Below are 57,133 nucleotides of genomic sequence, written 5' to 3' on the forward strand. Positions count from 1 at the left end.
GTACACCTTTGAACTTTGAAAATCTGAGATTTTAATTCATAAAAGTATGTAATGAGAGAACAGGACTTAAATTATTGAAGACACCGTATTATCAAATAGTAAAAATCCCATACAAATTTAGGAGGATCACACAATAACTTCTTCAATCACCGAACTTCCCTCAGTCGCTTCATCATCGTTCCACTGCCATTGCTCATAAAGTTTAATTCTTCCGTCGGACAAAACTTCAGGAGTAGACAAGCATTTTCCTCCTCTAATCTCGTTCTTAATATTTATCTGGTTATATCTGAACTCTAAGCTGCCATTTTCATTGACCAATCCAATTAAAGTCCCCTGTATGATTTCTCCACCGCTGTAATTTGCCGATATAATATCACCTTCTTGCTTATATTCAAATAAGGTTTTTGAAGAAACTTCTCCATTAGCAGTATTTTCAGTCGAAACAAATGTGCGTCCGTTGTAATTTATCATGTCATTTCCTCCTACTTGTTGATATCTCCTATATTGTACCATTTTTCAACTTAACTATTTTAATTTTTCTGAGTAATGATTTTATAGTCTTTTGAGTTCGTTCAGTAATAAATTTCCTAGGTAAAGAAATGAAAGGAATGAAGCGGTATTATCCTCTTCATTTCCTTTTATTATTTAAACTGCTACTTCCTTTTAAATTAGTATTGAACCGTTCGTAAAAGTACAAGTTTACAGACAAAAAAGAGAGAGATTATGTGCTTGACCAGCCTCTCTCCCTCTTTGTTTACCATCTGCTTTTAATAATCCCTCATATGTAAACCAACTATTCTTATAGAAGACATCTTTATACTTTTTCTGATATTAAACTCACAATTCTAGTTACTGATTGAGATCCATCTACAATGAAGTCAGCACTTGGCTTAATCGTATGTAACATCTCCAGATAAGCCTGTCTCCCATCCGAATTATAGTGTTTCATAGCTTCTACAATATTTTCAGTTGAGCTATATTGAAAGTCCCTGATTGTTCGACGTGCCAGTGCAATATCCAAAGGCGTATCGATAAAGACGGAAAAACTGATGAAAGAATGGGTTTGAACATGGTGGTAGGAAAATGGAAAATCCAACACAATGTAATCGAGTGATTTAGTCAATAATTTTTCTAAGTCCTTCACAAAAGGAGTAAGATTCCATTCGTTATAATTAGATCCCCGATTCATCCAATCTATTACGCTTTCAGGGCCTTCCAGATCATACTCATCAAAGTACAGCGCTTCAGAATTTGGTAATTCTGCATTCAACTTTTCAACAATGGTTGTTTTTCCGCCGCCTGAAATACTGGCAATTGCAATGACAATCGTTTTTTTCATTTCTTCCATTCTATCAACCTCTGTTTCAAGTTGCTTCTAATAAATTGATGATATGTAAATCGATCTTTCAATAAGTTTCACTACTAAATCTTTTGTTAGCCCCTCAGGATTGTCAGGTATACAGGGTTTAATGAATTCATCACTTCTTATTTTAGATTCTTTTCCCCATTGTCGTTGATTGCGTTTGATAGCCAAGTTTTTCATAAAGTTTATAAGCAAGAGGATTTTTGCCAAAAACATTTAACCCCATAGAGGTAATTCCGGTATTTTTCATCGTTTCTTCTAATTCTTGCAATACGAAGGTAGCGAACCCTTTCTTTCTAAACTCTTCCTTGATTAAAATATGATAGATATAAGCTTTGTTACTTTCGGTTTGAATGCTGTACCAGATCACTCCAATTGTTTTATCTTCGTCAATTGAATAAATATTGTAAACTAATTGACCTGCTGATTTTTGTTTATTTGGAAGTAATTGTTCCATTAAATCTTTTGATTCTTTCATTGCCTTTTCTAAGGGGATCACAAAGTTTTCCGATAAGTCTTTAGCATAGTCAGGTATAAAATATGCCAAATATTGATCAAATTCTTCTTCTGTCATTTGTTGCAGTTTTGTTTTCATAATGCACACTCCTCAAATTCTGTTAAACTTCAAGAATATTCCTTCTTTTAATCTCTCCAGAGGATTATACCATTATTTACCTCTTATTCGATCCACTATTTCATTAGCTCTTTCTTAAAAAAAACACTAATCTAAATAAAGTACACATTTACGAACGCTTTAAAAAGAGCTATAAAACGGTTAAAAAAACGTTCGTAAACGTGTCACAACAGTTTACGAACGTTCTTTAATTTCCAATCACTTTTACGAACACACTTCCTTTAAGACACTGTGAGGATTATCCAAAAATTATACCTTTCACTATTAATTCAACATTTTTTCAAATGTATCCAAATTTTCTTCCATCAATGTAAAATAGGTTTCCTCATTATCAACATCTTTCTGAGTCAAGACACTTAAATTGTGTAATTGAACAGCTTCAGCCCCGATTTCCTTCTGGATCACTTCGGATATCCGGGAAGAAACATTCTGTTCAAAAGCGATGTATTGAATGTTTTTTTCTTTCGCGAGTCCAACGATTTGGGTTAACTCTTTTTGTGAAGGTTCATCTTCACTATTTAATCCAGCAACTGCCACTTGTTCAAGACCATACGGTTCCGCGATGTATCCGAATGCTTCATGGGAGACAAAGAAGGTTTTCTGGCTGGCCTTTCTAGCGATATCAGTGAATGATTGATCAAGTGCTTTCAGTTCTTGGACAAGTTCTTTGTAGTCAGCTTCATATTCTTCAGCATTTTCGGAGTCACGTTCAATAAATTCATTTTTTATTGATTCAGCCAAATTCTGGCTCAATACCGGTGAAATCCAGACATGGGGATCTACTGCGCCATACTCGTGGCCATGTTCTTCTTCCGCATGTTCATGTTCGGTTTCATCTGAGCCTTCTTCGTGCTCATGACTATGATTTTCTGTGCCCTCATCATGATGATGATCGTGCTCTTCTTTTTTACCTTCTTCATGATCATGCTCATCTATCTCATCCTCGTGATCATGAGAATGCCCTTCGCCGAGATTGGCCTTGGGTATTCCGTCAGAAGTGGCGATAAAGTCTACATTTTCGTTTTTCAATGATCCTTTAGCGCTGTCGACAAACCCCTCCATATCTAAACCGATATAAAATAAAACATCGGCTTCTGCTAGTTCGATCATGTCTTGCTGTGTGGGTTCGAAAGTGTGTGCATTGGATCCAGGGGGGTAAATCGATTGGACATTCACACGCTCCCCGCCAATCCGCTCTGCGAAATAAGCTAAAGGATAAACAGTAGCAAAAACCTCAAGTTGCTCTGATGACTGACCATTTTGACCAGTTGACTCAGTAGAACTGGTTTCTTCAGCTGCTCCGCAACCTGCGAGTAAAAGCAGGGTCAATACTGATAACAATCCCTTCTTCATGAAAATCCTCCTTTCCAACATTTTTGTCCATATACTCAGAAAGCCAATTTGCCCCATAGTCCTTTAAATGCTCTCTTAATACATAAACAAAAACAGCTGGTTTTTTCTGTTGTCGCCTGTCTTCGCTTCGGAAAAACCGGTAAAGTCTATCCACTTTACTTTTTTCAAGCGCAGATTGATTTTGGTGTGCAGTTCTTCTTCGGTTTTCATAAGTGTATGGACGATGTCGTCATATGGCAGTCCGAAATAGTTCATCGCGAGGTGTACAGGTGAATTTTCTAGGAGAAGCTGGCAAAACTCATCTGCCGAAACAGCTTCCTCAGCCAAAGCATCTTCTGCTTCTATCATGAATTCATACAATCTTTTTTTGCTTTCAGGAAGCCGTTCTACTTCACTCTTCCATAAGAAATCCATTAATCGTTCATTCATTTCCTCCGCCCCTTTGCTTTTCTGGAGTGAGCTGTTTTATAAACTACAAGGGTTTACCAGCTCGCTTTTTTGACGCCCGGCAACTGACCTTTATGTGCAAGTTCACGGAACGCGATTCTGGATATTTTGAATTTCCGCATATAGCTTCTGGGTCTGCCAGTTAATTCACACCGGCTATTCAGCCGAGTTGGCGAAGAGTCTTTTGGCAACTTGCTTAGTGCGGCATAATCACCTTTGTCTTTCAGCTCTTGACGCAATGCTGCATACTGGGCTACCAGCTTCTGTTGTTTTTTATGTTTGGCTACTTTAGACTTTTTTGCCATTTGATTCTCTCCTCTTAAATAGTAATAATTACGCTTTGTAAAAAAATAAATTTTTTTATTTTGTTTCTCTATGCAGTGTAACTTTTTTAAGCCGCGGACAATATTTCTTCAATTCAATTCGTTCTGGATTATTGCGCTTGTTTTTTGTAGTCGTGTAATTTCGCTCGCCTGTTTCTGTGCAGGCTAATGTGATGTTCACTCTCATTATGTATTCCTCCTTCCAGCTGTATATAGAATGCAAGTTGAAATAGCATTCATTCGTAAAATCTAATAAATCGTAATGATTACGTTTTATACCATATAATGTTTTGGTGATTTTTGCAAGTACAATCTAAAAATAATAGTTACATTATTTTTTCTGATCAAACACTTTAACAACGACAATGAACTAACTCTTATTGTTCTAAGAGACAACTTTCTAGTTTCACCAACAACAAAGAATAGTTTCAATAAATCTAACCGAGCTGATTTACAAAGTTTGCAGGATTCGTTCAGCTGCTTGACGAGCCCCTGAAATATTGCGGGCAATTGGACCAATCTCGAGTTCAGCTAAGCCGCCCATAACATATAAGTTCGGTCCCCACTCTAAATTTTCTGTAACGATTGGATACCCGCAACTTGCACACTGTAAATGATTTTCTTTAATCACTGGGGTTAACCATTCTTTTCCTGGCAACCTTGCCTCGAACCCTGTGGCTAACAGGACAGTGCCGGTTTCCTTGATCAAATTTCCACTTTGATCGTACAGTTTTATTCTGTTGCCCTCAAATTTTCCTGCGTAAACTTCTGCATTTAAAATGAGTTGGTCATTTTGCCGATTGTTGTGCAGCATTTTAATATACAAATCCCGAGGAATCGACCCTTTATGCTGTGCTTGAGTAATTAGATTCCGGCGATTTTGATGAGACACTGTTTTGCGGAAGTTGATTTGTTTTTTGGGACCGAGCCAACCGGGGTCACTATCAAAGTCATGGACACGAAATGGATGACGTTTTAATAAAGTCACTTGTCCTGGAAACATCTTAGTCAATTTAAGTGTCAGATGAACCGCAGTGATTCCACCTCCAATAACCGTGAAAGGTCCTGTCATATCTTCAACATTTGGAAGAAGCGGATCAAAAATGTGATGGATTGGCGCCTTGGAGGTCGCTTTTAAAACTGTTGCCCATTCTGGCCACCGGAGTTTCTCGCTATTGCCAATCGCCAGCACCAAATTCTCACAATGCACTGCACCGGAATTCCGCAGCTGAACCTGCCATCCTGATTCGGCTCTTGTGATCGCTTTTACTGCATCTTGCAGCCACTGCTCCTTAAGTGATAACTCCTCAATCAAGTGGTTGCAATGATCTTCAAAAAGCAGAAGTGACGGCCGCTTGAATCGTCCAAGAAATGAAGTCCTTTCATTTTCCGCATTGTGTTTGACAAAAGCATCAAGACTGAAAGGATTCACGTCTAAATGATGAACACCCGGAGAACGCAAAAAAGGCATTGAAATAGTATGGGTGCAGCGATGCCAATTTGCCAGAGGCTCCGAATGCGGATCAATGATTAATAATTCCTCACTGCTGATCTTTTTTTGTTTTAGCAAATAGGTTGCCATCGTTATGCCTTGTATTCCGCCTCCAACAATCACCCATTTATACACGTTAAACTCCCCCTTCATTACAGAATAACAGCACACCATTATACAAATAGTAATTATTACGATTTGTAGATTACTTTACTCAATTTACCACGTCTCCTTGAACAGAACAAGTAGAAATCTAATGGAAAGTGAATGAAAAGAAGTTCAAGGATATTTTATTGATGGATAAAGTTATCAAAAAAAGGGAATTCATTAAAAAAAGCAATTCCACTAATAGTGAGAAATTGCGTTCTTTGTCTTTTGTTGACGGCAGTTTTCTGAACTCGTGAGTTTATTCGTACGTTAGCAGATGACCGAACCCCCTACCGGCCATAAAATTTTATCAGATTTTGAAATCAGTGAGTCCTTTGTGATTTTTCAACATTTCCAGAAAGGCTGATAGGGCTTTTGTTTGGAATGGAGAACGGGTAACTATCGAGAAGTCTCTTGTATAGGGCAGTCCTTCCACGTCTAAAATCTTCAGATCGCCATAACGCAGCTCTTTTTGAATTGCCCACTCCGACAACAGGCTGATGCCGATTCCAGCTTCAACCATCGCTTTAATAGGCTGTGTGCTGCTGAAATGCATGATGGCGGCTGGAGCAATCGAATACTGTTCGAATACATTTTCTGAAGCTTCCCGAGTTCCCGAACCGAGTTCACGCAGTATCCAGGTTTGTTCGATCAACTCTTCAATTGGAATGGACTTCTGTCGTTTGCTCAAGGGATGATCAGCAGAGGCGACGAGAACCATTCGGTCTTCGGCGAAGGGCTCAGTCTTGAGCTCACGAACTTCTTTAAAATGTCCTTCCACAATTCCCATATCCAATTGGTTGCCCATAACGAGGCCCGCAATCGTTGTCGTATTGCCGATAGTGACAGTCGGTTTAATGTCGGGATAGCGCTCTTTTGCTTCCGCGATAATGCGCGGCAAGACATATTCACCGAACGTGTAACTGGCACCGATAGCAATAGATCCACTTGCTTTATTGGTCAAGTCATCCAACAGATGGTTCATCTTAGCGTAGAGTTCTTTAATTTCCATCGCGTGGTGATAAACGATTTCACCTGCCTTATTGAGCCGGACGTACTTATTTGTCCGTTCCAATAATTTGACGCCAGTAGTGTCTTCTAATGAACGAATGTAGTGGCTGACAGCAGGCTGAGTCATATTCAATTCTTCTGCTGCTCTTGAAAAGTTCTTTTTCTCAATTACTTTTAGAAACACTTCCAGACGCTGATCCATTCGGCTCCTCCTTTCTTACATACAATATTACTTATCATCACTATCTTAAATACTTATTTTACTAATGTATAGTGTTTTTCTATACTTACGATAGGAGGTTTCATCATGTCTCAACTTGCGAATAAACCTAGTCGTTTTAATTCACCAAAGGCTGTCTGGATAGGCGGTGTACTTTTTACTTTTCTTATCGCTTTTTTAGGTTATTTACTGGCTCAAATACCGGGATTCAATCAAGTCGGCCAGCTGGCGTGCGCCATCATTATCGCTGTTTTCTACCGGCAACTATTCGGCTACCCGGGTACCATCCGTTCGGGGATCACTTTCTCTTCCAAATGGCTATTGCGGACCGCCATCGTCTTATATGGATTGAAATTAAATATCGATACGGTTTTCAGCGATGGACTTGGCTTGCTGCTAAGGGATATGGCCGTTATTGTCTTCGCCATTCTGCTGACGATTTGGCTGGCAAAACGCTTTAATGCCGATAAGACCATCTCTCTGCTGCTCGGTGTCGGCACCGGGGTTTGTGGAGCGGCCGCTATTGCTGCAATTGCACCGATCATCAAAGCAAAAGACGAAGATACCGCCATAAGCGTAGGGATCATTGCGCTCGTCGGCACTGTTTTTGCCATCACCTATACGATTCTCAGACCATTTTTGCCCATGGACGACATTGAATACGGTATGTGGGTCGGAATCAGCCTTCATGAAATTGCGCATGTGGCACTGGCTGGTGCACCTGCAGGAGAAGATGGACTGGCGATCGCTTTATTAGGGAAATTGGGTCGTGTCTTCCTGCTTGTGCCTCTTTGCTTTATCTTTATTTTCTGGATGAAGCGCAAAGATAAAGACCAGGAAACGGATGCTTCAATTGAATTTCCGTGGTTTCTTGTCGGGTTTATCTTGTTAAGCATTCTTGGTAGCTATGTTTTCGGAAGCATCATTCCTTTTCCGGAAGCACTGCGTGAATTTATATCCGCATTGACCACTTGGCTGTTGACAGCTGCAATGGTCGGGCTCGGACTAAGTGTCAGCTTGCGGGATTTGCGGGAACGTGCCCTGCTGCCGCTTGCTGCCATGACTATTACTTCGATCTTGTTATCAGTCTTTGCCTATGTATCAATTTGATGAAATATAGCTTTTTATCTAAATAAAAAGGCCGAATGCACAAGCATTCGGCCTTTCACTGTTTTATGTTCTACTAGCAACGACTGCAGCCCACTCTTCACGCAATATCCCCATTTTTATCGCATCAAAATAGCGGCCATCAACTTTGCGCGCCTTTCTGATGCGCGCTTCTTCTTTCATGCCCAGCCGTTCAGCGACTTTCATCATTCGCTCATTGCCTGACCACGTCGACATCCCGAGCCGATGCAAATCGGTGTATTCGAAGAGAAAGCTTAGCCACAGCCGGTATGCTTCAGATCCATATCCACCGTTCCAGTAATCGGTATCGTAAATGACTATGCCTGTTTCCAGCCAATCTGTGTTTTGGTCAATCCAGTAAGCACCTACATAGCCAATCGTTTTTCCGCCTGAGGTAATGATGAGAGATGCTGGAACGCCGGTTGCAATATCTTTTTCCTCCAGCCATTTTCTTCGGTGGTTTTCCCTGCTTAGCCAAGCTTCTGGAATATAAGGGCCGTTCCATTTTTTTGCTTCCTGCTGTTTTTCCTCAAAGCGCCAATAATAAAGTTCGTCGAGCCGAGCTTCAGTCGGTTCTGTAAGTTCAATTTTTCTTCCAATAACTTTGATCAACTGATAGCATCCTTTCTTAAAGGCATTCATACTTCATTTTTCATTTTGTTAAACAGTCACCTTCACCGGCACACGCTTTTCTGGCCAGTTCACAAGGAAGATTCCTGCAAAAATTAAGCTCCCTCCGAACAACAAAGGGAATCCAAGTTGTTCGTCCAGTACGAGCCAACCCGATAGGATGCCGAAAAAAGGTGCCAAGAAAAGAAAAGCACTGACTTTTCCGGAATCGCCTTTTTGCAGAAGATGAAACCAAATGGTGAATTGAACAATTGAAGCAGGTATGGAAAGCCAGAGAAGAATGGCGATCGACGATGAATTGATGACTAAGTAAGGCGTTTCAAGCAGGGCAGAACCGAGGAGTAAAATGACACCCCCAAAAAACATCTGATAAGCAGTCAGCACCCACATATCAATTGTAACTCCCCATCTTTTGATCAACAGCGTTCCGGCGGCCCAAAAAACGGCGCTTAAAAAGCCCAGCAAAGTGCCAATCTCAATTGCCAAATGGCTTCCCATCGTAATAAATACTCCTGCAAATCCCATAAGTACGCCTATCCACTGAATAATTCTATATTTTATCCCTAATACCAGCGTTCCAAAAATCACTACTAACAAAGGATTCATAAAGGTCAGGATTGCTGATTCACCGGAAGTGATCGTCCGTAAACTCAGGAAGATGGCGCCCATCACTCCTGCAGTCTGTACAGCGCCGATCAATACAACTCTTCCCCATTCCACCGCATTTCCTGGGTGTTTCCTTTTGAAGAGCCGCACAAAGAAAATCATGAGGCTGCCAGCAATTGTAAACCGTATTCCTGCCAACAATAATGGCGATATGTAAATTAAACCGATTTTTGCTACGACAAACGAGGATCCCATTAACCCCGTAGTAAGGACCACAAGAAAAGAAAAAATCAGTTTTTCTTTCAAATTGCTGCACCCCTTCACATTGAACTTTTCTAGTACTCTTTCAGATGGATTAAACCAAAGAAGCTCTCATTCTCATATCTAAAATTTTATTGGCAGTCGACAATTTTACGCCAATAATTCCAAGCCTCCAAGTATGCTGGGAAATCAACAGGATGATGCTTTACACAGATACCCAACCGTTGATACAAGCCGATCAGCACTTCTTCGTAAAGCTGTTTTCTGGCTGGCACGTCAGTAGACAGTACGGTGATAGCTGAGTCCAATACCTCTTTAATTAATTCAGCCGGAGATGAAAAGAAAGCGTAAATTAAATCATAATGCGGAAAGCCGAAGACCGGAGTTGGATCAATAACACCCACTAGTCTGCCTTCCTGGAAGATAAAATTATGAATTCCGCAATCACCATGAACTAGGTAAGGCTTCCTGGCGACTCTATTCCAATCTCGCTGCGAAGGCAAAGGTGCTGGTATGCTGAAGTTTTCATTCTTCAAAAAAGGAGCAAGTATTTGGGTGGCCTCTTGTACTTCCTCTAACAAGAATTTCTCCCACGAGTCGACCAGCGCATCTTGCCGTCCCCACCCTTCACTAAAAGAAGGTTGATATTGGTTTAGTAATTCCGCAGCAAGCGTGCAAAGAATTTCTTTTTTACTGCCGTCAGAATCGCCAGCGGATCCCTGAAGATATGTATAGACCATAAATTTATTAGACGGATCGACAAATACCAGTTTCGGCAATAAAACAAGTTGCTGATAAGCCGCAAGGAACTCCGTTTCCGCGTAAATCACTTTGGCTTCATTCAATTTCACAATAAAATCTGTGCCGGTTCCTTGACTCAAAAGATAAATTTGACTACTAGTTCCGCCGGTCAAAGTCTTACAGTTCCAGTTGCTTGAAGAAATAACCTTTCTATCGGTCAAGTGAACGACAATATCCGAAATATGCATTTTACACCTCTTCATCTTTTCCTCTGCTATTTCCAATAATCATATCACTGTTCAACAATTGATTATTTGTAATAGTTAATTTTCCAAAAGATTTTTCTAAAAAAAGCTAAGTTGCTTATAAAATCTGTGCAGTTTTTGTGGAGTTTAATCCTGTTATACCATGGTATACATATAATCAAGAACTATAAATCAGTAAGTTATTAAATACAAGGAGTGTGGCGTATGAATCCCTATGCAAAATTCGGCATCATGATTGCGACTTCGACTTTTGTCATGTATTGGTTGATGTTTTTGAATGTTTTTCAGTTGGATCATGTATTTTACAGTGAGACAAGAGTTTATATGGCATTGATCATGGGATCCATTATGGCAATCGTTATGATGTTGTTCATGTGGCCCATGTACAAGAACAAAAAAACAAACTCGCTGATTCTTGCTGTCAGTGCAGTCGTATTTGCCCTTTCTTTATGGCTTGTCCGCAGCCAAGTTCTGATTGAAGACAGCGGTTGGATGAAAGCAATGATTCCTCACCATTCAATCGCCATTCTGACAAGTGAAAGAGCCAATATATCAGATCCGCGTGTACGTGCATTGGCAGATGAAATCATTAAAGCACAACGTGAAGAAATTGCCGAGATGGAAAGATTAATTGAAGATCTAGAAAATGACGAATAACTTCAGGAAGTAAAACTTAGAAAAGCCAAAAACGAAATGGTTCGCTCTTGGCTTTTCTAATTATTCAGGAATATTCTTGATAGATTCATTCAGCATCTGTTAAAACTCTATGTAAAACGGATGGCTGTTTTTATTCAGACAATATTCAATTCGTTCACTAAAATTTTTCCATGTGACCATTTTCAGGGCATCCTTAATCGGAAAAAAAAAGCAACTTCCAGACTTTCAGCAAAATTGGTTTTATGCCCCGATAGGCTTTGCTAAAAAAAGCGAATTGCAGATCGATTCTTTTACATTCTGAAAGATGCTGCAGAACCTTAGTACTTCGATATCTATCCCACTCTCTTCTTTGACTTCTCTTACTGCGGCTTCTTTAAGAGACTCCCCTTCTTCAACTTGTCCTCCAGGCATCTCCAACCTCTTAGAGGACTTTTGATCAGCAAAATTTTCCGATGTTCATTTAGAATGACAGCTGCCGCAGAAAGAATGTGTTTTGGAGGTGAATGATTTACATCCGACTTTTGACTAGGTAAAATCAACGAATTCCACTCCTTGATATTATTTTAATGTCACTACCATACATGCATTCTTTTAATTACTTTGTCCATTGACTGACCACATCGCTGTAAACTTTATACCGCTCCCAAACTTTCGGAACGATCAGTTCACAGGCATTCATTTCATCACATTCTTCCAGTGCAGCGAATTGAGCGCCGCACACTTCACCTGCCTGCAACCTCAAATCACTCAGCTCCAGTTTCTTCTTACTCTTCCATATATAGCTATCCAAGAAATAATGTTCATTTCTTATCGTCCCGATATGGTGCAACTCATGAGGACTCGCAATTAATTCCGTTTCTTCTTCAAGCTCCCGAACTGCTCCGATAAGACTGGTTTCACCAGAGGTAACCGATCCGCCAGTACACTCCCAAAGTAGCGGATACGTTTTGGCAGCATCCCGCTGTGTCAGCAGGAGCTTTCCATCTTTATTAATAGTAAATATTTCCACTACAAGATGGTATTCTCCTTGCGGAATCACTTCTCCGCGAATGTGCTGTTTGCCTAGCAGATTCTTTGCTTTATCATATAAATCCCATACTTCCACTGGTTTCAACTCCTTCCACTTATTGCCTACAACATAGAAAAGGAAGAGTGTGCACCTTAACAGCTGCAACTCTTCCGATGTGTTTGACTTTTCTAGTTAGAACCTTTTGCTTCAAGACTGAACTTCACATAAAATACTGTGCCTTTGCTGCTTGATTGCACTTCAATTTTTGCATTATGGCGTGCAGCAATGGCATAGGAAACCCCTAATCCCAAACCGGTTCCGTTGTCTTTCGTGGTATAGAATGGAGTGCCGATTTTCTTTAAAACTTCTTTATCCATGCCTTGACCCTGATCACGAATCTCAAGTACGACAGTATTTTTATCTTCAGTGTATGTCCGAATAGACAGCATCTTACTAGGCTCCATCGCTTCTAAGCCGTTCCGGCAAAGATTGATGAGCAATTGACGAATTTCGTCCCGGTTTAATAGCATGGGCGGTATATTCTGTGTCTCGAACTCGATGAATTTGTTTTGATTAAAGGTATCGATTTCCAGTAAAGGCCATATGTCGCAGATAATCGCATTTAAATCCTGCATCGTTAACTCTGACGAGCGTGTATTGCCCATCGACAAAAATTCTGAAATGATAGAATTGGCGCGGTCCAGCTCATCAATCATCAATTCGAAGTAATTATTGTATTTCGTTAAATCCGTATCATCTGTAAGAAATTGCAGGAATCCCCGCACAGTTGTCATTGGATTTCGGATCTCATGGCTAATACCCGCTGCCATTTGCCCGATCAACTCTAAATTAGACAAGCGCTTCAGTTCAAGTTCGTATTTCTTTTTTTCCGTTGTGTTTTTTGACAAACAACAGATACCGTCGTCAAATGGATACGCGACCACGTCATACCAATAGGAATCTGCTGGAGAAGAAAATTCGAAATGCACAGGCAATCTATCATACATCGGTCGATGAAGTTCCTTTTCCAAAACGCCGATAAGGTTTTCCGGAATTATAGACCATATTTTTTCACCCAACATGTTCATGGCCGTCTTCCCTTCCGGAAGAGGCTGATGCCGGTTGATGTAGATGAATTCCCAGTCCTTGTTCAAAGCGAAAAATCCATCCGTGATGCTTTCCATGACACTGACGACTTTACCATTGGCGTTGGCGAGTTCATTTGTCCTTGTTTTGACCCGCATTTCCAGCTGGTCTCTATAAGTTAAGTTTGAGTAGGTTAATGCTGTAGCATCCACAATGGACTGAGCCAAGTGCACTTGAGACTTCTCGTCCGACTGAAGGGTCTCCATCAGACAAGCGATGGCGACGACACCAAAAGTTTCTCCTTTTGAAATCAACGGAATGAGCAACAATCTGCATCTTTCTTCACTAGGTATAAACTTAATGCTTCTCGTGCCCATTACTTCATGAATGACATTTTCGGTGCTTCGGTTTATTTGAATGTCGTCAATGGCACTTTTCCAATCCTGCACGGTCCATTCGGATTCCTTGCTCATTTCCTTAAATTTGACAGTGTCAGGATTGTTTGGATCTTCCATATAGACTGCAACATTCTTGCAATCCACCGTCTTCTCCAAATAATAAAAACACGTATCCAAGCTTTCCTGAATGCTAGAACATCTGGAAAGATCCCTATTTGCATCAAGCAATAGCTGCTTCTCAGCAATCAGATGCTCTTTTTGCTTTAAATTATTGGCATTTTGGATAGCGACTGCTGCCATATTCACATACGCTTCTACGCTTTGTATTTGGATATCTGTAATATTCATTTGCTTGCCGCAATCAAACAAAAAGACCAGGCCGAAAAGATGTTCTTCATAAATGATAGGAATTCCCAGCAATGACTGGATGTTGAATGCGGCGACTGCCTGAGGATTCGGGCGCGAGTCTTTGGAGGTATCCGGGATGTAAATTGTTTGTTTTGTTATCATGACGTCTCTGGCCAATTGATCCGTATCAAAATCGATTTTCTGTGAAGAGATTGAGTTTCCGTTAATGAATTCCGGCTTTCCCGCTACGGACTGGAATGTCCCTTTTTCATCAGGCAGGAAAATGCCGACAGCATCACATTGAACGATTTCTTCAGATATGGCGGCTGTGACATGCTTCAGCACTTCAGGTAGGTCCAGCTTCATATTGATAATTTTCGTCAGTTCGGCCAATCGGGAATATCTATTATGTTCTTTTAACATGGTTATACGCTCCGCTCTTGATCCTCATGAAATAAAAAAAGGGTATTTTTATGTAAAAACTAGTTTATTTCTCGGGGACATTATGACAGTAGCTTACCACAAATAATTTTAGATTTGCGAATAAAATTTCTATTTTTCCAGTCTTACTACTGATTTTTCATTTTCGAAATGCCTTTGCAGGTAATAATTGAATACAGCCACTCCTATTTTCTGCACCGTTTTCAACACCTCCTACAAATCGGTTATAGTAGTAATTGAACCCTTCTATCGATGGGACATATGTCCTTTCCACTTTATTTCTACAGCCGTACAGTAAGATGACAGAAAGGTGTGTGAACTGAATGAAAGGGATCTTTTTTGCATTGGCGGGCGGATTTTTCCTAACATTCCAAAGTGTCGCAAATGCTCGAATCAGTGAAGGCATCGGCACGTGGCAAGCTGCCACCATGACCCAATTCACAGGTTTCGTCCTGGCTTTATTGATCGTTCTCATCCTGCGTGACCGGTCGTACCAGAACTTAAGTCAAGTCTCTCCACTCTACGCATCCGGCGGTATGCTGGCAGCTATTGTACTCTATAGCAATATGACAGCGGTCCACCGGATGGGTGTGACCTTGACAATCGGCATTTTCCTGATTGCCCAGCTTATTGCAGCAGTCATGATCGACAGCAAGGGCTGGTTTGATATGGCCAAGCAGAAAATAGGACGAATGCAGATTGTTGGACTTCTGCTGATGGTGGCAGGTGTTATCATTTTGAAGTGGTAAGGAGGAGAGAAATGAAACAGGCAATCATGGAATATTTACAACAGCACCAGTTGACGAAGTTGTTTCCAGAACAGGTCCAGCAGGCGATGCTGCTGGAAAGCTTGGCTGGCGGAGAACGCTTGCTTTCTCAAGGAGACGATCCGCAGACGCTTTATTTGCTGGTTGAGGGAAAGCTGAAAATCTCGATGTTATCTCCTGAGGGAAAACGCCTTATTCTGGCATTTAAAAGCTCTTTTGATTTGGTGGGCGATATTGAATACGTACAAAAATGTCCACTTATCAACACGGTGGAAGCTGTCACGACAACCCAGGTCATCTGTATTCCTTATAAGGTTTTGCGAAAAGAAATGGCAGATAACGCATTGTGGCTTCAGTTTTTGCTTGAGACCATTACACGTAAATTCGAAGTAAAAACTCAAGCTATGAATTTCAACTTACTTTACCCAGTAGATGTTCGCATAGCGAGTTACCTATTGGCCATGACACCGACGCAGCCAAAACTCGATTCCACTTCCCTTATTGATATGGCCGATTTGATCGGCACCAGTTACCGTCATTTGAACCGTGTCCTGAAACAATTTGAACAGGCCGGCTGGATTATAAAAAAACGAGGAAAAATCACCATTCTTGACCGCGCTTCCCTGCTTGGTCAAGCAGGTCAAAATATTTACGAATAGGAGACAAGCATATGGCACTCGGCATCCTACTGGCATTAATGGGCGGCGCGTTCGTCTGTCTTCAAAATACATTCAATGCCAATGTCAAAAAACAGGTCAGCGTCTGGTCTACAACGGCTCTCGTTCTGCTTCTCGGGTTTTTAGCTTCACTGCTTGCGGGGCTTGCATTTGAAGGAGGCTCTCTTTTTCAGTTCCATGCACAACCCTGGTTCTGGTTCAGCGGAATCCTCGGAGTCGGCGTTGTGGCCTGTGTCACTCAAGGCGTCCAAATTCTCGGACCCAGTCGGGCCATTTCCCTTATCATGGTATCGCAGATTTTCTTTGGCCTAATGTGGGATACACTTGGATGGTTCGGGCTGGAAAAAGTCGCTTTCACCTGGCAGTCCTTGCTCGGCGTCCTCCTGATTAGCGGAGGCGTCCTATTGTTTCAGCTTGGACCAAAAGTGGAGCAGCATCATGCGCTGAAAAGAAAAACCGTTGAAGTTAGCGACTCTGTAAAAGGGTAAATATTTTGGCGCTTTGGTGAACACCAATTAATCTAATCCGTGTACCAACAAACCACATCACACACAAAAAGAAGAGCCGCAGCGCAAAATGCGCGAGCTCTTCCTTTTTTCGTGCAACTCAATTGCCGCTTGAAACGGCGGTCACTTCATGTAGCGATATTCCCGCAAGCTGTTCAAGTTCGAGATTTCTTGCAGTAAAGCTTCCCCGATATTCGTTTCCCTTACTTTTTTTCTTTCTAGTTCTTCATCGACTAGCCTTTTGACAGACAAGACATCTGTTCCTTTTTGCAGAACCTCTTCTTTTGAATTAAACAGCTGATGGGCTACCAATTGCATACCGTAAGAATTATACAGCAAAGTATAGCCGGCAATTCCGGTAGTCGATTGATAAGCTTTCGAGAATCCGCCATCAATAACAAGCATCTTGCCATTCGCTTTAATCGGATTTTCTCCATCCCGTTCTTTAACGGGTGTATGGCCGTTTATGATGCGACCATGATCCGGGTTCAAGTCGAATTCTGTGAGCATCTTGCGGCACATATTTTCATCTTCACGCAAATAATAATACGGATTTTTTCGTTCTTTATGTGTTTCTTTGTCTTTAATGAAATACCGTTCAAATGTCGTCATTTCCCGCTTGCCGAAGAGGGACGAATATTCCCCGGTCCACAAGTACCAAACCATATCTGTCGCAAAGTCGTCGGTTTCTTCAGGATGGGCGAATGCATAGCGGAGATAATGCTCAAAAACATCCAGCAGTTCTCGGCCGGCGTATTCTTTGCCGTCGATTTCCATCTTCTCCATATTGCCTTCCTCATCCAGCGGTATGCAGCCATGGATAAGCAGGTTGCCGTTATATTTCAAATACAAGCTGCCTTTTTTCATCAGAAAATTCATGTGTCTGGCAAGTTTTTCGGAATGTTGGACGGAGAATAACAGCTTATCGATTACTTGCTCCTCCTCTTCCAGCAACTCATCCGGCTGCTCAGGATTGACGGTCGCAAAACAGGTATTTTCTAGTGGATAAGTTTTTCCATGGATGGTCGCTTCCATCGTGTCATAGTCGACTTTCTCGAGCAAAAGCCGGTCTTTCATATCAAAGCATGTACGTCTTTTGATAATGGGACTTTCAAGTTTAAACTGAATGATGGAAATGGCTTGATGAATTTTAGTGATTTGCAGCTGTTCCTGCTCCGTTAGCATTTCACCCGAAATTCGTTTCGGGTGAAATGCCGGATTGTCATCATAGTATTTCTCTGCCAGATTCAACAGCGGCCTTAAATTGATGCCGTAAACATCTTCGATGATATCTAAATTATTATAGCGGGCACAGATCCGGACAATATTCGCCAAGCATACTTTCGATCCCGCAAACGCACCGATCCAAAGAGCATCGTGATTGCCCCATTGGATATCGACAGAATGATAATCAATGAGCGTATCCACGATTTTATGCGGATCCGGCCCCCGGTCGTAAATGTCTCCTACCACATGAAGATGGTCTACAGTCAGCCGCTGCATGGTGTAAGCCAACCCGATAATCAGCTTATCAGCCTGCCCCAAAGAGATGATTCGATCCACCATTTTCGCATAATAATCTTTTTTGTTTTTGAACTCGTCCGTCTTGTACAACAACTCTTCAATGATATAGACAAATTGCTTAGGCAATGCTTTGCGTAACTTTGAGCGGGTATATTTAGAGGCAGCATAGGAAACCAGTTTCAACATCCGCTCAATGACGTTTATGTACCATTCCTGCAACTCCTTTTTGCTGGTAAAATTGCTTTTGATCAAGCGCAATTTCTCTTCAGGGTAATAGACCAATGTCGCAAATTCATTCAGCTCTTTTTCACTCAGTTCATCTTTGAAAAGGTCTCTGATCTTTACTTTGACATTTCCGGAACCATTTCGCAGGACATGTTGAAAAGCCTGGAACTCTCCGTGTAAATCGCTTACAAAATGCTCCGTCCCTTTTGGAAGATCCAGTATGGCTTCCAGGTTGATAATTTCCGTGGCGACTTTTTCTTCGCTATCGTATTTTTGGGCTAATAGGTCTAAGTATTTTGAGTTCAACATCATGTATCTCCTTCCGCATCTCATTTTTTCTGCTTCTTTTACTCACTTGGAATACCAGTCAATTGCATGAAAAATACTAGAAACGATTAAAATAACTTATAGAAATACATTTATATACACTCAAATAAATGGTTTTATTTGGATAGCATCCAAGCTCTTCTTCACCTTTTATGTGTTGTTTTCCCAATAAAAAGGGCGACTGTATCATTTTATAGGAAAAAAGTATGCTTCTTATCATTTAGTTTACCGCAGAAAGCCCATAAGCTCTAGTGAAAAAAGAAGCCGGCGATAACAAATTTAAATACAAAGGAATATAGCCATAGCATCCATCTAAAACGAACGAGGTGCTCTTATTGTCTAATTTTACCGTAAGCTCATCTATCGATTCTTTCTTGCGTTGGGACGAGCTGTTGACTGTCGCCTTCTTTACCTTTATTCTGCTTTTATCTGGAAATTCCTTTTGAAATTAAAAAAAGGAGTAGAGAAGCACCAACTGACCTTCTCCTCTCCCTTGTTTTTATTCAGTATGGGCAATTATGAAATCAATTTCCCAACTAGTTTTAATGATTTTGCGTACGATATGCACAGCTCGCAATGTGATCATCGACCATTCCAATTGCCTGCATGAACGAGTAAGTTGTCACTGGTCCAACAAACTTGAAACCCCGCTTTTTAAGATCCTTGCTTAGTTTGACAGAAACAGGCGATTGCGCCGGTATTTGGCCATCAGTCTCCCACTTGTTCAAAACTGGCTTGCCCTCTGTGTAGCTCCACAGGAATTCTGCAAAACTGCCCCATTCTTTTTGAATAGCTAAAACCGCCTGAGCATTGCTGCGTACGGATTGAAGCTTCGCCAAATGTTTGATGACAGCGTAATTTTCTTTGATGGACATCAAATCGGCATCCGACAATTCTGCACATCGTACGATATCGAATTGATGGAAAGCCTCTTGGTAAGCTTGACGTTTTGATAGCACGATGTTCCACGATAAGCCGGCTTGCGCGCCTTCTAAGGTCAGCATTTCGAAAATATAGCGTTCATCCCTGCTTGGTCTGCACCATTCTTCGTCATGATAAGCTTGCATTTGAGCGTTGCTTTGCGCCCATAAACACCGATTTCCCATTTGTTTCACCTCGTTATTGGAGTCCTTTCACTATACCATCTAAGGAATGTTTCATGTCGTCACCAAACAAATTAAAAAGGACGCTCAGTCATGTGCCAATACACACATCGGGAACGTCCTTTTTATAGTGTAATCCAAACACAAGCTGTTAAATCAATAAATTGAACAGCAAGGAATCATTATTCAGGTCTTTATAAGGAAAGCCGTTTTCCGCCATGCGTTTGACTAGCGGCTCGTAGTCTTCTTGGCATTTCAATTCAATACCGACCAATACAGGGCCTTCTTCACGATTTGTCCGTTTGGTGTATTCGAAATGAGTAATGTCATCCGTTTCGCCAAGAACCTGTTCCATGAATTTGCGGAGCGCTCCTGCACGCTGCGGGAAAGTGACGATGAAATAATGCTTTAATCCTTCGTAGATCAACGATTTTTCTTTGATTTCCTGCATTCGTTCAATGTCATTATTGCCGCCGCTGATGACGCATACGACATTTTTGCCTTTGATGTCATCTTTATAAAAATCAAGAGCGGCAACTGATAACGCTCCAGCGGGTTCTGCAACGATGGCATTCTCGTTGTACAATTGCAGAATCGTTGTACAGACCTTGCCTTCTGGAACCAGTGCGATATCATCCAGCACATCTGAACAGATGGCCATGGAAACATCACCAACCTGCTTGACAGCAGCACCATCAACAAAAGTATCAATCGTCTCCAGGCGGGTTACTTGGCCATTGGCCAGTGAGGTTTTCATGCCTGCAGCACCAGCCGGTTCGACACCAACTAATTTAGTTGATGGGCTTATCCCTTTCAGGTAAGAACCAACGCCTGACGCCAATCCGCCTCCACCAATTGCACAGAACATATAATCGACTGATTCTTGCATATCGTTAAGAATCTCCACTGCGACCGTTCCTTGTCCGGCAATGATGCGGCTGTCGTTAAAAGGATGAACAAATACTTTTTCTTCAACTGTGCAGTATTCCATCGCCGCTGTAAAAGAATCATCAAAGGTGTCACCAGTTAAAACGACCGAAACTTTATCTCCGCCAAAACGTTTCACCTGCGACACTTTCTGACGCGGTGTCGTCAAAGGCATGAAAATCTTTCCTTCAATGCCGAGAGCAAAGCACGAGTAGGCAACTCCTTGGGCATGGTTGCCAGCGCTTGCGCACACGACGCCTTTGGCACGGTCTGCCGGACTCAAGCTGCGGATAAAATTATAGGCTCCGCGCAGCTTAAAGGATCGGACCACTTGCAAATCTTCGCGTTTCAAATAGACATTGCATTCGTATCGTGCAGATAACAATTCATTTTTCTGCAAAGGCGTCTTAATGACGACATCCTTGAGCGCCTGGTTGGCCACCATTATTTCCTCTACCGATACTTTTGATAGCTTTACTTCTCTGTCGAGCTCTGTGATGTTGCTCTTAGCCATAGATGTCACCTTCTTATTTTTATTTATCTCACTACTCTAACACATTAGAGCGCCTACCTGGTGAGAAAATTGCGACAATTCATTGAAAAGTTTCTTTAATTTTTTGTGGTCTTACTATAAAATCGATACGAAGCTTATGAATAAACCCACAAATAATTATTCAAAATACATTTTCAAAAATAAATTAAATATGAATAACACATTTGTTAAGAATGAATGGATAATCTATTTATGCCATTTAGATTACGGCAAATAAAAAGCCCTTTCCTCTATTCAGATGGAAAGGGCTTTGTCTTTTATTCTTTTTTATCGATGCGGCAAGCGGATACTACTTTTCCATCAGTTGCTTCATCTACAATGAATGACCCGTTTGAATAACGGTCTACATTTTTTAGGGAATTGGCAACCAGCGGAATCCGAACGCCTTTTTCAGTTTCCAAGATGATTTCTTCTTTTCCAGTTGCGCCAATGACAGCGACCACCCGGTGAGGGTTTGATTTTAACTCACGAAGCATCACGACGCCACGCTTTGCACGACTGCCGCTTTCAAACTCTTGCAGCTTCATCTTCTTCGCTGCGCCGCGGTGCGTCAACAGCACTAACTCCTGCTTTACTTCCGGGTCGATCATGACAGCAGAAACGGCTTCATCGTCGTCTTTCAGATTGATGCCTTTGACGCCTCCCGTACGAAGTCCTGTAAGCGGCACTTCCTCAAGCGGGAAACGAACTCCATAAGCTTGTTTAGTTCCTATGAATAATTCGGTTTCTTTCGTCACAAGAGCTGCATAAATCATAGCATCGCCTGATTTTAGATTCATCGTCTTAACGGCACGCGAATAACGCTGAATGTGATAATCCTTCAAAGCAGAGCGTTTGACTTGGCCTAATTTCGAGACTGTTAGGATGCTGGCATCTGCATCAAAGTTTTCAAACGGATATACCGCGAGGACGGATTCATTGGCATCCAATTGAACGATACTTGATAAATGCTGTCCAAGATCTTTCCATTTAATATCCGGCAATTCGTTAATTGGCTGATAAACGAAGTTCCCTGCAGTGGTAAATATCAGAATGGTATGCTGCGTATTCAAATTGCCTTCAAACAACAGGTAATCCGATTCTTTCATCGCAAAATCCTTGCCGTTTGAAGCTGCATGCGACCGTGTGCTGGTCCGCTTGACATAGCCTTCCTTGGTTACAGTCACTACCACTTCTTCACTTGGAATCATGATTTCGCGTGTAATGGTGATTTCTTCAATTTTGTCTTCAATGACCGAACGGCGTGGTTCCGCAAATTGTTTGCGGATATTTGCCAACTCTTTCTTGATGACATTTTTCAATTTGGTTGAACTGGTCAGGATGCCTGTCAATTCAGCAATCAGTTTTTTCAGATCGTTTTCTTCTTTTTGCAGGTCCGTAATATCCGTATTCGTCAATCGGTATAATTGCAGCGAGACAATCGCTTCCGATTGCGCTTCCGAAAAATCGAATGACTCAATCAGGTTATTTTTGGCATCGCGTTTATCTTTCGATGAACGGATGGTTTTAATAACTTTGTCCAAAATCGATAGAGCTTTCATCAAACCTTCTACAATATGCATGCGATCGCTCGCTTTTTGCAGATCAAACTCAGAACGTTTGGTGATTACTTCTTTTTGGTGCTCGATATAGGCATCGAGCATCGTCTGGAGCGTCATCATTGTTGGACGGCGCTTATAGATAGCGACCATATTGAAGTTATAGCTGACTTGCAGATCCGTATTTTTGTAAAGATAGCTTAAAATCCCCTGCGCCTGCACGTCTTTTTTCAATTCGATGACAATTCGCAAACCGCTTCTATCGGATTCATCGCGCACTTCAGAAATGCCCTCAAGCTTGCGGTCAAAACGGTGATCATCGATTTTCTTGATCATATTGGCTTTATTGACTTCAAATGGGATTTCCGTAATAACAATCTGTTCTTTGCCGCCTTTTAGCGGTTCTATTTGTGCTTTGGAACGCACAATAATTTTGCCTTTTCCTGTTTCATAAGCTTTGCGGATGCCATCCACTCCTTGGATGATGCCCCCTGTCGGGAAATCCGGCCCTTTGATGACGGTCATCAGCTCAGCAACAGTTGCCTGTGGTTTGTCCATGCGCAGCAATACCGCATCCAGCACTTCGTGAAGAGCGTGCGGCGGGATATCTGTTGCATAACCTGCCGAAATACCGGTCGAACCGTTCACCAAAAGATTCGGGAAACGTGCAGGCAACACAGTCGGTTCCATATCGGAATCATCAAAGTTCGGGATAAAATCGACCGTGCGTTTGTCGATATCGCGCAACAGTTCAGAAGAAATAGCAGACAAGCGGGCTTCGGTATAACGCATTGCAGCAGGTGAATCGCCGTCCATCGAACCGTTATTGCCGTGCATTTCAACGAGCATATGGCGAATCTTCCAATCCTGGCTCAAACGCACCATCGCTTCATACACCGAGCTGTCTCCATGCGGGTGATAATTACCAATGACATTACCGACGGTTTTAGCCGATTTACGGAACGCTTTATCATTGGTATTTCCTTCATGGTACATCGCATATAAAATACGGCGCTGAACAGGTTTTAACCCGTCACGGGCATCTGGCAGTGCCCGGTCCTGGATAATGTATTTACTGTAACGGCCAAACCGATCGCCGATCACTTCTTCCAACGGCAAGTCTTGGTATCGTTCAGTTTGTGTCATACAAGTTCCTCCTCAGCGTGAATCAAATCATTTTCAAGAATATTGCTGTCTTCTTCGAGTCCGAAATCGACATTGCTTTCAATCCATCTGCGCCTTGGTTCCACTTTATCACCCATTAAGGTAGTGATGCCGCGTTCTGCGCGTGCACTGTCTTCAATCGTCACACGGATTAGCGTCCGGCTTTCAGGATTCATAGTCGTTTCCCATAACTGGTCTGCGTTCATCTCACCCAAACCTTTATAGCGCTGCAGCATATAGCCTTTGCCTACTTTTTTAATCGATTCATCAAGATCGGCCTCTGTCCAAGCATAGTCGATTACTTCTTTTTTGCCGACACCTTTGGATACTTTGTAGAGCGGCGGCAGTGCGATAAACACTTTTCCTGCTTCGATCAAAGGCTTCATGTAACGGAAAAAGAATGTCAGCAATAACACTTGAATGTGCGCGCCATCTGTATCCGCATCGGTCATGATGATGATTTTATTATAGGCGATGTCATCAATAGAAAAATCGGCAGATACGCCTCCGCCAATGGCATGAATAATCGTTGAAATCTCTTCATTCTTCATAATTTCTTCGAGTTTTGCTTTTTCTGTGTTGACGACTTTTCCGCGCAGCGGCAGGATCGCCTGGAAAGTCCGGTCGCGTCCTTGTTTTGCCGAACCGCCGGCCGAATCTCCCTCCACAAGATACAATTCGTTCTTCGAGGCGTTTCGCGATTGCGCTGGCGTCAATTTTCCAGAAAGCAACGCATCCGATTTCTTGCGTTTTTTGCCGTTTCGGGCATCTTCCCGCGCTTTTCTGGCAGCCAGTCGAGCCTGTGACGCCCGAATTGCTTTTCGTACAAGAGAAGCGCTGAGATCTGCGTTTTCTTCCAGGAAGTACATCAGTTTCTGTGAGACTACGGAATCGACGATGCTTCGTGCTTCGCTGGTTCCGAGCTTGCTCTTCGTCTGTCCTTCAAATTGCAGCATAGCTTCTGGTATGCGAACAGAAACGATTGCGGCCAAGCCCTCGCGAATATCGGAGCCTTCAAGGTTCTTATCTTTTTCTTTAAGTAAATTGATTTTCCGGGCATAGTCGTTAAAGACACGTGTCATCGCTGCTTTTGCTCCGGTCTCATGGGTTCCGCCGTCACGGGTACGAACGTTATTGACGAACGACAGAATCGTTTCAGAATAGCCGTCGTTGAACTGGAACGAAAATTCGATCTCCATTTCGTCCTGTTGTCCTTCGATATAAGCTACGGGATGCAGTACATCTTTTTCTTCATTCAAGTAAGAAACAAACGCTTCGATGCCGGTTTCGTAATGAAATACATCCTTTGCTTCTGTGCGTTGATCGAACAATTCAATCTTCAATCCTTTTAACAGGAAAGCAGATTCGCGCAGACGTTCCGAGAGTGTTTCATAATTGTATTTGGAAACCGAAAAAATGGCTTCATCCGGCAAAAAGTGGATGGTCGTTCCACTTTCTTTGGTTGAACCGATTTCTTCCAAAGTTGTGACCGGCTTGCCGCCGTCTTCAAAGCGCTGGCGGTATTTCTTGCCATCACGGTAAATCGTTACTTCCAAAAACTTGGACAAGGCATTAACGACAGAGGCACCAACACCATGCAAGCCGCCACTTGTTTTGTAGCCGCCTTGACCGAATTTTCCGCCGGCATGAAGCACGGTCAAAATTACTTCAGGTGTAGGTTTTCCACTGCGGTGCATTCCTGTAGGCATGCCGCGCCCGTAGTCCCGGACACTGATACTGTTGTCTTCATGAATCGTTACTGTTATCTTATCGCCGTATCCTGCAAGCGCTTCATCGACCGAATTGTCAACAATTTCATAGACCAAATGATGCAGTCCGCGCGTATCAGTCGAGCCGATGTACATCCCCGGACGCTTTCTAACGGCATCTAAGCCTTCAAGTACCTGGATTGCTTCTTCGTTGTATGCCGTATTTTGAATTTTAGCCATCTAATTCCCTCCAACAAACATTTGTTCGCATAATGATCTCTCTTAATCGTATTCTATTTTATGGCCATCTGTCAAACTTCATAGAAAAAGAGCGCTGAGCGCCCTTTAGTGGTAATGGCTTATTTCAGAATAGCATGTTCCACTTTGATGCAACGGTCCATAATGACTGTATATCCTGTATCAGTCAAGCGATTGAATACGTTCTCATCCACTACATTTAATTGTGTCCAGAATACTGGACAATCGATTTTCATGAACTCATCTGCGATATCCTCTAAAAACTCACTGCGCCGGAATACGTTGACAATATCCACTTTTTCTGGAATTTCACTCAAAGAAGCGTAACTTTTTTCCCCCAGCACATGATCTGCTTGTGGATTAACTGGGATAATGCGGTAACCGGCCCGTTGCATGGCTTCCGATACCATATAGGAAGTTCGGCTCGGATTCGGGCTGAGACCGATAACAGCAATGGTTTTCGCATGATCAAGTACGTTTTTGATTTCTTCGCGGCTAGGATTGTTCAAGATTTATCACCTGTCCTTTTTATTCTATCATACACGATTTTCTTGTGCCTGTTGAATATTCTGCCATCTATTGTTCAAAGAACTTGAGTCATGGTAAACTGAAACTACAAAATAAGGTTGTTTCAAAGGAGTTCATCATGACTATACTGCTTCCCATTTTATTAGCTTACCTGCTTGGCTCGATTCCGTCTGCCTTATGGGTCGGGAAACTATTTTACAACACGGATATCCGTACACAAGGAAGCGGAAATTTAGGCGCAACTAACACATTCCGGACACTCGGGAAGAAAGCCGGGATTGCCGTCACTTTGCTGGATATTTTAAAAGGGACTGCGGCTACGCTCATTCCTCTCTACATTGCAACTGACATCCATCCGCTGTTGCTTGGGGTTATTGCGGTCATCGGCCATATCTATCCGGTGTTTGCAAAATTTAAAGGCGGCAAGGCAGTTGCTACATCAGGCGGCATTCTGCTGGGGTATCAATGGCCGTTGTTCATCATGGCGGTGGCAGTGCTGCTTATTGCTTTGAAGATCACCAAAATGGTGTCGTTGTCTTCCATTATCCTGGCAGTCGTATTCATCATCTACACGACTTTTTATGGAATTTATACGGAAGACTACCTGTTCATGATTGTCATTTATATTCTTGCTTTGTTCATCATTTTCCGCCACCGGGCCAATATTGCTCGGATTCGTGCAGGTACAGAGCCGAAAATCAACTGGTAATGCCAGTGGAAGGACGTGTGATATGCAAATCAACATCAGTCAAGACGCACTCAATTGGTTCAAAGAAGAAATGGAGGTGGCCCCTGGAGAAGCAGTTCGATTCTTTGTCCGCTATGGCGGTTCAAGCAAGCTGCAACCCGGTTTTTCCCTTGGGGTTACCAAAGATCAACCAAATGAAATGGCTGTGAAGATCGAAGAGGATCAAGTCACTTACTTTATCGAACAGAGCGATGTCTGGTATTTTGATGGGCATAATCTTCAAGTTAGTGTCAACGATGACTTGCACGAGCTTGATTATTCATACGAAAAATAAAAAAGCATGAGCTATTCATGCTTTTTTATTTTGCTTTTTTGCAATTTATTCAGTTGCTCCAAATGTCCTTCTCGCTGCAGAATATCCCGCTGGCGATCTCCGAACAAGTCAAAATGAGGGTATTTCCCACGCAAGTCCATCCACTCACGCTGCAAACCATATTGTTTACCCCAGGATTCCAACTTGTCCAGATCGCAGCAGCCCACTTTAGTGACGGTGCTGCATCCAGGAAAGCGGTCATCCACCCAGTAATGAGTTAAAAATGAAATATCGCCATTGTCAACATCCTGCTTCCAGCGCTCTAATTCATCCCTTTTAATTCCGAACGCCATTCGGCACCTGCTTTTTAATTTCTTCATACTTTTCATGCCATTCCGGGAAAATCTTTTTGATGGAAACCGGCCGGAATGTGTCCTTTTTAACGACCACATGCTCAGAAATGGCAGTAGCAGCGATCGCACCATTTTCATGAACAATTTCGTATCCGTATTTTGTCCGCAAACGCCCGTGCTCTTCCACCCAAGTGCGAACGAAAGCTTTTTGTCCGTAACGAAGAGCCGCCTTGTATTGTATGGAGATGTCAGTTACGGGTGACAAGTACCCCTCTTTCTCCATGCCTGCATACGTGAATCCGAGATCTTCAATGAGCTTAGTGCGCCCGATTTCAAGCCAAATGATGTAATTGGCATGGTAAACGACGCCCATTTGATCGGTTTCAGCGTAACGGATTTCTATTTCTTTTTCACTTATGTACATATCCATTTCACCTCTTTATCCCGCTTTAACGGGCAGTAAGACTCCCGCTTCTACATGCGGGAGTCTTACTGCCCGTTAAAGTCCGATTAGATCAACTAACAATCAGTGGTGATGAAACCCCACTGATTGAAGTTTCTCTTTACCAGTATACAAGAAATTTGTTTTTAGAGGTAAAGGAAAAGGCTGCCGGGGAAATTCCCCTGGCAGCCTTTTTGTTGTTCTATTTATACGTTATGAAACTATAACTTTCAGCTGGATACTTATTGTCCAGACTCCAGCGCCCAGATTTTAGGGTCATAAGCCACTCTGGCTGTGCGGCAAAGAACGCCACTTCGCCAGTGCGTCTTATGCCCGTCGAATCTACACGGGCGCTTACGCTTTTCTTATACTTCCAACAATTTGTTACGGAGCACCATTTGCAGGATGCCTCCGTGGCGGAAGTAATCTACTTCCACTTCGGAATCGAAACGTGCCAATACTTTGAACTCAGTCACTTTGCCGTCTTCAGCAGTTGCTGTAACAGTTAGGACGTCGCGTGGTTTCACGTCATCAGACAAGTTGACGCTGATGGTTTCGTGTCCAGTCAATCCAAGTGAATCTGCACTTTCGCCGTTGACGAATTGCAATGGCAGAACGCCCATCATCACAAGGTTTGAACGGTGAATACGCTCATAGCTTTCAGCAATGACTGTTTTGATGCCTAGAAGGAATGTCCCTTTAGCCGCCCAGTCACGTGAAGAACCCATGCCGTAATCTTTACCAGTCAAGACCACAAGTCCTGTGCCTTGTTCCTGATACTTCATGGCAGCATCGTAAATTGCCATTGTTTCGCCTGTTGGCCAGTAAGTTGTGTAACCGCCAGTTGTTCCTGGAGCTACCTGGTTGCGGATACGAATGTTGGCGAAAGTTCCGCGCATCATGACTTCATGGTTACCACGGCGAGATCCGTAAGAGTTGAAGTTACGTGGTTCTACACCGTTTTCACGAAGGTAAAGGCCTGCTGGCGTATCTTTGCCGATGGCACCAGCTGGTGAAATATGGTCCGTCGTGATAGAATCTGCGAATTTCGCAACTACACGAAGACCGGCCAATGGCTGGATCGGAGCCGGCTCTTTTGAAAGACCTTCAAAGAACGGCGGGTTTTGAATATAAGTTGATGTTGCATCAAACTCATACAATGAATCATCATTTGTTTCAATCGCATTCCATGCTTCGTTCTCGTTGAATACATGCTCGTACTCTTTACGGAACAATTCTGGAGTAACTGTGTCTTTAACGACTTTTTTGATTTCTTCAGTTGATGGCCAGATGTCTTTAAAGAATACATCTTTGCCTTCTTTGTCTGTGCCGATCGGTTCAACTGCGAAGTCGATATCCACTGTTCCAGCAAGTGCATAAGCAACAACCAGCATTGGAGAAGCCAAGTAGTTTGCTTTTACAAGCGGGTGGATGCGTCCTTCAAAGTTACGGTTACCTGACAATACAGAGGAAACCAGCAAATCGTTGTCCAAAATAGCTTCTTCGATTTCAGGAAGCAATGGACCCGAGTTACCGATACATGTTGTACAGCCGTAGCCGACCAAGTTAAAGCCGATTTGGTTCATGTAGTCCAACAAGCCGGAATCATTCAAGTAGCCTGTAACAACTTTTGAACCTGGAGCCAATGAAGTTTTCACGTAAGCAGGTGGAGTCAATCCTTTTTCAACTGCTTTTTTCGCTACTAGTCCAGCACCCAGCATTACGTATGGGTTAGAAGTGTTAGTACAAGATGTAATGGCTGCAATCGCCAATGCACCAGTCTTCATTTCAGCAGTTTTGCCGTTTTTGAAGTTGACTGTTGCCGTTTTCGCGATTTCAGCTGCATCAAGTGCAAAACCGTGCGGTCCTTCTTCGCCAGTTACAGCTTTGTTGAACTCAGGCTTCATTTGAGACAAAGGAATCAAATCCTGTGGACGTTTTGGTCCTGCAAGGTTTGGCTCAATCTCAGATAGATCGATTTCCACAAGGTCCGTGTAGATCGGATCTTCGTTTTCAACAGTGAAGAACATATCGTTCTCCTGCAAGTACTTTTTAGTGACAGCGATTTGTTCTGCATCACGTGCAGTCAAACGCATGTAGTCAAGCGCTTCATCGTCAACCGGGAAAAATCCGCAAGTAGCGCCGTATTCAGGAGCCATGTTGGCAATCGTTGCACGGTCAGCAAGCGGCAATGTTGTAACACCAGGTCCGAAGAACTCGACGAATTTACCAACTACGCCTTTTTTACGCAAAGTTTGAGTGACTTTCAACGCCAAATCGGTCGCAGTAGCGCCGTTTGGAAGTTCGCCAGTCATTTTAACGCCGATAACTTCCGGAATTGGGAAGTAAGAAGGCTGTCCGAGCATACCAGCTTCAGCCTCAATACCGCCGACGCCCCATCCAAGAACTCCGATTCCGTTGATCATTGTCGTGTGTGAATCTGTTCCGACCAATGTATCAGGGAATGTTTCGAATGTGCCGTCAGCATTTTCGACTGCATGGACAACGTTAGCCAAGTACTCAAGGTTTACTTGGTGAACGATACCCGTTGCAGGTGGAACCGCGCGGTAGTTGTCATAAGCTTTTTGAGCCCAGCTAAGGAACTGGTAACGCTCAGCGTTGCGGTCAAATTCCAATTCCATGTTGATGCGAAGTGCATCTTCTGTGCCGTAGTTATCAACCTGTACCGAGTGGTCAATGACTAGATCGACTGGAATTTCAGGGTTGATTTTGTTTGGATCTCCACCCATTTCAGCCATTGCTGAACGAAGTGCAGCCAAATCTACGACTACTGGTACGCCGGTGAAATCCTGAAGGATGACGCGTGATGGCTTGAACGGAACTTCCGCTTCTTTGTTGGCATCTTTGCCCCATTTTGCTAATTCTTCAACGTGCTCGTCTTTGATCACATATCCGTCGTGCTGACGCAATACGGATTCCAATAGAACTTTTACTGAATAAGGAAGGCGTGATACTTTAGCGATCCCTGCTTCTTCTAATGCAGCTAAACGATAATAGTTATACGTTTTGCCATTTAGCTCAAAAGAAGTGCGGCTGTTATGCAAACTGCTCTTTGCCATGTGTGTGTTCCTCCTTTGAATCTTCTGAAAAGGCCCGTGACAGCGCTTTTCTCCTCTTCTATCATACCGAAAGTGGGAGCATAAGTAAATTACATTAAAATTATACAATGTGATAAGTTTTTCGAATCACTATACAATGAATCAATTGAGTTTGCTTAATGTCTTTTCCAACTGTTTGAAATGACGCTTTTCATGCAAGCCAACAAACGGGAACCATTGACTCAAAGGTACTTTTCCAAACACCGGATGGTCCATCGATTTTTGTTTAAGTTGCTCCTTCGTTGCACTACCATAAACTTCATAAAGGAAGTTATGTGAAGCGTTCAGACGCTCTTTCATTTCTTCTAGTGTAACAAACTCTTCAGTCGGAACCACATGCTTCGGTGCTTTTACTTTAAACGAACGGCTGACAGTCAGCGCTATCGGTTTTTTTACAGCTTTTATACTCGTGTCTTTTGCCAATTCATGTGAAACACCTTTGGCAACAGTATTTTCCATCAACTGAAGATGATCCAGGATCTGAATAGGTGACCACTCTTCCAGTGATGGTTTTTTGTTTAATTTTTCATCAGTCATCCCCTCCACTGCTTGAAGAATCTGGTTTCTGATTTTTGCATTGTCTTCTTTGAACATGCTGGAATCCACCTTCATTTCATCTAATTGCCTATCCTTATTAACATACCCTAATCTGCATGAATTATATACATACGGCATTATGTGTTTTTCATTTCGCTTATACTTCTTGAAATGGAACTTTACAGTTGTTGCCTATAAGGGAAAATACGTTCTGTTTGTCTGAATTAATGGTATAATTAAAGGAAATTCCTTAGAAGAGGTGATGTATGATGCCTTATGGTTACGAGAAATTCCGGCTGGACAATGGCATTAGCCCGAACACAGTTGTCCATGAAGTCCAATTGATCCGTTCGCTTTTCGCTTTTCTTAGGCATACGTATAAAAAACCGGTGGAACCGCATGAAATCCGCCCTTCAGACATACAGCAATTTTTACAGGATCAGCACGCCTCCGGTATTAAAGACAGCACGCTGAACCGCAAACTGATCTATATAAGAAGATGGTTCGATTATATGTGGCAGATTGGACGCATTCCGAATGATTTTATGCCCAAGTTCAAATTTAGCGAAAAGCTTGATCTGACGCCTTCCGATATTTATTTAAATTACGAAGATTTGCTGAAAAAGAAAGATGCGGTGCTCGAAGCTGACCATTTGTCTTTGAATGCCAAGATTCTTTACATTTTCTATTTGCGCGGCCTTCGACTGCGGGACATGGTAGCAGTTGATGTGGATAATTTTGATGACCGCGATGGAAAATTGATTTTAGCAGTTGAGAAGAAAGATGGCTATCAATGCCGTTTGGAATTTACGGATAAAGAAATTCCCATTATGCTTGATGGAATCGAACGCGCCGTATTTCGCGGTACGCCATATTTGCTATCATCTAAAGTGAAAAACGAATACACGATGTTCCAGATGGGATCTCTGTCTGATTACACTGAAGCACTTTCCTCTTTTGTCGGCATGCCGATGCGGTCAGGGGATATCCGCTTTGCCTATGTCCATTACTTGTATTCGGTTGAACACAAGAATTTGGAGGAAATTCAGGAAATTTTGGGTGTGTCTCTCGACTCAGCTTCCAGGATCCTTAAGGATTCACTTGTCCGTTTAAAAAGAGGCACACATTAAAACAGCCCATCCCATAATATTGGGGTGGGCTGTTTTTGTGTTTCCGGTCATAAGAAAAATCCGAAATCCAAAGCAAAATTAAAAATGAGCAATGTGTGAATCACTACAAAAACCATTGCTTGTTTATCAAGCTTTTCGACATTTTCATATTGCATCAGGACCACCCCTTCTTTATTAATAGTCTGATTATACTGAAAAATAAGACCTATAGCAAGCGTCGTTTCTTTAGATAGTTTTTCATTTTACGTTATAATCAAGAAAACAGATGGGAGTGAATTTTATGAAAAAAGCATTACTGGTCGTGGACTACACAGTGGATTTTGTAGCGGACGATGGCGCTCTGACATGCGGCAAGCCTGGACAGGCCATTGAAGAAACAATTTGCAGACTGACGGAGGATTTTTTAACTGAGAAAGAGTTAGTGGTAATGCCCGTTGATTTGCACGAGAAAAACAATGCCTTCCATCCGGAAGCCAAGCTTTTTCCTCCACATAATATAAGAGGGACGGCTGGAAGAGAACTTTACGGCCGCCTAGCAGAAGTTTATAAAGCGAATGCCGACCACATCATTTGGATGGATAAAACAAGATACAGTGCGTTTGCCGGCACTAACCTAGACCTGCTGTTGAGTGAGCGCAATATTAAGGAACTGCACATTGTTGGAGTCTGCACGGACATATGTGTGCTGCATACAGCGGTTGATGCTTATAACAAAGGATACAAAATTTTCATCCATAAAAATGGAGTCGCCAGCTTCAATCAAGCAGGTCATGACTGGGCTTTGCAGCACTTCACCACAACCTTAGGAGCACAAGTTTTATAACTTTTTTATTCTTTTATGTTTCAAATGTCCTGATTCTGGTTATACCTAGAGTGTAGCAATTATACATTACTCTAAAAGGAGCTGGAAAAAATGGGTTTTATTTTATACTTGATTATGGGCGGTATCATCGGTTGGATCGCTGGAATGATTCTTGGTAAAGATGTTCCTGGCGGCATTATTGGTAACATCATCGCAGGTATCGTAGGTGCTTGGTTAGGTGGATTGATTCTTGGAGATTTAGGTCCAGTTATTTGGGGCGTAGCAATCATCCCAGCATTAATCGGTGCTTTGATCTTTGTATTCGTTCTTAGCCTGATTATGGGATCTATGAGAAAAGGCCGTAGAGCCTAATAAAAAAAGAGTGGACCATGGTCCACTCTTTTTTTTTGCGGTTAATTATATTTTTCTTCATAGAGATTATAATAATGAAGAACATCCGCTACATATTTATCGCTATGGTTGTATTGAAATATGGCGCGTTCAAGATCCCCTTCAGCTGCTCCGTTTTGTGATAAATAATTCGCCGCACTGTACAGAGCGTCTGTTAAATTATAAGGGTCTGCGATGCCGTCCCCATTCCCATCGACACCGTATCCGCCATAATAGGCAATTACGTCCAGATTGGTCTTGTCTTCTTCACTAATTTCACCTTGGCCTTGACCCGAACAGGTTGGATGGCTCCACCCAACGAACGTACAAGGCATAAACTGAAGATGCCCTTCGGCCCCTACCGGTGACAGCAAAGGGTCCATCGTCGAGAATCTGGTTTCAATACGGTGGTGTGCAGCAAGCAAGGTCCACGGAATATTGTAATCTTCTGCTGCTTCTTTATAAAGCGGAATGTTCTCTTCCGGTACCTCCATTTCTATGATGCGGTTGGGCGCTTCCTTAAGTGTATCCATCACGGGTACCGAATTGAACAGCATAAAAAGAAGCATGCCGAGTGTCGCAGCAACGATGGCTGCGGGCACTAAAAGAATCAGGCAGCCTATTTGACGCTTGTATTTTTTGGGCAACTTCTTTTTTTTCATTTTTCCACACCTAATCTGTCATTTGTTTCAGTGTAGCATATCTTCCGCGGTATTGCCGTTTCCTCCTGGACAGGTTGCTTCTTGAGATTTCGTATACGGCTATTTTTTTTTGACTATTGCTGATAAAATTAACAAATAAAAGTAGGAGGTGAATTTTATGTGGGAAGATTTCAAGAAATTCGCCTTGAAAGGAAATGTTCTTGATCTGGCTGTTGCGGTCGTGATTGGTGCTGCTTTCGGAAAAGTGGTCACTTCTTTAGTAGAAGACATCATTATGCCAGTGGTTGGAATATTGGTTGGTGGAATCAGTGTTGAAAATTGGAGTTATACAGTCAATGATGTAGTACTGAATTACGGATTATTTATACAATCAATTATCGATTTTTTCATCATTGCTTTCTCCATTTTCATGGTTATCCGCATATTCACTACGCTGAAACGAAAAAAAGATATGCCTGCTGAAGAGGAACCGGAAGTTCTGGACAAAACACAGGAAATCCTCGTCGAAATCAGAGATCTTTTAAACAAAGAAAAAACCGGTCAGTGACCGGTTTTTTTACTGCTCTTCAATCAAGTCGCGCAAATCATTCTTAATCTCTTCTACTGGCACATTGTCAAAGCCGTCGTAATTATTTACGACTACACCTTCCTGATCCACTAAATAAAATGCTGTTCCGTGTATGACTTGATCACTTTCCGGATCATCCCGGACGAAGGAATTGAAATTATCTTTAGCAAATTCCGATATCTCTGGCTGTGTATATCCCGTAAGCAAATGCCATTTCGATTCATCAGGAACCGAATACTGGTCCAAATATTCCTGCATGGTTTCCGGAGTATCGATGCTCGGATCGACACTGAAGGCCACAATTTTATAATCTTCCACACCTTCTGCCTCCAGTTCTTCCTGGATTCCACTTAAGTTGAATGTCATCGGCGGACATACCGTTTCACAATTTGTGAAAACGAAAGTTGCCAGCCATGGTGCTCCCTTCAAATCCTCTAAACTTACCGAATCTCCACGGTGGTCGGTATAGGAAAAGTCATCGATTTCAGAACTGCCGCATGCCGATAACAACAGCACCAGGATCAGCACTATTGAAGTATAAATTAATCGCATACCATTGCCTCCACTCTTTCATCTTTTTAATCATAGCGAAAGTGTAGAATCTGCACAATACATCTTAAACCGCCATTGTCACGAATTTGTGAAGTCAGGACAGCTTCAATGTAAGCAATGCGTCATGAATGGCGACCAACTTTGTTTCCACACGGTGCATCAAATAAAAAGATACAAAAATAGGGAAACCAAGTTCCTGAATCCATTGCATCCACTCTGCCATAGTTCTCACCTCTATTCTAGAAAAGCGTAAGTGCCCGTGTAGATTCGACGGGCATAAGACGGACTGGCGAAACGGCGTTTGTTCAGCCGTACAGCCAGGATGGCTTAGGTCCTTAGAATCTGGGCACTGGAGTCTGGACAATAAGAAAAGCGTAGGCAGCCGTTAAGCCCCGACATGCGCTGGAAGCCTTGCCAGTAATGGCGGTTCCCAGCCATTGTTGACAAGGTTGAAGCGACTCGAGGGGCTGGCTGCCGGAGTCTGGACAACATGAAAAGCGTAAGTGCCCGTGTAGATTCGACGGGCATAAGACGGACTGGCGAAACGGCGTTTGTTCAGCCGTACAGCCAGGATGGTTTAGGTCCCTAGAAATTCAAAGATTCAAAAAGCTCTCCCAAATTAGGAGAGCTTCTCATTTATACTTGGTACTCTACAACATTCCGTTCAACAATTCGTGCTCCTTTTACCGACGCGAATGAAGAACCCTCCACTTCGAAAATATTTTGGGTAATAATTGCCTGCATTCCTGCCAGCAATTCCGCGTCTGTGACATTGTCACGCGGTTCATCAACCGTCAATGTGACGTCTTTTCCTGCAGCCGTCGTAAAAATCAGTTCTAAAGATTTTGCCATTTCGTACTCCCCCTTTTATTGATTACTGGTAAATCGTCAGTGCGGATTGTTTCTCGACATCCATTAATGTCTTTGTACCAAAGTTTGTCAGGACAGCTGCTGTTTCGAAAATCCCATCTGCCGCCGCTGCTTCTTTGACATTGTGATACGCTTTGATTTTTCGTTTCACTTTGCCGTTGGCGTCTAAGCCATTTTCGTACGTACAGCGAATACTAGCGCTCTTGAAATCACTAAAGGCCATGTTCATCACCTCCTTTCATTCGCTATATAGACACAGTTGGAAAAAAGAGATACATTTTTAATGAATTTCTTTTCAAACCCTTCTATAATAGAAGTAATGGAAAGAACGAGGTGAAACAATATGGAACTGAGTGGCTGGTTTTTGTGGTTTATCCTATTTTGGGTAGTCGTACTGGTGGGGCTTTTCGCCATTGGAGGATATTTCATGTTCAGAAAGTTCCTGAAGTCCATGCCGAAGCAAGATGGCCTATCAGATTTGAACTGGGAAGAGTATTACGTTGATAAAACCATTCATTTATGGGGCGATGAAGAAAAGGCGATGTTGAATGAGTTGGTTCAGCCGGTTCCCGATCTATTCCGTCCGGTCGCAAAACAGAAAATCGCAGGCAGAATCGGACAGGTTATGCTTGAAGAAAAAGTAAAAAAAATGAAACTAGAACATATTATCCGCGGCTATATTTTGGCGACACCAAAACGTGATCATAAATTCCTCCGAAAAAAATTGGCCGAAATGGAAATTGATGTTCGTCCATATGAACAATATTTCGAACAATAAAAAGCGCTGCTCCCTTTAGACGGGAACAGCGCTTTTATCTTTTGACGCGATTTTTTTGTACTGCCATAACATGGATAGCCGCCATGGCCAAAGCATACCGAATGCCAGAATCCAGAACATGCCACCCAGTTCGCCGACATCAATACTCGAACTCAAGACCACTTTGCCGATTACGCGCACCAGTAGAAGGCCGAACAGAATAAACACAAATGCTTTCGACTGTTTCAGATAAATATCGCCATCACGGATTTCGAATTTGGAAGTCCAAATCAAAACAGTTGAAAAAAGAATACCGACAGCGAGCGCTTCAAAAATTTGCAGAGGTGCTACGCGGAAAAACGGAAAAATAAACATCAAGGCGCCGGTTGACATAAAGAATGGCGGCAAAATAATTTTCTTAACCGATGCTGGTTTTTTTGCCGATTTCGAACGAACGAACATCGCCAGTAATCCCATTGCCAAGGCACCGACAGTCGTAATAATCAAATAAACTTCAGGTGGAATTTGATCAAACATTTAAGTCACCCTCCAGTTCATCTAATCTGCGACGCAATTCATCAATCGGCACGAATCGCGCAAAACGATGAATTTCTTTTCCTTGCTGGAACAATAAAACGACAGGTGCTGTGAACAACATCAACTGTCCGGCCAATTCTGTTACTTGTGCAGCATTGACCAAGTAGAAAGGCAGTCGGTAATCCGCTTCGAAAGCTTCGATTTGCGGGCGCAAACCTTCACAGACCGAGCAATTATCCGTTTTCGCAAAAAGCAGAAACGATTTCTCTTCTGCGATTTTAGCTTGGTATTCTTCTATACCAGAAAAGATTTCCATCTTGGTCACCTACTTATTGTTAATTTAAAATCCTTGGAAATTGCCGAAAAACGGATTCAGGATACGAATCAAATAGCTCATGCCGTCGAAAAACAACAAGATGCCGACCCCAATCATAACATAGCCGCCTGTCTTCATTATTTTATGGTTATGTTTGCGAAGCCATCCCATGCGTGCCACAAAGAAAGACAAGACGAAAAATGGAATCGCAAAGCCAAGTACGTAAGCCAACATATACCAAATACCTGATCCGGGATTGGTTGCTGCAAGAGCATAGATCGCTGCAGTGATCGGTCCTGTACATGGTGTCCAGCCTGCTGCAAACGCCAGACCGATGACAAATGTCCCTAAAAAGCCGGACGGACGATTCTTAAACGAGAACTTTCGATCCTGCATAAGAAATTTCGGTGAGAAGACCCCGATAATCATCAATCCAAAAAAGACAATAAATATAGCCCCTATTTGACGTATTAGTTCATCATAGCGAAGAAACCACTCGTTAAAAAAGGATGTGCTGAAACCAAGCGTAATGAAAATAGTTGAAAAGCCTAATAGGAAAAACAGCGTATGGAACATGCCCCGCCGTTGCATAACTTTTTTATCGTTTTTAATTTCATCCATGGTCATGCCTGTTATATAAGATAAAAATGCAGGATACAAAGGCAGCGTACATGGCGAAATAAAACTTAAAAAGCCGGCTCCAAAGGCTAGAAATAAATTAATATCAGATGCCACTGGTAATTCTCCTTCCTGTTCTCTCCCCATCTTACCAAATTTCCATGTGAAACACCGCCCCTTCGCTTGTGAAATCTTTGTGGACAATTAGTTCATTGATTTCTGTCATCATTGAATCATCGTTCTTCGTTTTACCTTACTGGAATTTTCATTTTTAAAACTGCAGTTTATCTGTTTTTGGTTATAGTTCTTGTTGACGTTTTTTGTTTTTTCATAAAACCTTAAGTAGTTTACTACATAGTAAGTAAAAACAGTGCTATTTCTATTTTGATATCTAAAATAGCTGCAATAAAAAAAGAACAGCCGTAGCTGTCCTTTCCTACTCGACGATGCCATTTTGCAGCATAAACAATTTATGGTACAGCCCGCGCTGCTGAAGCAATTGTTGGTGTGTACCCCGCTCAACGATTTCTCCCTGGTGAAGGACTAAAATTAAATCTGCATCTTGTATGGTGCTGAGCCTATGAGCGATTGCAATGGTCGTCCGCCCCCGACGCATACGTTCAAGACTTGCCTGAATAGCGACTTCTGTGGCAGTGTCTATATTCGCTGTTGCTTCATCAAGCACCAGTATTTTCGGATCAGTCGCCATTGTTCTTGCAAAAGCCACCAATTGCCGCTGACCACTCGAGAAAGTAGATCCCCGCTCCGTCACCTTTTGGTTATAGCCATCCGGCAACGATTCGATAAAGTGGTTAGCTTGGACAAATTCTGCCGCTTCCCGAACTTCTGCTTCTGTAATGTATTGATCATAAAGACGAATATTGCTCTCGATTGTACCATAGAACAAGAACGGATCCTGCAGAACCAATCCCATATTCCGACGCAATTCAGTCGTTTTGTACTCTTTCACCGAAACACCGTCTACCAGAATTTCTCCTTTGTTGAATTCATAAAAGCGCATCAATAAATTGATGATGGAGCTTTTGCCGCTGCCTGTATGGCCGACAAGTGCAACCGTTTGACCTGGCCATGCCGTAAAAGAGATATTCTTCAGAACTTCGTTATCGCCGTCGTAAGAGAAGCTGACGTCGCGGAATTCGATTTGGCCTTCACTAATTTTAGCTGCGCCATCCAATTGCCGGGGTGCTTTTTCCGGTTCATCAAGCAACATGAAAACACGGGAGGCTGCGACAATAGCCTGTTGAAAAATGGACAGCCGCTGCATCACTTGGTTGATCGGTTCAAAAAAGCGGTCGATATACGTGACGAACGCATAAATGACACCAACTTCAACTGTGTTGGAAAACGAGGTGATACCGAAATAACTCAGCAGGAGAATCAATGCAAGTGCGTAGACAAGATCAATGGCCGGACGCAGCAGCAAGCCATCGATTTTAATATTGCGCTTACCCGCCTCCCAGTGCTTTTCGTTAATGGCTGTAAACTCATCTTTCAGCCGGTTTTCCTGGCCAAAAGCCTGAATCATGCCCATGCCCTGTACCGATTCCGAAATCTTGGCATTCAATTGTCCCAAACGCTCCCGCAGATCCTGATAAAACACCGAACTGTATTTCCGGTATATATAAATGATCCATCCCAAAATCGGCAGCAGCACGAGTGTAATGAGCGCCAGCCGGACATTCAGGAAGAACATGGCGATGTAGACGCCGACAATCAGAAATGCGCTTTGGATAAAGCCGATCAGCACAGTGACAAACATTTCCTTAATGGCTTCTGTATCATTGGTGACGCGTGATACGATGCCTCCTGCTGGAGTTTTATCAAAATAGCGCATACCTAATCCTTGTACTTTTACGAAAACATCAATTCGCAGCTGCTGAATAATTTTCAATGCCGCTTCCTGAAACTTCAGCAGCTGAAAATAGCTGATGATGACGTTGGATGATTGAATAAATAAATAGGCAGCAGCAAGACCGACGATCGGTCCTGTCGGAAAGCTGCCAGGCGTCAAATAGTCATCGATGAAAGTTTTGATCAGCAAAGGTCCGAGCACGTCTCCTAAAACTGTCAAAATCAGCAGCCCCATTGCCAATGCCAGCATTTTCTTATGAGGCACCAAATAAATTAACAGCCGTTTGAAAACGAGCCATTGATCCCGTCCAGTCAGTTCCTGTTGCTTCACGGTTTCTTTGACCTGCATTACAGTTCGCCTCCCTGTTCGACGAGCGCTTCTAACTGCTGCAGCTCATACATATCATAATAGCGTCCTTTTTTCCTCATCAACTCTTCGTGCGAACCGATTTCTGCAATCGTGCCTTCGTCCATCACTAAAATTTGATGCGCATGCTGGATGGCACTCAACCGATGCGATGTAATGAGGGTAGTTTTTCCGGTTCGCGTCTTTTTCAGCGATTTCAGGATGGCTTCCTCGGTTTTGGCATCTACTGCAGATAGCGAATCATCCAAAATCAGCAGTTCAGGCTCTGTCATCAATGCACGAGCAATTGAAATCCGCTGCTTTTGCCCCCCTGATAATGACACACCCCGTTCTCCAACTACTGTGTCATAGCCTTCCGAAAAATTCTCGATGTCTTCGTGAATATACGCCAAGACAGCTGCTTCTTGGACGTCCTTCAAGCTAGCTTTTGGTCGTGCAAATGCAATATTACCGGAAATACTTGTGGAAAATAAGAAATGGTCTTGAGGAACATAGCCGATTGCCTGCCGCAAGCGCTGCTTTTTATAAGCATCGATGGAATATTTGCCAAACAGGATCGAACCTTCGTAATTATCGAATTCGCGCAGCAACAACCGAAGGATTGCAGATTTGCCGGAACCCGTCTTGCCGGCAATACCCAAAGTTTCCCCGCGTCTGACTGTAAAATGAACATCCCGCAGAGCAGCCCGTTCATCTCCTGGAAATTTGAATTGCGTCAATGAAAAGACGAGATCACCAGAAGGAGCTTCATCGATGGCATCTTGCCGATCGTCAATATCGATCGGTTCTGCCAGCAATGCACGAATGCGGTCATAAGAAGCACGGCCCCGCTCCACAATATTAAAGAGCCAGCCGAACGCGAGCATCGGCCACACCAATAAGCCCAAGTATGCCGTAAACGCCACTAAATCGCCGATGGTCATATTGCCGTTCACCACAAAATAAGAACCGAAACTAATGGTCAAAAAATAGCAGATGCCGATAATGGCGGATATTGTCGGGTCAAACAAGGAGTCAACGCGCGCCACCCGGATGTTTTCATCTACGACATGCTGCGACAGCTTCCTAAAATCCTCAATATCCTGCTGCTCCTGGCCGAATGTCTTGATAACTTTCATTCCGGAAATACTTTCCTGGGTTTTGTCATTCAATCCAGAGAAAGCTTGCTGTGCCCCATGAAATCGCTGGTGCATCAATTTCCCGTAATAATTGGTCATATAGGCCATTAAAGGCATTGGCAGCAAGACAATCAAAGTCAATTTCCAATCGATGGTGATGGCCATGGCTGCGATAACAAAGCCGCCTGTCGCAATAGAATCTACTAAAGTCAGAACCCCTGCTCCGGCTGTTTGCTGTACCGCCTGCAGATCATTCGTGGCATGCGCCATCAAATCACCGACGCGCCGTTTTTGATAAAAAGCTGGGGACATTTGGGTAAAATGCTGAAACAGCCGTCCCCGCAGATTCCTCGCTAAAAGGATCGATGAACCGAAAATCAAAAGTCGCCATGCATATCTAAGGACATACATCAACAAGGCGGCTGCAGCTAGAACCCCCAACCATTGCATCAGGTATTCCGTTGTCAATGTCCCTTGGCTGATTCGATCGACAACAAAGCCTATGATCCGCGGGGGCAACACTCCGAGAAAGGCGACAATCATCAACAAGAAAATACCTAATGCATACTGCTTTTTCCGTTCTTTAAAAAACCAGCCCAACTCCCAAAATACCCTCATTCCACCTTACTCCTTGCTTTTTGTGTTTTTTTCGCTTAGTTCCCTATGCGTTGTGTACGTGCATATCCGGTAAGGAGTCTGCGATAAAATCAGGCACCCCATATTAATTTTTGCTTTAATGCTAAAGATGAAAAAAATCCTGCGGTTTAAAGATTCTCTTTATTTTAACAAAACTTGTAAACTATTGGAAAGAGAATATTTCGATTTCTAAAATAAATCAGACTAATGGCTGACATGTTTTTAGAATGGACTCTAATTGCCTCGTATAAACAGGTTAAAAAAAGACAAAAAAATAAAAGCCAATTTTCCATAGGGGAAGAGGAAAATTGGCTTTTATCGACCGAAAGCGGGTACCAAGCGCTGACGGCTTTATAGAAGTGGACTCTTTACCCGATGAGTTGCTTGGCAAGTCCCAATTGATGATGTACTTGTTCAAAACCTGTGCCGCCCAGTGAGTTTCTTCGCTCTACTGCTGTCCGCGGCATCAACGTATTGTAGATATCTTCATCGATCAGTGGACTCGCTTCCTGTAAATCAGCGAGAGGTAAGTCTTTTAAAAAATAACCGCGTTGGATGCACGTGAAAACCAGTTTCCCGGTAACGTCATGCGCTTCACGGAACGGCATGCCTTTAGCAGCCAGATAATCCGCCAATTCCGTAGCGTTCGAGAAATCAGAATGAACGGCTTTTTCCATGGAGTCTGTACGGACTGTCATGGTGCGAATCATGCCTTCGAAAATCGGCAATGAGCCCAACAAGGTATGAACTGTATCGAACATGCCTTCTTTATCTTCCTGCATGTCTTTATTATAAGCCAGCGGCAGACCTTTGAGCGTAGTCAACAAACCGAATAGGTTGCCGTACACGCGTCCTGTCTTGCCGCGGATTAATTCGGCCATATCTGGATTTTTCTTCTGCGGCATAATGCTTGAGCCTGTCGAGAACGTGTCATCGAGTTCAATGAAACGGAACTCTTCACTTGACCACAGAATAATTTCTTCAGCAAAACGGGACATGTGCATCATCAATACCGAAGAATTGCTGAGGAATTCCAGGATAAAGTCCCGATCACTGACAGCATCCAGGCTGTTTTGGTAAACGCCTGAAAAGCCGAGAAGCTCTGCCGATAATTCACGGTCAATCGGGAAAGTCGTACCCGACATTGCGCCCGCTCCAAGCGGAGAAACATCGATTCGCTTCAAGGATTCCGTTAATCGCTCTTTATCGCGCTGCAGCATCCAAAAATACGTCATCAGGTGATGGCCGAATGAAATCGGCTGAGCACGCTGAAGATGCGTATAGCCTGGCACAATGGTTTCCACATGCGTTTCTGCCTGTGACACGATGGCATCTTGAAAAGCTGTGATGGCTTCGATAATTTCCTGTACACGGTTTTTTAAATAGAGGTGCATATCGGTTGCTACCTGGTCATTGCGGCTTCTTGCCGTATGCAATTTACCGCCGACAGGACCAATTTCATCGATTAAATGTTTTTCCAAGTTTAAGTGGATGTCTTCGTTCGATACACTGAACTCCAAATCGCCGTCTTGCGCTTTCTGTTTCAGCGTCTCGAGACCGGATAAAATAAGCTCCGCATCTTCATTAGAAAGAATCTGGCAGGCAGCCAGCATTTTCACATGCGCTGTGCTGCCTTCCAAATCCTCCATTACAAGCTTTTGATCATAGGAAATTGAAGCACCGAACTCATCGACCCACTGTTCGGCCGATTTTTGAAAACGGCCGCCCCACAGTTTGGTCATGCTTTCACCTTCTCTTTCAAGTCTTCAGGAACTGCAACTTCTTTCTTGTTGACCATTGCGTTGACGACTGTCGGAAGGCCCCATAGCTCGATAAAGCCGACTGCAGATTCATGGTTAAATGTATCATCTGTAGAATAAGTGGCCAATTGCTCGCTGTAAAGAGAGTTTGGTGACTTACGTCCTTCAATAATCGCATGTCCTTTAAACAATTTCACACGAACTGTCCCATTGACATAAGTTTGTGTTTCTTTAAGGAAAGCTTCCAATGCAACACGCAGTGGAGAGAACCATAAGCCTTCATAGATTAACTCAGTTAACTGCTTTTCGATGACCGGCTTGAAATGGGCCATTTCTTTTACCAACGTAATATCCTCAAGTTCTTTATGTGCAGCAATCAAAGTCATAGCAGCTGGAGCTTCATAGATTTCACGTGATTTGATGCCGACCAGTCTGTTTTCGATATGGTCGATTCTTCCTACACCGTGCTTGCCGGCAATTTCGTTCAATTCAAGAATTAATTTAGAGAATGAATACGAAACACCATTCAATTGAGTCGGAACACCGTTGACAAATTCGATTTCGACGATATCTGCCGTGTCGGGTGCGTCTTCCAAGGAAGAAGTAATGTCATAAGCTTCTTCTGGCGGCGTAGCCCATGGGTTTTCCAGAACGCCACATTCGTTGGCACGTCCCCAAAGATTTTGATCGATGGAGAACGGGCTATCCAAATTGACAGGGATTGGAATATTGTGTTCTTTCGCATAAGCGATTTCCTCATCACGAGACCATGCCCAAGCACGAACAGGCGCCACCACTTCAAGGTTTGGATTCAAGGATTTGATGGAAACTTCGAAACGCACTTGATCGTTCCCTTTTCCTGTGCAGCCATGCGCTACAGCAGTAGAACCGGTAGCTTCTGCAATTTCAACTAATTTTTTTGAGATCAATGGGCGAGACAGTGCAGAAACCAATGGATATTTGCCTTCGTATAAAGTATGCGCCTGTAATGAAATTAATGCATATTCATCCGCGAATTCGTCTCTTGCATCGATCATATAGCTTTCAACCGCTCCTACTTGAAGCGCTTTTTGTTTTATAAAGTCTAAATCTTTACCTTCCCCGATATCCAGGCATACTGCGACGACGTCGTAGCCTTGTCCTTTCAGCCACGGAATGGCCACCGATGTATCTAATCCACCTGAGTATGCGAGTACAATCTTTTTATTCAATATGAAAACCTCCAATGTATTTTTATGCAATGTTTGAAATGAATATACACATCTTATCATGGATTTTTATCGAGTGCAAGAGATACAATCAGAAATTTTTCACGAAAAAAAGCAGCCGCAGCCGCTTTTGTTTTTCTTTACTCACTTGGCTCTCCGCCAATTGTATACTCGTGTGTATCCAGATCGATGCGAACTTCTGACATTTCTCCTGTTTCCATATTGCTGAACAAGAAACCAATCTCATTATCGCGTACGATCGGCTGTCCCATCATAATCAATTGCGACAGCTGTTCTTTGTTAATAAAAGCTTCAAGCGCTTCTGATTGAGCAACAGAATCTTCATCAGTCAGGATGGTGATCGTTTCCGCTTCGCCTTGCATTGGAAAAGATTCCGCTAACGGTCCTTGATAATCCATGCTGACTTTCATCCCTGTTCGAATATCACGAACTACGCCTTCAGTCGTTTTAGCACCATCACTAAACTGCACTTTAACGTCTTCTGGAATGGTAAAGTAAATATTATTCACCAGGATGTCTTCTCCGCTGACTTGCGTTATAAATCCTTCTTCAGTCATGCTTTTCTGTTCAACTGCCATTTCTGCTTTATCTTCTTCTCCGGTTTCAGCCGGATCGGTTTCTTCATTAGAACATGCTGCAAGCAGCAGGACACTGGCTAAACATAAACCCCATTTTTTCAAAGCTACCCAATCCTTTTCCTGTAGATTCGTGGTGTGTAAATTGATAATGACCTAATTTTAACTGTTGTACGGAATAGTTGCAATTATCAGCTATGACTTCAACTCTTACTATAGTAGAAGATGCCGTCGTCGCCCATACGTTCTATAATCAGGCCATCTTCCAGCAGATAGTCGATTTGTCCGATTGTTTCCGATAAAGTGAGTCCAAGTTCTTTTTCGTAGGCATGAGAAAATAATTTTGTTGTCAGCCCATAAACTGTACACTGTTCTTCTCCTATCATTCCAAGCGCCTTCATGGCACGCTGATGCTGTTTTGTCAGCCGGGCTGTAATTAATTCGTCGACGTTTCGGACTTCTTCTCCATGTCCACTGTAAATCACATCTACTGGCATCTTCAATAAACGGCTGAGAGAAGCATTGTATTGCAGCAATGATTTTGGCCGTCCTTGAGCCGGGTCCAGCGGTGGTTCAATCAATGGATTGGATGACACTTTGGCAATGACATGGTCTCCGCCAATCATTTCGTGCGTTTCTTTGTTCCAGAAGGATAAGTGGCTCTGTGCGTGTCCGAGCGTTTCGAGCACTTCCCATTCTGGATGGCCCGGCAATGTATCGCCTTCATTGATAGACATGTCCAAAGGTCGGCTCCCCATCAGATTTAAGGGCCGCTTCATTTTTTTGACCCAAAACTTCAAATCACCTGGAACTCCTTCTTCCTTCAAACGCTCCAGATAAAAGGCGTCATGGTAATCGAAGAAATTTTGATCACGGCGAAGCCAAAGATCGTTGTATGGATGTCCATATAATCTAGCGTTTTCAAATCCGTCTACCCACCCGGCATGATCAGGGTGGTGATGCGTCAAGACGACTTGTTCCACATCTCCCGGTTCTGCACCGAACTCTTTGAGCCCGGCTTTAATGGCCAACCAAGCTTCAGAAGTTTTAGGTCCTGCATCGATCAAGGTCAGCATATCGCCTTTTAATAGATAAGAATTGACGTCTCCTACAGCAAAAGGTGTCGGTATAATAATCTTATGTAAAGTCAATCAAGCCATCTCCTTTAAATGAATCACTATTCATCTATCATACATGGAAAATCCAACGCCGTCACTCCTTTGAAGAGTTTGACAAAAGACTGGTCTTTCGTCTATAATTCACTAACATATGTGAGCGAAGATAAAGACCAGTACACAACGTGATGGCGTAAAGAGAGTGCAGCTTAAGCTGAAATGCGCACCCCCTCTCCTTTGTGGAACCTCCTTTTGAGCTGCCGTGAAAACACGGCCGTTAGTCCGCGTTATGGACATCGAGTGGTGTCTTTATGGCAAACTTAGGTGGTACCGCGGAAACAAAGCGTTTTCGTCCTTGTATAAACAGGGATGATTGCGCTTTTTATTTTGAGGAAAGAGAGTGATACGAATGAAAATTGTCTGTGTAGGAGCCGGATCTATGGCGGAGTCCATGATCCATGGCTGGATCAACAAACGTATTATGAAACCGGAAGAAATTTCAGTGATGAACAAATCGGACCAGGATCGCTTGGAATTCTTAAGTGATGAATACGGCGTCAATATTGTCTGCCAGGAAAAAACGGAACTGAAAGATGCTAATTTCATCTTGCTGGCGATGAAGCCTAAAGATGTGGAAGCTGCGCTCAGCGGCATAAAAGATAAGCTGACTGGCAACACTGTCATCGTTTCAGTTGCTGCAGGCGTTTCGATTGAAACCATCCAGAAGCATGTTGGGAATTTCCCGGTAGCCCGTGCGATGCCTAATACATCTGCCAAAATTGGCAAGTCGGCCACTGGAGTGGCATGGAGTAAGCATGTGTCGAAAGAGCAGCAGCATGAATTGCGGAATCTCTTATCTTCAATAGGCAGCGTAACAGTGGTGGAAGAAGATCAATTGCATGCTGTAACCGGTGTGGCAGGCAGTGGTCCGGCTTATATTTATTATTTCGCAGAAGCGATGACTGAAGCAGCCGTAGCGAATGGCCTGTCAAATGCTGATGCCAAAAAACTTGTTCGCCAAACTTTTGCGGGAGCAGCTGAAATGCTGCAACAGGAAGATTTTGCTGAATTGCGCGTAAAAGTGACAAGCCCAAATGGCACTACTGCGGCTGGCCTTAATTCTTTGGAAGAAAACCACTTCAAGGAAATTGTCGGCGAGTGTGTAACGAAAGCTTCGGAGCGTTCAAAAGAGCTTGGAAAAGAATTTAAGTAAATTCTTCTGTATACTTGGTAGTTGTATACAAATGAGGAGGCTGACTTATGGTGAAATTGTTCGAACCCTATGCAATTAAGGAAACTACTTTTAAAAATCGCATTGTCATGGCACCGATGTGCATGTATCAAAGCGATCAAGAAGATGGCCAAGTAACTGATTGGCACCGTGTCCATTATCCAACACGTGCAGTTGGAGGCGTCGGCCTTATTATTACAGAAGCGACGGCTGTTCAGCCGCAAGGGCGCATCTCGGCAAGAGATCTGGGCATTTGGAGTGACCTACATATTGAAGGTCAAGCGGAAATTGTCCGACTTATGAAACAAAACGGTGCCAAAACTGGCATTCAGCTAGCTCACGCCGGCAGAAAAGCGACCGTTGAAGGCGAGATCCATTCAGCAAGTGCCATCGCCTTTGATGACAGCTACCAAACGCCTAAAGAAATGTCTCTAGAAGATATCAAAGAAACAATCGAAGCTTTCAAAAAAGGAGCAGTCCGTGCGAAAGAAGCAGGGTTTGATGTGATCGAGATTCATGCAGCGCATGGCTATTTGATCAACCAATTTCTGTCTCCGTTAACTAATAGACGAGCTGATGAGTATGGAGGAAATGCAGAAAACCGTTACCGAATCTTGCGGCAGGTCATCGATGCAGTCAATGAAGTATGGGATGGTCCGCTTTTTGTGCGAATTTCTGCGCATGACTACAGTGAAGGCGGCATGACTCCGGAACAATACGTGGAAATGTGCCAGTGGATGAAACAGCAAGGCGTTGATTTGATCGACGTCAGCTCCGGTGCTGTCGTGCCTGCGAAAATCTCTGTATTCCCTGGCTACCAAGTACCGTTTGCCGAACTTATTAAAGCGCGTACACCGATTGCGACAGGAGCAGTCGGTTTAATCACAAGCCCTCTGCAGGCAGAGGAAATCCTTCAAAACGACCGTGCAGATATGGTCTTCCTGGCCCGCGAGCTGCTTCGAGACCCTTACTGGGCATACACAGCGGCAAAAGAACTGAACGCTGAAATCACGGCTCCAGTGCCTTATAAACGCGGGTGGATATAAGGCGGTTGCAAAATACTTCAGATTTAGTATACTAAAGGTAACGTAAAAAAACCGAATGCGTGAGCATTCGGCCAGCTGTATGCCGCCACGAGAGCGGTTGGCTGGAATATAGGCTTAAAAAATAACCGTCATTCCACGCCACATGGGACGGTTATTTTTTTTTGTTGACGACCAAAATCATGGAAACGACAAGTGTCAAAGCGCTGATCGTTAACCCGATACTCGTAAAAACGAGACCGAATGATTCTGCAATGGTCATGTTACCACCCCCTTTCCTGGGGAATGGCCAAACCGCCCTCATACAGCTGTACCTTTATTTTATCACAAAAAGAACATATGTTCTATTATTTCCATAAAGATTTTTAGAGTTTACTAAAAAAAGCCATCTTTTAAGGACGGCTTACCTGTTTCTTCCTGATTTTCTTGTCTTGCTGCAGCCACTCAAACTCTGAAAAGTCATGGGCGATATAGCCGCATGCATGAATTTCCTTCATCTGCTTAAGCAGCATCTTTTCATCTTCCGGCAAAAAACGGGCACTGATATGATTCATGATTAAAGCTTTTGCACCGGCTAAGCGGGCGGTTTCTGCGGCTTCATAGACGGTTGAATGGCCATATTCTCCAGCCATTTTTTTTGAGTTTCCATCAAACGTTGCTTCGTGCACTAGCACATCTGCTCCGCTGGCCAACTCTATAGCCGATTTGCAATAGCGGGTGTCTCCAAGAATAGCAACAATAAAACCTTGTTCTTCGGGCTCTGTAACGTCTTTGCTGCGGACCAACTGACCGGAATCCGTTTCTACATCTTCCCCATTTTTCAGCCTTGCCAGCAGCGGGCCTTTCGGGACACCCAGTGCCAGCGCTTTATTAACCAATAGCTTTGGCGGCAATGGTTTTTGGGTAATGCGAAAACCGTAAGATGGGATGACGTGGTCGAGCATACGGGCTTCCACCATCATCAGCTCATCTTCAAACAGCAGTCCGTCTTCCACTTCATGATAGACAATCGGATAAGTCAAATGGGTACGGCTAAGCGATAGGGTCATTTCAATGAATTCCTTGATTCCTTTAGGCCCATAAATTTCTAGAGGCTCATCTCCTCCTTGAAATGAACGGGAGCCGAGCAGTCCAGGCAATCCAAAAATATGATCCCCATGCATATGGGTAATAAAGATTTTTTCAATTTTGCGCGGCTTCACCGTAGTATGCAGAATTTGATGCTGTGTCGCTTCGCCACAGTCGAATAGCCAGACAGTCCCGCGCTCTTCCAGCAATTTCAGCACCAGCGCAGAGGTATTGCGTTGTTTAGAAGGCATCCCTGCTCCGGTACCCAGAAATAATAATTGCATGCTTTCCCTACTTTCTCTCGTGGTCATGATCGTCCAAAAAATCTTTGCTGAAGCTTGTTTTTGAATCGTAATTCGTTTTTTTGATTTTGGTCCCCCTCGTTAAAACACTTTTACCGAAACGGCTTTCCAATTTAGCCATCAAATCCAGAATCGGTTCTTCCTTGGCGTGCTCCTGAAAATTAAAAATTGATAATTGTTCGGTCATATCGCCTTTATCGGCTACATTCGAAACGGTAACGCCGATCAGCCGCAATGGTTCCCCGTTCCAGTGCGTGGTGAATAATTGCCACGCGTTCCGGTGAATATCATCCGCTTTCCATACTGTATTATTCAATGTAATGCTGCGGGTCCTATTTTTCCAATCGGAGCTGCGCGTCTGAATGCTGACTGTAGGGCCGGCCAATTCTTTCGCTGCTAACCGGCTGGCTACTTTCTCGCTGAGCTTCCGAAATAATGCCTTTAAATTTTGTTCATCGGTTTCATCTACAGGCAAAGTTGTCGATGTGCCGACGCTTTTGGTATCGTAAATCGAATCCGGATCCACGGGGCGGTCGTCAATTCCATTGGCACGTGCCTGCAGACGGATGCCGTTTTTTCCCATCTTTTCTTTGATCAGTCCTTCATTTGCTGTCGCCAAATCTCCAATGGTTTCTATTTTGAGGCTTTTCAGTCTGGCTGCCGTACTTTCTCCGATTCCATGCATATCAATCACCGCTTTCGGCCATAGCAAAGCCTGAATATCCCTTTTCCGCAAAATGGTTATTCCCATAGGCTTTTTCATGTCTGAAGCGGTTTTGGCCAAGAATTTATTGGGTGCGATGCCGATTGAACAAGGCAAATCTAACTCTGACAGCAAGCGCTCCTGGATTTCCTTCGCGATCTCTAAAGCATGCCGCTGTTGCGTTAACTCTGTGACATCGACATATCCTTCATCAATCGACACAGGCTCCACCATTTCGGTGTAGGAACGCAGGATTTCGAACATTGCCTTGGATGCTGCCCTGTACCGTTCAAAATTTGGCGGCAGCAGCAGGAGTTCCGGATATTTCCGCTTGGCTTCATGCACCTGCATTGTCGTATAAATGCCATGTGCACGCGCTTCATAAGAACAAGTGACGATAATTCCTTTTCGTTCTTTTGGATTTCCTGCAATGGCAATCGCTTTGCCTTTAAGCTCCGGATTATGCGATTGTTCGACAGAGGCATAAAAACTATTCATATCAATATGAAAAATAACTCGGCTCGCCATGAAAATCGCTCTTCTTTCCGTTTTCTTTCAGTGTATCAAAAAAAGAGAGAACATACATCCTGTTCTCTCTTTTTGTTAGGCCAATCTTATTCAGTTAAGCGTGGATTCTTTAACGATTTCAACCAGCATCTCAGTCAATTTTTCAAGTTCTTCTACCGGCATGCGTTCGTTCTTTGTATGAATTTCTTCATAACCGACACATAGGTTGACCGTCGGAATGCCGAAGCCATTGAAGATATTGGCATCACTGCCGCCGCCGCTTGTCAGAATCGGTGACGGACGCCCAATTTTCGCTGCCGCTTTTTGGGCAATTTCCACAACTGGATCCAGGTCATCAAAATGGAATCCTGGATACATCAACTTGACTTCCGTCTCAGCACGTCCTCCAAGGTTTTCCGCTACTTGTTCGAAAACGGATTCCATATGGATGGTCTGCGCCGCAAGTTTGTCTTCGCTGATTGAACGAGCTTCCGACAAGATATTGACTTCATCACAAACGATATTAGTAGCTCCGCCGCCTTCAAAGTGCCCGATGTTGGCAGTTGTTTCTTCATCGATGCGCCCGAGAGTCATCTTGGCGATGGCTTTTGCAGCAATCGTGATGGCAGAAACGCCTTTTTCAGGTGCAACACCGGCATGTGCAGTTTTTCCATAAATTGTCGTCCATAGCTTTGCCTGGTTTGGAGCAGCAGTGACAATGCCGCCCACTTTCCCATCGCTATCGACGGCATAGCCATATTTTGCGATCAGCAGAGAAGAATCCAATTCTTTTGCTCCTACTAAGCCGCTTTCTTCTCCTGCAGTGATGACCAATTGGATATCCCCATGGTCGATTTCTTGTTCCTGAAGCACCCGGATCATTTCGAACAACGCCGCAATTCCGGCTTTATCATCAGCACCCAGAATTGTTGTCCCATCAGAATAAACGTAACCATCACGGATTTCTGGTTTGACGCCTACTCCTGGAGTGACCGTATCCATATGGACAGTAAAGTAAATGGCTGGAACTTCACTCAAACTCCCGCGCAACGTTGCGATGATATTACCTGCTCCGTGGCCAGTCACAGCTGCCGATTCATCTATTGCTACATGGAAGCCCATCGCTTCAAGTTTCGTCTGAAGGATAAGGGAAATCTCACCTTCGTGTTTTGTTTCAGAATCGATTTGAAGCAATTCCAAAAACTCGTTCATTAATCTTTCGTTATTCATTTAAAGCACCTCTTCTATACTTATAGCGGCATATTGCCGTGTTTTTTAGCTGGACGTGTATCTTTTTTATTGCGCATCATTTCCAGTGCCTGAATCAGTTTGATGCGCGTTTCACGCGGATCAATCACATCATCAACCATGCCGCGTGCAGCAGCAACATAAGGATTCGCGAATTTGACCCGGTATTCCTCAATTTTTGCTGCACGTGTTTCTTCCGGATTGTCGCTTGCGGCGATTTCGCGCGCAAAAATAATATTGGCAGCGCCATTCGGTCCCATTACAGCGATTTCCGCATTTGGCCATGAGTAGACCAAATCTGCACCGATTGATTTGGAGTTCAACGCCACATACGCTCCTCCATATGCTTTTCGCAAGATCACCGTCATTTTAGGAACAGTGGCTTCCGAGTAAGCATAAAGAATTTTTGCACCATGGCGAATAATGCCTCCATGCTCTTGTTTGATGCCAGGGAAAAAGCCTGTAACGTCCTCAAATGTAATCAATGGAATGTTGAACGAATCACAAAAACGGATAAAGCGTGCTGCTTTGTCGGAAGAATCGATATCCAGCCCACCTGCCATAACTTTGGGCTGATTGCAGACTAAACCGACTGTCTCTCCTTTAATTCGCCCAAGTCCGACGACGATATTACGGGCGAATTCCGGCTGCACTTCCATAAAGCTGTCGGTATCGACCACTTGCTCAACCACTTTCCGTACGTCGTACGGCCGAATTGCTTCATAAGGTACGACATCCGCCAAATCAGGGCGGTAGTCATCTTCTTCGCCGCTTTCAAGGCGCGGCGGCATTTCCTGGTTGTTCTGCGGCAAATAGCTTATCAACTGCCTTACCATCTCCAGTACTTTCTGTTCTGAATCGCCGCGGAAATGAGCATTCCCGCTGATGGCTGTATGTACTCTTGAGCCTCCCAGATCTTCGGAAGAAATCTTTTCACCTGTAACTGTTTCTATCACTTTTGGTCCAGTAATGAACATTTGACTCGTCTTATCGACCATGAAAACAAAATCGGTAATCGCTGGTGAATAAACCGCACCGCCTGCTGAAGGTCCCATTATGACAGAAATTTGGGGAATAACACCAGAATAGATAGAGTTGCGGTAAAAAATCTGGCCATACCCATCTAGTGACAATACACCTTCTTGAATCCGTGCTCCGCCTGAATCGTTCAATCCGATAAAAGGTGCGCCGTTGCGGGCTGCCAAATCCATGACATTAGCGATTTTTTTAGCATGCATTTCTCCCAAAGCTCCACCGAAAACAGTGAAATCCTGTGAGAATAAGTAAACCGCTCGGCCGTTCACTTTACCGTAACCGGTTACAACTCCTTCGCCTGGCCCTTTCGCCATGCCGAAATCCGTCGTCCGGTGCTCCACAAATGGGCTCAGTTCAACAAATGAATCTTTATCAAGCAATAAATCAATTCGTTCCCGTGCAGTCAGCTTCCCTTTTTCATGCTGTTTGGCGATTCGTTCCTCGCCGCCCCCAAGTTCAATCTCACGCTTACGGTCATACAATTCATTAATTCTTTCGTAAATATCCATTTCCCCACTCCCAATCACTCTTTTTCACAAAGTTCGTATAATACCCCATTCGATGATTTCGGATGCAAAAATGCCACCATGGCTCCGCCAGCCCCAGGATTTGGCTTGTCACTCAGCAAGCGGACCCCGTTTTTACGCAGTTCTTCCATTCGCTGTTCAATATCGACTACACCAAATGCAATGTGATGGATGCCTTCTCCCTTTTTCTCAAGAAAATTGAAGATGGCATTTTGTTCATCCATCGGCTCCAACAATTCCAATTTGACATTGCCAACGTCTATAAACGCTACACGTACTTTCTGAGATTCCACTTCCTCGATTTTTATCAAGGGCAGACCCAGTGTATCCGTATAATAAGGAAGGACAGCATTCAAATCCCGCACAGCGATTCCGATATGATCTACTTTCTTCATCCTATTTTCACTTCCTTTTTTAGCTTCTCTCTTATTGTACAGATTCACTGTCAAAAACTCTAGTTGTTAGCGAATATTTGGAAAACAGACAGCGTGTCTCTTCAATTCTCAATGAAAATATGATATGATTCGATCATAGATTTGATTGATAAAGGAGCTTACCACTAATGAGAAATGCGGCTTTCCGCAAGTTTATCGTCTACGCGATGATCGCTATCATGCTGCTATCAAGCTTAATGATGGGCTTGAGCTTCGTAATTTAATCCAAACGCAAAAGACAGCAGGAGCCAAAGCGCTCCTGCTGTCTTTTTTTGTTTCTGCATGTAGGACCAAAAAAACCATCCTGTCGAATCTACACGGGCGCTTCCGCTTTTCTGATTGTCCAGACTCCAGCGCCCAGCTCTTTGGGTCATAAGCCAACTCGACTGTGCGGCAAAGAACGCCGCTTCGCCGATCTGTCTTATGCCCGTCAGAGCTACACGGGCGCTTCCGCTTTTCTGATTGTCCAGACTCCAGCGCCCAGCTCTTTGGGTCATAAGCCAACTCGACTGTGCGGCAAAGAACGCCGCTTCGCCGATCTGTCTTATGCCCGTCAGAGCTACACGGGCGCTTCCGCTTTTCTTGTGTGAAATCCTTTGTAGGATTGTTTGATTTCCAGGTAGGCTTCCATTTCATGTATCACTTGATACAGTTCCGCCATCGCTAAAAACTTTTCATGGCTATCGGGTAATGGCAATTCAGCAAAGTTTTCTTTGACTTTGTCCAATTTTGAAATATACCGATATGCGGTATTGCCTGAATGAACATGTTCAGACAAGTCCTCCAAGAAATCGGCAACCAAGTCTGTTTGATCGACGATAGCCGGCAAGGCGGTGATTTTCGGCAAAATGCGTTCAATGATTTCAAGCTGCTGTTCACGCATTTCAAAATAATGATAGTACTTGTTTTCATACCGAGTAATATGGTTCTCTACATCCTGATAGGCCAGCGCTTTCGCTTTTTCCAGCAGTTTTCGGGCGTCCATCAATTCCTTGCCGCTCCAAACCGACTCTCTTTCACGCAAATAAACGACGATTTCACGAAAGATAGCAGCGTATAAGTTTTCAATTTCGTGCCGGTAACTGTCCAGTTTTTTTTCGATGCTTGGCATATACATATTGACTGCAAGCGCGGTACCAAAACCGATCAGCATTAAAATCAATTCATTGGTCAATAGGGCAAAATCCAAGTTTTTTGCATCATACAGATGAAGCAAAATAACCGAACTTGATACAAAACCGTCTTGAAACCGTAATGTCACCAATAAGGGGATAAAAAGAAGAATGAGGATGCCAATCATAACTGGGTGATAAGCAATTCCTTCAAAAAAGATAAATGCATA

60 protein-coding genes and 1 pseudogene (1 of these 61 only partly in view) are annotated in these 57,133 nt (G+C 43.3%); 15 read left to right on the forward strand and 46 right to left on the reverse strand.

Translation table 11 applies throughout. From position 1 onward, the window contains the following. Window positions 1-126 precede the first annotated feature (126 nt). The 9 genes from FQV26_RS09850 to FQV26_RS09890 form a co-directional block, all read right to left on the reverse strand. On the reverse strand, window positions 127-471 hold the full coding sequence (locus FQV26_RS09850; protein ID WP_186759722.1) for an avidin-fold protein: 345 nt from the start codon (window positions 469-471) through the stop codon (window positions 127-129). Window positions 472-814: 343 nt separating this feature from the next. Next, window positions 815-1,348 (reverse strand): nucleoside/nucleotide kinase family protein, encoded by a 534-nt coding sequence (locus tag FQV26_RS09855; RefSeq protein WP_146557310.1) that lies wholly within the window; start codon window positions 1,346-1,348, stop codon window positions 815-817. A gap of 142 nt (window positions 1,349-1,490) precedes the next feature. Then, entirely contained in the window at window positions 1,491-1,958 is a 468-nt protein-coding gene (locus tag FQV26_RS09860; protein ID WP_146557311.1) for a GNAT family N-acetyltransferase, read from the reverse strand. A 303-nt stretch (window positions 1,959-2,261) separates the two neighbouring features. After that, window positions 2,262-3,350 (reverse strand): metal ABC transporter solute-binding protein, Zn/Mn family, encoded by a 1,089-nt coding sequence (locus tag FQV26_RS09865; RefSeq protein ID WP_146557312.1) that lies wholly within the window; start codon window positions 3,348-3,350, stop codon window positions 2,262-2,264. 75 nt (window positions 3,351-3,425) lie between these two features. Then, window positions 3,426-3,779 (reverse strand): hypothetical protein, encoded by a 354-nt coding sequence (locus FQV26_RS09870; protein WP_146557313.1) that lies wholly within the window; start codon window positions 3,777-3,779, stop codon window positions 3,426-3,428. A 53-nt stretch (window positions 3,780-3,832) separates the two neighbouring features. Next, on the reverse strand, window positions 3,833-4,102 hold the full coding sequence (rpsN, locus tag FQV26_RS09875) for a 30S ribosomal protein S14 (RefSeq protein WP_146557314.1): 270 nt from the start codon (window positions 4,100-4,102) through the stop codon (window positions 3,833-3,835). A gap of 55 nt (window positions 4,103-4,157) precedes the next feature. Beyond that, window positions 4,158-4,307, reverse strand: coding sequence for a 50S ribosomal protein L33 (gene rpmG / locus FQV26_RS09880; RefSeq protein ID WP_146557315.1), 150 nt, complete (start codon window positions 4,305-4,307; stop codon window positions 4,158-4,160). Window positions 4,308-4,571: 264 nt separating this feature from the next. After that, window positions 4,572-5,747: an NAD(P)-binding domain-containing protein gene (locus FQV26_RS09885; protein WP_146557316.1), complete on the reverse strand. Its 1,176-nt coding sequence runs from the start codon at window positions 5,745-5,747 to the stop codon at window positions 4,572-4,574. 322 nt (window positions 5,748-6,069) lie between these two features. After that, window positions 6,070-6,972, reverse strand: a complete 903-nt coding sequence (locus tag FQV26_RS09890; RefSeq protein ID WP_146557317.1) for a LysR family transcriptional regulator — start codon at window positions 6,970-6,972, stop codon at window positions 6,070-6,072. A 105-nt stretch (window positions 6,973-7,077) separates the two neighbouring features. Here FQV26_RS09890 and FQV26_RS09895 point away from each other — a divergent pair, with 105 nt between their 5' ends. After that, window positions 7,078-8,100, forward strand: coding sequence for a YeiH family protein (locus tag FQV26_RS09895; protein WP_146557318.1), 1,023 nt, complete (start codon window positions 7,078-7,080; stop codon window positions 8,098-8,100). A 63-nt stretch (window positions 8,101-8,163) separates the two neighbouring features. Here FQV26_RS09895 and FQV26_RS09900 read toward each other — a convergent pair whose 3' ends face one another. The 3 genes from FQV26_RS09900 to FQV26_RS09910 form a co-directional block, all read right to left on the reverse strand. Further along, window positions 8,164-8,730 carry a GNAT family N-acetyltransferase gene (locus tag FQV26_RS09900; protein ID WP_146557319.1) on the reverse strand — a complete coding sequence of 189 codons (567 nt, stop codon included), beginning with the start codon at window positions 8,728-8,730 and terminating at the stop codon, window positions 8,164-8,166. 48 nt (window positions 8,731-8,778) lie between these two features. Next, a complete protein-coding gene (locus tag FQV26_RS09905; RefSeq protein WP_146557320.1) occupies window positions 8,779-9,660 on the reverse strand; it encodes a DMT family transporter in 882 nt (293 codons plus the stop codon). 86 nt (window positions 9,661-9,746) lie between these two features. Beyond that, the gene (locus FQV26_RS09910; RefSeq protein ID WP_146557321.1) at window positions 9,747-10,604 is read right to left on the reverse strand and encodes an aminoglycoside phosphotransferase family protein; all 858 of its coding nucleotides are present in this window, start codon (window positions 10,602-10,604) and stop codon (window positions 9,747-9,749) included. A 222-nt stretch (window positions 10,605-10,826) separates the two neighbouring features. On the opposite strand from FQV26_RS09910, the gene FQV26_RS09915 reads away from it, so the two are divergent. Further along, complete coding sequence (locus FQV26_RS09915) at window positions 10,827-11,279, forward strand: DUF305 domain-containing protein (RefSeq protein WP_146557322.1); 453 nt, start codon at window positions 10,827-10,829, stop codon at window positions 11,277-11,279. Between the two features lie 99 nt (window positions 11,280-11,378). On the opposite strand, the pseudogene FQV26_RS09920 reads toward FQV26_RS09915, so the two are convergent. The 3 genes and pseudogenes from FQV26_RS09920 to FQV26_RS09930 all read right to left on the reverse strand — a co-directional run bounded on the left by FQV26_RS09920 (window position 11,379) and on the right by FQV26_RS09930 (window position 14,543). After that, window positions 11,379-11,815, reverse strand: a pseudogene (locus FQV26_RS09920) (NUDIX hydrolase). A 59-nt stretch (window positions 11,816-11,874) separates the two neighbouring features. Then, entirely contained in the window at window positions 11,875-12,384 is a 510-nt protein-coding gene (locus tag FQV26_RS09925) for an NUDIX hydrolase (RefSeq protein WP_186759723.1), read from the reverse strand. A gap of 92 nt (window positions 12,385-12,476) precedes the next feature. Then, on the reverse strand, window positions 12,477-14,543 hold the full coding sequence (locus FQV26_RS09930; protein ID WP_146557324.1) for a GAF domain-containing sensor histidine kinase: 2,067 nt from the start codon (window positions 14,541-14,543) through the stop codon (window positions 12,477-12,479). Between the two features lie 341 nt (window positions 14,544-14,884). Here FQV26_RS09930 and FQV26_RS09935 point away from each other — a divergent pair, with 341 nt between their 5' ends. Genes FQV26_RS09935 through FQV26_RS09945 form a run of 3 tightly spaced genes read left to right on the forward strand, consistent with a single transcriptional unit; the run spans window position 14,885 to window position 16,493 of the window. Next, entirely contained in the window at window positions 14,885-15,310 is a 426-nt protein-coding gene (locus FQV26_RS09935) for a DMT family transporter (protein WP_146557325.1), read from the forward strand. Window positions 15,311-15,321: 11 nt separating this feature from the next. Beyond that, window positions 15,322-15,987 carry a Crp/Fnr family transcriptional regulator gene (locus FQV26_RS09940; protein ID WP_146557326.1) on the forward strand — a complete coding sequence of 222 codons (666 nt, stop codon included), beginning with the start codon at window positions 15,322-15,324 and terminating at the stop codon, window positions 15,985-15,987. Between the two features lie 11 nt (window positions 15,988-15,998). Next, on the forward strand, window positions 15,999-16,493 hold the full coding sequence (locus FQV26_RS09945; RefSeq protein WP_146557327.1) for a DMT family transporter: 495 nt from the start codon (window positions 15,999-16,001) through the stop codon (window positions 16,491-16,493). 141 nt (window positions 16,494-16,634) lie between these two features. On the opposite strand, the gene FQV26_RS09950 is transcribed toward FQV26_RS09945, so the two are convergent. The 6 genes from FQV26_RS09950 to FQV26_RS09975 all read right to left on the reverse strand — a co-directional run bounded on the left by FQV26_RS09950 (window position 16,635) and on the right by FQV26_RS09975 (window position 26,348). Next, window positions 16,635-18,566, reverse strand: a complete 1,932-nt coding sequence (locus FQV26_RS09950) for a fructose-1,6-bisphosphatase (protein WP_146557801.1) — start codon at window positions 18,564-18,566, stop codon at window positions 16,635-16,637. Window positions 18,567-19,129: 563 nt separating this feature from the next. Further along, the gene (locus tag FQV26_RS09955; protein ID WP_146557328.1) at window positions 19,130-19,693 is read right to left on the reverse strand and encodes a DNA-3-methyladenine glycosylase I; all 564 of its coding nucleotides are present in this window, start codon (window positions 19,691-19,693) and stop codon (window positions 19,130-19,132) included. Between the two features lie 148 nt (window positions 19,694-19,841). Continuing rightward, on the reverse strand, window positions 19,842-21,131 hold the full coding sequence (ilvA, locus tag FQV26_RS09960) for a threonine ammonia-lyase IlvA (RefSeq protein ID WP_146557329.1): 1,290 nt from the start codon (window positions 21,129-21,131) through the stop codon (window positions 19,842-19,844). 296 nt (window positions 21,132-21,427) lie between these two features. Beyond that, entirely contained in the window at window positions 21,428-23,854 is a 2,427-nt protein-coding gene (gene parC / locus FQV26_RS09965; RefSeq protein WP_146557330.1) for a DNA topoisomerase IV subunit A, read from the reverse strand. Next, window positions 23,851-25,821 (reverse strand): DNA topoisomerase IV subunit B, encoded by a 1,971-nt coding sequence (gene parE / locus FQV26_RS09970; RefSeq protein ID WP_146557331.1) that lies wholly within the window; start codon window positions 25,819-25,821, stop codon window positions 23,851-23,853. Before parE ends, parC begins: the two co-directional genes overlap by 4 nt. Before the next feature lie 119 nt (window positions 25,822-25,940). Then, entirely contained in the window at window positions 25,941-26,348 is a 408-nt protein-coding gene (locus FQV26_RS09975) for a CoA-binding protein (RefSeq protein WP_146557332.1), read from the reverse strand. A gap of 137 nt (window positions 26,349-26,485) precedes the next feature. Here FQV26_RS09975 and plsY point away from each other — a divergent pair, with 137 nt between their 5' ends. Both plsY and FQV26_RS09985 read left to right on the forward strand, forming a co-directional pair. Beyond that, window positions 26,486-27,076 carry a glycerol-3-phosphate 1-O-acyltransferase PlsY gene (plsY, locus tag FQV26_RS09980; protein WP_146557333.1) on the forward strand — a complete coding sequence of 197 codons (591 nt, stop codon included), beginning with the start codon at window positions 26,486-26,488 and terminating at the stop codon, window positions 27,074-27,076. Window positions 27,077-27,098: 22 nt separating this feature from the next. Then, a complete protein-coding gene (locus FQV26_RS09985) occupies window positions 27,099-27,389 on the forward strand; it encodes a HesB/YadR/YfhF family protein (protein WP_146557334.1) in 291 nt (96 codons plus the stop codon). Between the two features lie 11 nt (window positions 27,390-27,400). On the opposite strand, the gene FQV26_RS09990 is transcribed toward FQV26_RS09985, so the two are convergent. From FQV26_RS09990 to FQV26_RS10005, 4 genes are all read right to left on the reverse strand, one after another. Then, the gene (locus FQV26_RS09990) at window positions 27,401-27,721 is read right to left on the reverse strand and encodes a hypothetical protein (protein WP_146557335.1); all 321 of its coding nucleotides are present in this window, start codon (window positions 27,719-27,721) and stop codon (window positions 27,401-27,403) included. Beyond that, the gene (locus FQV26_RS09995) at window positions 27,705-28,145 is read right to left on the reverse strand and encodes an acyl-CoA thioesterase (protein ID WP_146557336.1); all 441 of its coding nucleotides are present in this window, start codon (window positions 28,143-28,145) and stop codon (window positions 27,705-27,707) included. Before FQV26_RS09995 ends, FQV26_RS09990 begins: the two co-directional genes overlap by 17 nt. A gap of 383 nt (window positions 28,146-28,528) precedes the next feature. Beyond that, window positions 28,529-31,243 (reverse strand): aconitate hydratase AcnA, encoded by a 2,715-nt coding sequence (acnA, locus tag FQV26_RS10000; RefSeq protein ID WP_146557337.1) that lies wholly within the window; start codon window positions 31,241-31,243, stop codon window positions 28,529-28,531. A 141-nt stretch (window positions 31,244-31,384) separates the two neighbouring features. Next, a complete protein-coding gene (locus FQV26_RS10005; protein ID WP_146557338.1) occupies window positions 31,385-31,876 on the reverse strand; it encodes a DinB family protein in 492 nt (163 codons plus the stop codon). A 209-nt stretch (window positions 31,877-32,085) separates the two neighbouring features. On the opposite strand from FQV26_RS10005, the gene FQV26_RS10010 reads away from it, so the two are divergent. From FQV26_RS10010 to FQV26_RS10020, 3 genes are all read left to right on the forward strand, one after another. Then, on the forward strand, window positions 32,086-32,949 hold the full coding sequence (locus FQV26_RS10010) for a site-specific integrase (RefSeq protein ID WP_261384302.1): 864 nt from the start codon (window positions 32,086-32,088) through the stop codon (window positions 32,947-32,949). A gap of 280 nt (window positions 32,950-33,229) precedes the next feature. Then, window positions 33,230-33,772 carry a cysteine hydrolase family protein gene (locus tag FQV26_RS10015; RefSeq protein WP_146557339.1) on the forward strand — a complete coding sequence of 181 codons (543 nt, stop codon included), beginning with the start codon at window positions 33,230-33,232 and terminating at the stop codon, window positions 33,770-33,772. 90 nt (window positions 33,773-33,862) lie between these two features. Next, the gene (locus FQV26_RS10020) at window positions 33,863-34,123 is read left to right on the forward strand and encodes a GlsB/YeaQ/YmgE family stress response membrane protein (RefSeq protein WP_146557340.1); all 261 of its coding nucleotides are present in this window, start codon (window positions 33,863-33,865) and stop codon (window positions 34,121-34,123) included. A 41-nt stretch (window positions 34,124-34,164) separates the two neighbouring features. Here the strand turns inward: FQV26_RS10020 and FQV26_RS10025 are convergent, their stop codons facing one another. Continuing rightward, window positions 34,165-34,803: a lytic transglycosylase domain-containing protein gene (locus FQV26_RS10025; RefSeq protein ID WP_146557341.1), complete on the reverse strand. Its 639-nt coding sequence runs from the start codon at window positions 34,801-34,803 to the stop codon at window positions 34,165-34,167. Between the two features lie 157 nt (window positions 34,804-34,960). Between FQV26_RS10025 and mscL the strand changes: the two genes are divergently transcribed. Then, on the forward strand, window positions 34,961-35,350 hold the full coding sequence (gene mscL, locus FQV26_RS10030) for a large conductance mechanosensitive channel protein MscL (RefSeq protein ID WP_146557342.1): 390 nt from the start codon (window positions 34,961-34,963) through the stop codon (window positions 35,348-35,350). Between the two features lie 9 nt (window positions 35,351-35,359). Here mscL and FQV26_RS10035 read toward each other — a convergent pair whose 3' ends face one another. The 4 genes from FQV26_RS10035 to FQV26_RS10050 all read right to left on the reverse strand — a co-directional run bounded on the left by FQV26_RS10035 (window position 35,360) and on the right by FQV26_RS10050 (window position 37,016). Further along, on the reverse strand, window positions 35,360-35,923 hold the full coding sequence (locus FQV26_RS10035) for an SCO family protein (protein WP_146557343.1): 564 nt from the start codon (window positions 35,921-35,923) through the stop codon (window positions 35,360-35,362). 94 nt (window positions 35,924-36,017) lie between these two features. After that, window positions 36,018-36,146 carry a YvrJ family protein gene (locus tag FQV26_RS10040; RefSeq protein WP_142827916.1) on the reverse strand — a complete coding sequence of 43 codons (129 nt, stop codon included), beginning with the start codon at window positions 36,144-36,146 and terminating at the stop codon, window positions 36,018-36,020. 413 nt (window positions 36,147-36,559) lie between these two features. Then, on the reverse strand, window positions 36,560-36,775 hold the full coding sequence (locus FQV26_RS10045) for a DUF2922 domain-containing protein (RefSeq protein WP_146557344.1): 216 nt from the start codon (window positions 36,773-36,775) through the stop codon (window positions 36,560-36,562). Between the two features lie 22 nt (window positions 36,776-36,797). After that, on the reverse strand, window positions 36,798-37,016 hold the full coding sequence (locus FQV26_RS10050; protein ID WP_146557345.1) for a DUF1659 domain-containing protein: 219 nt from the start codon (window positions 37,014-37,016) through the stop codon (window positions 36,798-36,800). A gap of 120 nt (window positions 37,017-37,136) precedes the next feature. On the opposite strand from FQV26_RS10050, the gene FQV26_RS10055 reads away from it, so the two are divergent. Continuing rightward, entirely contained in the window at window positions 37,137-37,571 is a 435-nt protein-coding gene (locus tag FQV26_RS10055) for a DUF2621 family protein (RefSeq protein WP_146557346.1), read from the forward strand. A 15-nt stretch (window positions 37,572-37,586) separates the two neighbouring features. Here FQV26_RS10055 and FQV26_RS10060 read toward each other — a convergent pair whose 3' ends face one another. The 9 genes from FQV26_RS10060 to FQV26_RS10100 form a co-directional block, all read right to left on the reverse strand. Then, window positions 37,587-38,087, reverse strand: a complete 501-nt coding sequence (locus FQV26_RS10060) for a CcdC family protein (protein ID WP_146557347.1) — start codon at window positions 38,085-38,087, stop codon at window positions 37,587-37,589. Continuing rightward, window positions 38,080-38,403, reverse strand: coding sequence for a thioredoxin family protein (locus tag FQV26_RS10065; protein WP_146557348.1), 324 nt, complete (start codon window positions 38,401-38,403; stop codon window positions 38,080-38,082). Before FQV26_RS10065 ends, FQV26_RS10060 begins: the two co-directional genes overlap by 8 nt. Window positions 38,404-38,427: 24 nt before the next feature. Beyond that, window positions 38,428-39,138 (reverse strand): cytochrome c biogenesis CcdA family protein, encoded by a 711-nt coding sequence (locus tag FQV26_RS10070; protein ID WP_146557349.1) that lies wholly within the window; start codon window positions 39,136-39,138, stop codon window positions 38,428-38,430. A gap of 319 nt (window positions 39,139-39,457) precedes the next feature. Then, on the reverse strand, window positions 39,458-41,242 hold the full coding sequence (locus FQV26_RS10075) for an ABC transporter ATP-binding protein (protein ID WP_146557350.1): 1,785 nt from the start codon (window positions 41,240-41,242) through the stop codon (window positions 39,458-39,460). Then, window positions 41,242-42,996, reverse strand: a complete 1,755-nt coding sequence (locus FQV26_RS10080) for an ABC transporter transmembrane domain-containing protein (protein ID WP_146557351.1) — start codon at window positions 42,994-42,996, stop codon at window positions 41,242-41,244. Before FQV26_RS10080 ends, FQV26_RS10075 begins: the two co-directional genes overlap by 1 nt. Before the next feature lie 386 nt (window positions 42,997-43,382). Further along, a complete protein-coding gene (gene argH, locus FQV26_RS10085) occupies window positions 43,383-44,756 on the reverse strand; it encodes an argininosuccinate lyase (RefSeq protein WP_146557352.1) in 1,374 nt (457 codons plus the stop codon). Further along, window positions 44,753-45,985, reverse strand: coding sequence for an argininosuccinate synthase (locus FQV26_RS10090; RefSeq protein ID WP_146557353.1), 1,233 nt, complete (start codon window positions 45,983-45,985; stop codon window positions 44,753-44,755). Before FQV26_RS10090 ends, argH begins: the two co-directional genes overlap by 4 nt. A gap of 137 nt (window positions 45,986-46,122) precedes the next feature. Next, window positions 46,123-46,683 carry a DUF3221 domain-containing protein gene (locus FQV26_RS10095; RefSeq protein WP_146557354.1) on the reverse strand — a complete coding sequence of 187 codons (561 nt, stop codon included), beginning with the start codon at window positions 46,681-46,683 and terminating at the stop codon, window positions 46,123-46,125. A 98-nt stretch (window positions 46,684-46,781) separates the two neighbouring features. After that, complete coding sequence (locus FQV26_RS10100; RefSeq protein WP_146557355.1) at window positions 46,782-47,729, reverse strand: MBL fold metallo-hydrolase; 948 nt, start codon at window positions 47,727-47,729, stop codon at window positions 46,782-46,784. A gap of 373 nt (window positions 47,730-48,102) precedes the next feature. Between FQV26_RS10100 and proC the strand changes: the two genes are divergently transcribed. Both proC and namA read left to right on the forward strand, forming a co-directional pair. After that, the gene (gene proC / locus FQV26_RS10105; RefSeq protein ID WP_146557803.1) at window positions 48,103-48,906 is read left to right on the forward strand and encodes a pyrroline-5-carboxylate reductase; all 804 of its coding nucleotides are present in this window, start codon (window positions 48,103-48,105) and stop codon (window positions 48,904-48,906) included. Window positions 48,907-48,953: 47 nt separating this feature from the next. Next, window positions 48,954-49,970, forward strand: coding sequence for an NADPH dehydrogenase NamA (namA, locus tag FQV26_RS10110; RefSeq protein ID WP_146557356.1), 1,017 nt, complete (start codon window positions 48,954-48,956; stop codon window positions 49,968-49,970). 389 nt (window positions 49,971-50,359) lie between these two features. On the opposite strand, the gene rnz is transcribed toward namA, so the two are convergent. From rnz to mce, 5 genes are all read right to left on the reverse strand, one after another. Next, the gene (gene rnz / locus FQV26_RS10115) at window positions 50,360-51,319 is read right to left on the reverse strand and encodes a ribonuclease Z (RefSeq protein WP_146557357.1); all 960 of its coding nucleotides are present in this window, start codon (window positions 51,317-51,319) and stop codon (window positions 50,360-50,362) included. A 7-nt stretch (window positions 51,320-51,326) separates the two neighbouring features. Beyond that, window positions 51,327-52,568 (reverse strand): DNA polymerase IV, encoded by a 1,242-nt coding sequence (locus tag FQV26_RS10120; RefSeq protein WP_146557358.1) that lies wholly within the window; start codon window positions 52,566-52,568, stop codon window positions 51,327-51,329. Window positions 52,569-52,658: 90 nt separating this feature from the next. After that, complete coding sequence (locus FQV26_RS10125; RefSeq protein ID WP_146557359.1) at window positions 52,659-53,777, reverse strand: M20/M25/M40 family metallo-hydrolase; 1,119 nt, start codon at window positions 53,775-53,777, stop codon at window positions 52,659-52,661. A gap of 20 nt (window positions 53,778-53,797) precedes the next feature. Further along, window positions 53,798-55,339 carry an acyl-CoA carboxylase subunit beta gene (locus tag FQV26_RS10130; protein ID WP_146557360.1) on the reverse strand — a complete coding sequence of 514 codons (1,542 nt, stop codon included), beginning with the start codon at window positions 55,337-55,339 and terminating at the stop codon, window positions 53,798-53,800. Window positions 55,340-55,353: 14 nt separating this feature from the next. Continuing rightward, a complete protein-coding gene (mce, locus tag FQV26_RS10135) occupies window positions 55,354-55,752 on the reverse strand; it encodes a methylmalonyl-CoA epimerase (RefSeq protein WP_146557361.1) in 399 nt (132 codons plus the stop codon). 167 nt (window positions 55,753-55,919) lie between these two features. Here mce and prli42 point away from each other — a divergent pair, with 167 nt between their 5' ends. Then, on the forward strand, window positions 55,920-56,015 hold the full coding sequence (gene prli42 / locus FQV26_RS19090; RefSeq protein WP_186759737.1) for a stressosome-associated protein Prli42: 96 nt from the start codon (window positions 55,920-55,922) through the stop codon (window positions 56,013-56,015). Here the strand turns inward: prli42 and FQV26_RS10140 are convergent. Both FQV26_RS10140 and FQV26_RS10145 read right to left on the reverse strand, forming a co-directional pair. Next, a complete protein-coding gene (locus FQV26_RS10140; protein WP_146557362.1) occupies window positions 55,986-56,288 on the reverse strand; it encodes a hypothetical protein in 303 nt (100 codons plus the stop codon). The genes prli42 and FQV26_RS10140 overlap by 30 nt on opposite strands. Before the next feature lie 62 nt (window positions 56,289-56,350). After that, on the reverse strand, window positions 56,351-57,133 hold the 3' portion of the coding sequence (locus FQV26_RS10145) for an aromatic acid exporter family protein (RefSeq protein WP_146557363.1). 210 nt of this gene lie beyond the right edge of the window; only the last 783 of its 993 coding nucleotides appear in the window; its start codon lies beyond the right edge, outside the window; its stop codon occupies window positions 56,351-56,353.

Origin of the sequence: Planococcus sp. CPCC 101016, assembly GCF_007859295.1 — a bacterium.
In the GTDB taxonomy this organism is placed as follows: Bacteria; Bacillota; Bacilli; order Bacillales_A; family Planococcaceae; genus Planococcus.

Bases quoted from the DNA above. Each gene is read 5' to 3' on its own strand.
- rnz (WP_146557357.1), bottom strand. From the start codon at position 51,319: ATGCAATTATTATTTCTGGGTACCGGAGCAGGGATGCCTTCTAAACAA.
- FQV26_RS09870 (WP_146557313.1), bottom strand. From the start codon at position 3,779: ATGAATGAACGATTAATGGATTTCTTATGGAAGAGTGAAGTAGAACGG.
- rpsN (WP_146557314.1), bottom strand. From the start codon at position 4,102: ATGGCAAAAAAGTCTAAAGTAGCCAAACATAAAAAACAACAGAAGCTG.
- FQV26_RS10010 (WP_261384302.1), top strand. From the start codon at position 32,086: ATGATGCCTTATGGTTACGAGAAATTCCGGCTGGACAATGGCATTAGC.
- FQV26_RS09890 (WP_146557317.1), bottom strand. From the start codon at position 6,972: ATGGATCAGCGTCTGGAAGTGTTTCTAAAAGTAATTGAGAAAAAGAAC.
- FQV26_RS09930 (WP_146557324.1), bottom strand. From the start codon at position 14,543: ATGTTAAAAGAACATAATAGATATTCCCGATTGGCCGAACTGACGAAA.
- FQV26_RS10130 (WP_146557360.1), bottom strand. From the start codon at position 55,339: ATGGATATTTACGAAAGAATTAATGAATTGTATGACCGTAAGCGTGAG.
- FQV26_RS10025 (WP_146557341.1), bottom strand. From the start codon at position 34,803: ATGAAAAAAAAGAAGTTGCCCAAAAAATACAAGCGTCAAATAGGCTGC.
- FQV26_RS09940 (WP_146557326.1), top strand. From the start codon at position 15,322: ATGAAACAGGCAATCATGGAATATTTACAACAGCACCAGTTGACGAAG.
- acnA (WP_146557337.1), bottom strand. From the start codon at position 31,243: ATGGCAAAGAGCAGTTTGCATAACAGCCGCACTTCTTTTGAGCTAAAT.
- proC (WP_146557803.1), top strand. From the start codon at position 48,103: ATGAAAATTGTCTGTGTAGGAGCCGGATCTATGGCGGAGTCCATGATC.
- FQV26_RS10050 (WP_146557345.1), bottom strand. From the start codon at position 37,016: ATGGCCTTTAGTGATTTCAAGAGCGCTAGTATTCGCTGTACGTACGAA.
- FQV26_RS10015 (WP_146557339.1), top strand. From the start codon at position 33,230: ATGAAAAAAGCATTACTGGTCGTGGACTACACAGTGGATTTTGTAGCG.
- FQV26_RS09945 (WP_146557327.1), top strand. From the start codon at position 15,999: ATGGCACTCGGCATCCTACTGGCATTAATGGGCGGCGCGTTCGTCTGT.
- FQV26_RS10140 (WP_146557362.1), bottom strand. From the start codon at position 56,288: ATGACCCAAAGAGCTGGGCGCTGGAGTCTGGACAATCAGAAAAGCGGA.
- FQV26_RS09895 (WP_146557318.1), top strand. From the start codon at position 7,078: ATGTCTCAACTTGCGAATAAACCTAGTCGTTTTAATTCACCAAAGGCT.
- FQV26_RS09855 (WP_146557310.1), bottom strand. From the start codon at position 1,348: ATGGAAGAAATGAAAAAAACGATTGTCATTGCAATTGCCAGTATTTCA.
- FQV26_RS10020 (WP_146557340.1), top strand. From the start codon at position 33,863: ATGGGTTTTATTTTATACTTGATTATGGGCGGTATCATCGGTTGGATC.
- FQV26_RS09955 (WP_146557328.1), bottom strand. From the start codon at position 19,693: ATGGGAAATCGGTGTTTATGGGCGCAAAGCAACGCTCAAATGCAAGCT.
- FQV26_RS09910 (WP_146557321.1), bottom strand. From the start codon at position 10,604: ATGCATATTTCGGATATTGTCGTTCACTTGACCGATAGAAAGGTTATT.
- FQV26_RS10040 (WP_142827916.1), bottom strand. From the start codon at position 36,146: ATGGCAGAGTGGATGCAATGGATTCAGGAACTTGGTTTCCCTATTTTT.
- FQV26_RS09915 (WP_146557322.1), top strand. From the start codon at position 10,827: ATGAATCCCTATGCAAAATTCGGCATCATGATTGCGACTTCGACTTTT.
- rpmG (WP_146557315.1), bottom strand. From the start codon at position 4,307: ATGAGAGTGAACATCACATTAGCCTGCACAGAAACAGGCGAGCGAAAT.
- plsY (WP_146557333.1), top strand. From the start codon at position 26,486: ATGACTATACTGCTTCCCATTTTATTAGCTTACCTGCTTGGCTCGATT.
- ilvA (WP_146557329.1), bottom strand. From the start codon at position 21,131: ATGGCTAAGAGCAACATCACAGAGCTCGACAGAGAAGTAAAGCTATCA.
- prli42 (WP_186759737.1), top strand. From the start codon at position 55,920: ATGAGAAATGCGGCTTTCCGCAAGTTTATCGTCTACGCGATGATCGCT.
- FQV26_RS10055 (WP_146557346.1), top strand. From the start codon at position 37,137: ATGGAACTGAGTGGCTGGTTTTTGTGGTTTATCCTATTTTGGGTAGTC.
- FQV26_RS10075 (WP_146557350.1), bottom strand. From the start codon at position 41,242: ATGCAGGTCAAAGAAACCGTGAAGCAACAGGAACTGACTGGACGGGAT.
- mce (WP_146557361.1), bottom strand. From the start codon at position 55,752: ATGAAGAAAGTAGATCATATCGGAATCGCTGTGCGGGATTTGAATGCT.
- argH (WP_146557352.1), bottom strand. From the start codon at position 44,756: ATGACCAAACTGTGGGGCGGCCGTTTTCAAAAATCGGCCGAACAGTGG.
- FQV26_RS10120 (WP_146557358.1), bottom strand. From the start codon at position 52,568: ATGGCGAGCCGAGTTATTTTTCATATTGATATGAATAGTTTTTATGCC.
- parC (WP_146557330.1), bottom strand. From the start codon at position 23,854: ATGACACAAACTGAACGATACCAAGACTTGCCGTTGGAAGAAGTGATC.
- FQV26_RS10125 (WP_146557359.1), bottom strand. From the start codon at position 53,777: ATGAATAACGAAAGATTAATGAACGAGTTTTTGGAATTGCTTCAAATC.
- FQV26_RS09860 (WP_146557311.1), bottom strand. From the start codon at position 1,958: ATGAAAACAAAACTGCAACAAATGACAGAAGAAGAATTTGATCAATAT.
- FQV26_RS09935 (WP_146557325.1), top strand. From the start codon at position 14,885: ATGAAAGGGATCTTTTTTGCATTGGCGGGCGGATTTTTCCTAACATTC.
- FQV26_RS09995 (WP_146557336.1), bottom strand. From the start codon at position 28,145: ATGTACATAAGTGAAAAAGAAATAGAAATCCGTTACGCTGAAACCGAT.
- FQV26_RS10035 (WP_146557343.1), bottom strand. From the start codon at position 35,923: ATGCGATTAATTTATACTTCAATAGTGCTGATCCTGGTGCTGTTGTTA.
- FQV26_RS09865 (WP_146557312.1), bottom strand. From the start codon at position 3,350: ATGAAGAAGGGATTGTTATCAGTATTGACCCTGCTTTTACTCGCAGGT.
- mscL (WP_146557342.1), top strand. From the start codon at position 34,961: ATGTGGGAAGATTTCAAGAAATTCGCCTTGAAAGGAAATGTTCTTGAT.
- FQV26_RS09990 (WP_146557335.1), bottom strand. From the start codon at position 27,721: ATGGCGTTCGGAATTAAAAGGGATGAATTAGAGCGCTGGAAGCAGGAT.
- FQV26_RS10045 (WP_146557344.1), bottom strand. From the start codon at position 36,775: ATGGCAAAATCTTTAGAACTGATTTTTACGACGGCTGCAGGAAAAGAC.
- FQV26_RS09850 (WP_186759722.1), bottom strand. From the start codon at position 471: ATGATAAATTACAACGGACGCACATTTGTTTCGACTGAAAATACTGCT.
- FQV26_RS10005 (WP_146557338.1), bottom strand. From the start codon at position 31,876: ATGTTCAAAGAAGACAATGCAAAAATCAGAAACCAGATTCTTCAAGCA.
- FQV26_RS09985 (WP_146557334.1), top strand. From the start codon at position 27,099: ATGCAAATCAACATCAGTCAAGACGCACTCAATTGGTTCAAAGAAGAA.
- FQV26_RS10080 (WP_146557351.1), bottom strand. From the start codon at position 42,996: ATGAGGGTATTTTGGGAGTTGGGCTGGTTTTTTAAAGAACGGAAAAAG.
- FQV26_RS10065 (WP_146557348.1), bottom strand. From the start codon at position 38,403: ATGGAAATCTTTTCTGGTATAGAAGAATACCAAGCTAAAATCGCAGAA.
- namA (WP_146557356.1), top strand. From the start codon at position 48,954: ATGGTGAAATTGTTCGAACCCTATGCAATTAAGGAAACTACTTTTAAA.
- parE (WP_146557331.1), bottom strand. From the start codon at position 25,821: ATGGCTAAAATTCAAAATACGGCATACAACGAAGAAGCAATCCAGGTA.
- FQV26_RS10060 (WP_146557347.1), bottom strand. From the start codon at position 38,087: ATGTTTGATCAAATTCCACCTGAAGTTTATTTGATTATTACGACTGTC.